At 64.1% G+C, this 57,671-nt stretch carries 49 protein-coding genes and 5 pseudogenes (2 of these 54 running past the window's edge); 30 read left to right on the top strand and 24 right to left on the bottom strand.

Annotation, left to right across the window (positions count from 1 at the left end):
• Positions 1 to 1,306, top strand: partial view of an aldehyde dehydrogenase family protein gene (locus L1080_RS20510; protein WP_250770922.1) — the 3' portion only. It extends 119 nt beyond the left edge of the window; 1,306 of the gene's 1,425 nt are visible here — the last part of the coding sequence; its start codon lies off the left edge, out of view; its stop codon occupies positions 1,304 to 1,306.
• 78 nt (positions 1,307 to 1,384) lie between these two features.
• Here L1080_RS20510 and L1080_RS20505 read toward each other — a convergent pair whose 3' ends face one another.
• The 12 genes from L1080_RS20505 to L1080_RS20450 all read right to left on the bottom strand — a co-directional run bounded on the left by L1080_RS20505 (position 1,385) and on the right by L1080_RS20450 (position 12,602).
• Positions 1,385 to 2,650 (bottom strand): amidohydrolase family protein, encoded by a 1,266-nt coding sequence (locus L1080_RS20505; RefSeq protein WP_250770919.1) that lies wholly within the window; start codon positions 2,648 to 2,650, stop codon positions 1,385 to 1,387.
• Between the two features lie 151 nt (positions 2,651 to 2,801).
• Complete coding sequence (locus tag L1080_RS20500) at positions 2,802 to 3,563, bottom strand: SDR family NAD(P)-dependent oxidoreductase (RefSeq protein WP_159919421.1); 762 nt, start codon at positions 3,561 to 3,563, stop codon at positions 2,802 to 2,804.
• 127 nt (positions 3,564 to 3,690) lie between these two features.
• Positions 3,691 to 4,503: an NAD(P)-dependent oxidoreductase gene (locus L1080_RS20495; RefSeq protein WP_159919423.1), complete on the bottom strand. Its 813-nt coding sequence runs from the start codon at positions 4,501 to 4,503 to the stop codon at positions 3,691 to 3,693.
• Complete coding sequence (locus L1080_RS20490; RefSeq protein ID WP_159919425.1) at positions 4,500 to 5,318, bottom strand: NAD(P)-dependent oxidoreductase; 819 nt, start codon at positions 5,316 to 5,318, stop codon at positions 4,500 to 4,502. Before L1080_RS20490 ends, L1080_RS20495 begins: the two co-directional genes overlap by 4 nt.
• A gap of 28 nt (positions 5,319 to 5,346) precedes the next feature.
• A complete protein-coding gene (locus tag L1080_RS20485) occupies positions 5,347 to 5,856 on the bottom strand; it encodes a DoxX family protein (protein ID WP_159919427.1) in 510 nt (169 codons plus the stop codon).
• Positions 5,856 to 6,779 carry an alpha/beta hydrolase gene (locus L1080_RS20480; RefSeq protein WP_284707915.1) on the bottom strand — a complete coding sequence of 308 codons (924 nt, stop codon included), beginning with the start codon at positions 6,777 to 6,779 and terminating at the stop codon, positions 5,856 to 5,858. The genes L1080_RS20485 and L1080_RS20480 overlap by 1 nt, the downstream gene beginning before the upstream one ends.
• Positions 6,776 to 8,479, bottom strand: a complete 1,704-nt coding sequence (locus tag L1080_RS20475) for a thiolase C-terminal domain-containing protein (protein ID WP_250770916.1) — start codon at positions 8,477 to 8,479, stop codon at positions 6,776 to 6,778. The genes L1080_RS20480 and L1080_RS20475 overlap by 4 nt, the downstream gene beginning before the upstream one ends.
• Positions 8,472 to 9,839, bottom strand: coding sequence for a cytochrome P450 (locus L1080_RS20470; RefSeq protein WP_159919433.1), 1,368 nt, complete (start codon positions 9,837 to 9,839; stop codon positions 8,472 to 8,474). Before L1080_RS20470 ends, L1080_RS20475 begins: the two co-directional genes overlap by 8 nt.
• A gap of 57 nt (positions 9,840 to 9,896) precedes the next feature.
• Positions 9,897 to 10,088, bottom strand: coding sequence for a ferredoxin (locus L1080_RS20465; RefSeq protein ID WP_159919435.1), 192 nt, complete (start codon positions 10,086 to 10,088; stop codon positions 9,897 to 9,899).
• 80 nt (positions 10,089 to 10,168) lie between these two features.
• Positions 10,169 to 11,029: a mycofactocin-coupled SDR family oxidoreductase gene (locus tag L1080_RS20460; protein WP_159919437.1), complete on the bottom strand. Its 861-nt coding sequence runs from the start codon at positions 11,027 to 11,029 to the stop codon at positions 10,169 to 10,171.
• A 62-nt stretch (positions 11,030 to 11,091) separates the two neighbouring features.
• On the bottom strand, positions 11,092 to 11,796 hold the full coding sequence (locus tag L1080_RS20455) for an SDR family NAD(P)-dependent oxidoreductase (RefSeq protein ID WP_159919439.1): 705 nt from the start codon (positions 11,794 to 11,796) through the stop codon (positions 11,092 to 11,094).
• The gene (locus L1080_RS20450) at positions 11,793 to 12,602 is read right to left on the bottom strand and encodes a TauD/TfdA dioxygenase family protein (RefSeq protein ID WP_250770913.1); all 810 of its coding nucleotides are present in this window, start codon (positions 12,600 to 12,602) and stop codon (positions 11,793 to 11,795) included. The genes L1080_RS20455 and L1080_RS20450 overlap by 4 nt, the downstream gene beginning before the upstream one ends.
• A gap of 199 nt (positions 12,603 to 12,801) precedes the next feature.
• Between L1080_RS20450 and L1080_RS20445 the strand changes: the two genes are divergently transcribed.
• The 12 genes and pseudogenes from L1080_RS20445 to L1080_RS20390 all read left to right on the top strand — a co-directional run bounded on the left by L1080_RS20445 (position 12,802) and on the right by L1080_RS20390 (position 28,491).
• Positions 12,802 to 14,316 (top strand): aldehyde dehydrogenase family protein, encoded by a 1,515-nt coding sequence (locus L1080_RS20445; protein ID WP_250770910.1) that lies wholly within the window; start codon positions 12,802 to 12,804, stop codon positions 14,314 to 14,316.
• Positions 14,313 to 15,518, top strand: a complete 1,206-nt coding sequence (locus tag L1080_RS20440) for a CaiB/BaiF CoA transferase family protein (protein WP_159919445.1) — start codon at positions 14,313 to 14,315, stop codon at positions 15,516 to 15,518. The genes L1080_RS20445 and L1080_RS20440 overlap by 4 nt, the downstream gene beginning before the upstream one ends.
• A gap of 16 nt (positions 15,519 to 15,534) precedes the next feature.
• A complete protein-coding gene (locus L1080_RS20435) occupies positions 15,535 to 16,731 on the top strand; it encodes an OB-fold domain-containing protein (protein WP_159919447.1) in 1,197 nt (398 codons plus the stop codon).
• Complete coding sequence (locus tag L1080_RS20430) at positions 16,728 to 17,897, top strand: thiolase C-terminal domain-containing protein (protein WP_250770907.1); 1,170 nt, start codon at positions 16,728 to 16,730, stop codon at positions 17,895 to 17,897. Before L1080_RS20435 ends, L1080_RS20430 begins: the two co-directional genes overlap by 4 nt.
• Positions 17,894 to 18,325 (top strand): annotated as a pseudogene (locus tag L1080_RS20425) (carboxymuconolactone decarboxylase family protein); the annotation flags it as partial. The gene L1080_RS20430 and the pseudogene L1080_RS20425, both read left to right, overlap by 4 nt.
• Before the next feature lie 24 nt (positions 18,326 to 18,349).
• Positions 18,350 to 19,297: an NAD(P)-dependent oxidoreductase gene (locus tag L1080_RS20420; protein WP_268962613.1), complete on the top strand. Its 948-nt coding sequence runs from the start codon at positions 18,350 to 18,352 to the stop codon at positions 19,295 to 19,297.
• Positions 19,298 to 19,302: 5 nt separating this feature from the next.
• Positions 19,303 to 20,256, top strand: a complete 954-nt coding sequence (locus L1080_RS20415; protein WP_159919455.1) for an ABC transporter permease — start codon at positions 19,303 to 19,305, stop codon at positions 20,254 to 20,256.
• Complete coding sequence (locus L1080_RS20410; RefSeq protein WP_159919457.1) at positions 20,253 to 21,149, top strand: ABC transporter permease; 897 nt, start codon at positions 20,253 to 20,255, stop codon at positions 21,147 to 21,149. Before L1080_RS20415 ends, L1080_RS20410 begins: the two co-directional genes overlap by 4 nt.
• 64 nt (positions 21,150 to 21,213) lie before the next feature.
• Positions 21,214 to 22,782, top strand: a complete 1,569-nt coding sequence (locus L1080_RS20405) for an ABC transporter substrate-binding protein (protein WP_250770904.1) — start codon at positions 21,214 to 21,216, stop codon at positions 22,780 to 22,782.
• A 49-nt stretch (positions 22,783 to 22,831) separates the two neighbouring features.
• Positions 22,832 to 23,845, top strand: coding sequence for an ABC transporter ATP-binding protein (locus tag L1080_RS20400; RefSeq protein WP_250770901.1), 1,014 nt, complete (start codon positions 22,832 to 22,834; stop codon positions 23,843 to 23,845).
• Complete coding sequence (locus L1080_RS20395; RefSeq protein WP_250770898.1) at positions 23,835 to 24,833, top strand: ABC transporter ATP-binding protein; 999 nt, start codon at positions 23,835 to 23,837, stop codon at positions 24,831 to 24,833. The genes L1080_RS20400 and L1080_RS20395 overlap by 11 nt, the downstream gene beginning before the upstream one ends.
• Before the next feature lie 355 nt (positions 24,834 to 25,188).
• A complete protein-coding gene (locus L1080_RS20390; protein ID WP_250770894.1) occupies positions 25,189 to 28,491 on the top strand; it encodes a protein kinase domain-containing protein in 3,303 nt (1,100 codons plus the stop codon).
• Positions 28,492 to 28,520: 29 nt separating this feature from the next.
• On the opposite strand, the gene L1080_RS20385 is transcribed toward L1080_RS20390, so the two are convergent.
• From L1080_RS20385 to L1080_RS20365, 5 genes are all read right to left on the bottom strand, one after another.
• A complete protein-coding gene (locus tag L1080_RS20385; RefSeq protein ID WP_159919467.1) occupies positions 28,521 to 28,973 on the bottom strand; it encodes a MaoC family dehydratase in 453 nt (150 codons plus the stop codon).
• Positions 28,974 to 29,001: 28 nt separating this feature from the next.
• Positions 29,002 to 29,232 (bottom strand): DUF3263 domain-containing protein, encoded by a 231-nt coding sequence (locus L1080_RS20380; protein ID WP_159919469.1) that lies wholly within the window; start codon positions 29,230 to 29,232, stop codon positions 29,002 to 29,004.
• 85 nt (positions 29,233 to 29,317) lie between these two features.
• Positions 29,318 to 30,757, bottom strand: coding sequence for a FadD3 family acyl-CoA ligase (locus tag L1080_RS20375; protein ID WP_250770891.1), 1,440 nt, complete (start codon positions 30,755 to 30,757; stop codon positions 29,318 to 29,320).
• A complete protein-coding gene (locus L1080_RS20370; RefSeq protein WP_208962600.1) occupies positions 30,754 to 31,935 on the bottom strand; it encodes an amidohydrolase family protein in 1,182 nt (393 codons plus the stop codon). The genes L1080_RS20375 and L1080_RS20370 overlap by 4 nt, the downstream gene beginning before the upstream one ends.
• 59 nt (positions 31,936 to 31,994) lie before the next feature.
• Positions 31,995 to 33,509, bottom strand: coding sequence for an AMP-binding protein (locus L1080_RS20365; RefSeq protein ID WP_250770887.1), 1,515 nt, complete (start codon positions 33,507 to 33,509; stop codon positions 31,995 to 31,997).
• Positions 33,510 to 33,650: 141 nt separating this feature from the next.
• Between L1080_RS20365 and L1080_RS20360 the strand changes: the two genes are divergently transcribed.
• From L1080_RS20360 to L1080_RS20335, 6 genes and pseudogenes are all read left to right on the top strand, one after another.
• Complete coding sequence (locus L1080_RS20360) at positions 33,651 to 34,367, top strand: enoyl-CoA hydratase/isomerase family protein (protein ID WP_159919477.1); 717 nt, start codon at positions 33,651 to 33,653, stop codon at positions 34,365 to 34,367.
• Positions 34,368 to 35,303: 936 nt separating this feature from the next.
• Positions 35,304 to 36,137 carry a TauD/TfdA dioxygenase family protein gene (locus L1080_RS20355; protein WP_159919479.1) on the top strand — a complete coding sequence of 278 codons (834 nt, stop codon included), beginning with the start codon at positions 35,304 to 35,306 and terminating at the stop codon, positions 36,135 to 36,137.
• A gap of 30 nt (positions 36,138 to 36,167) precedes the next feature.
• On the top strand, positions 36,168 to 36,734 hold the full coding sequence (locus L1080_RS20350) for a nuclear transport factor 2 family protein (RefSeq protein WP_159919481.1): 567 nt from the start codon (positions 36,168 to 36,170) through the stop codon (positions 36,732 to 36,734).
• A 361-nt stretch (positions 36,735 to 37,095) separates the two neighbouring features.
• Positions 37,096 to 37,959 carry an SDR family NAD(P)-dependent oxidoreductase gene (locus tag L1080_RS20345; protein WP_159919483.1) on the top strand — a complete coding sequence of 288 codons (864 nt, stop codon included), beginning with the start codon at positions 37,096 to 37,098 and terminating at the stop codon, positions 37,957 to 37,959.
• A 376-nt stretch (positions 37,960 to 38,335) separates the two neighbouring features.
• Positions 38,336 to 39,076: pseudogene (locus L1080_RS20340) on the top strand (IS3 family transposase); the annotation flags it as partial.
• Positions 39,077 to 39,586: 510 nt separating this feature from the next.
• Positions 39,587 to 39,961 carry a transposase gene (locus L1080_RS20335; RefSeq protein WP_250770884.1) on the top strand — a complete coding sequence of 125 codons (375 nt, stop codon included), beginning with the start codon at positions 39,587 to 39,589 and terminating at the stop codon, positions 39,959 to 39,961.
• Positions 39,962 to 40,103: 142 nt separating this feature from the next.
• Here the strand turns inward: L1080_RS20335 and L1080_RS20330 are convergent, their stop codons facing one another.
• Positions 40,104 to 40,376 carry a transposase gene (locus L1080_RS20330; protein ID WP_250770880.1) on the bottom strand — a complete coding sequence of 91 codons (273 nt, stop codon included), beginning with the start codon at positions 40,374 to 40,376 and terminating at the stop codon, positions 40,104 to 40,106.
• A 103-nt stretch (positions 40,377 to 40,479) separates the two neighbouring features.
• Positions 40,480 to 41,880 (bottom strand): ABC transporter substrate-binding protein, encoded by a 1,401-nt coding sequence (locus L1080_RS20325; protein WP_250770877.1) that lies wholly within the window; start codon positions 41,878 to 41,880, stop codon positions 40,480 to 40,482.
• A gap of 421 nt (positions 41,881 to 42,301) precedes the next feature.
• On the opposite strand from L1080_RS20325, the gene L1080_RS20320 reads away from it, so the two are divergent.
• From L1080_RS20320 to L1080_RS20295, 6 genes and pseudogenes are all read left to right on the top strand, one after another.
• Positions 42,302 to 43,840, top strand: a complete 1,539-nt coding sequence (locus tag L1080_RS20320; RefSeq protein ID WP_374433779.1) for an acyl-CoA synthetase — start codon at positions 42,302 to 42,304, stop codon at positions 43,838 to 43,840.
• Positions 43,841 to 43,978: 138 nt separating this feature from the next.
• Positions 43,979 to 44,758, top strand: a complete 780-nt coding sequence (locus tag L1080_RS20315; RefSeq protein WP_284707911.1) for an enoyl-CoA hydratase-related protein — start codon at positions 43,979 to 43,981, stop codon at positions 44,756 to 44,758.
• Positions 44,755 to 45,552, top strand: coding sequence for an enoyl-CoA hydratase/isomerase family protein (locus tag L1080_RS20310; protein WP_250770868.1), 798 nt, complete (start codon positions 44,755 to 44,757; stop codon positions 45,550 to 45,552). Before L1080_RS20315 ends, L1080_RS20310 begins: the two co-directional genes overlap by 4 nt.
• 43 nt (positions 45,553 to 45,595) lie before the next feature.
• On the top strand, positions 45,596 to 47,101 hold the full coding sequence (locus L1080_RS20305) for an AMP-binding protein (protein WP_250770856.1): 1,506 nt from the start codon (positions 45,596 to 45,598) through the stop codon (positions 47,099 to 47,101).
• Positions 47,102 to 47,138: 37 nt separating this feature from the next.
• Positions 47,139 to 47,612, top strand: a pseudogene (locus tag L1080_RS20300) (ISL3 family transposase); the annotation flags it as partial.
• Between the two features lie 15 nt (positions 47,613 to 47,627).
• Entirely contained in the window at positions 47,628 to 48,110 is a 483-nt protein-coding gene (locus L1080_RS20295; protein ID WP_374433777.1) for a helix-turn-helix transcriptional regulator, read from the top strand.
• A gap of 222 nt (positions 48,111 to 48,332) precedes the next feature.
• Here L1080_RS20295 and L1080_RS20290 read toward each other — a convergent pair whose 3' ends face one another.
• From L1080_RS20290 to L1080_RS20280, 3 genes are all read right to left on the bottom strand, one after another.
• Entirely contained in the window at positions 48,333 to 49,355 is a 1,023-nt protein-coding gene (locus L1080_RS20290; protein ID WP_159919495.1) for a LacI family DNA-binding transcriptional regulator, read from the bottom strand.
• Positions 49,356 to 49,527: 172 nt separating this feature from the next.
• Entirely contained in the window at positions 49,528 to 50,310 is a 783-nt protein-coding gene (locus L1080_RS20285) for an SDR family NAD(P)-dependent oxidoreductase (RefSeq protein ID WP_250770850.1), read from the bottom strand.
• The gene (locus L1080_RS20280; protein ID WP_250770847.1) at positions 50,307 to 51,170 is read right to left on the bottom strand and encodes a sugar phosphate isomerase/epimerase family protein; all 864 of its coding nucleotides are present in this window, start codon (positions 51,168 to 51,170) and stop codon (positions 50,307 to 50,309) included. Before L1080_RS20280 ends, L1080_RS20285 begins: the two co-directional genes overlap by 4 nt.
• 159 nt (positions 51,171 to 51,329) lie before the next feature.
• Here L1080_RS20280 and L1080_RS20275 point away from each other — a divergent pair, with 159 nt between their 5' ends.
• From L1080_RS20275 to L1080_RS20265, 3 genes are all read left to right on the top strand, one after another.
• Complete coding sequence (locus tag L1080_RS20275; RefSeq protein WP_250770844.1) at positions 51,330 to 52,682, top strand: MFS transporter; 1,353 nt, start codon at positions 51,330 to 51,332, stop codon at positions 52,680 to 52,682.
• A complete protein-coding gene (locus L1080_RS20270; protein ID WP_159919503.1) occupies positions 52,679 to 54,424 on the top strand; it encodes an FAD-dependent oxidoreductase in 1,746 nt (581 codons plus the stop codon). The genes L1080_RS20275 and L1080_RS20270 overlap by 4 nt, the downstream gene beginning before the upstream one ends.
• Positions 54,425 to 54,633: 209 nt before the next feature.
• Complete coding sequence (locus L1080_RS20265) at positions 54,634 to 54,930, top strand: hypothetical protein (RefSeq protein WP_250770842.1); 297 nt, start codon at positions 54,634 to 54,636, stop codon at positions 54,928 to 54,930.
• 22 nt (positions 54,931 to 54,952) lie between these two features.
• On the opposite strand, the gene L1080_RS20260 is transcribed toward L1080_RS20265, so the two are convergent.
• Positions 54,953 to 55,156, bottom strand: a complete 204-nt coding sequence (locus L1080_RS20260) for a hypothetical protein (RefSeq protein WP_250770840.1) — start codon at positions 55,154 to 55,156, stop codon at positions 54,953 to 54,955.
• 218 nt (positions 55,157 to 55,374) lie between these two features.
• Between L1080_RS20260 and L1080_RS20255 the strand changes: the two are divergent.
• Positions 55,375 to 56,629, top strand: a pseudogene (locus L1080_RS20255) (ATP-binding protein).
• 79 nt (positions 56,630 to 56,708) lie between these two features.
• Here L1080_RS20255 and L1080_RS20250 read toward each other — a convergent pair.
• Positions 56,709 to 57,067, bottom strand: a pseudogene (locus tag L1080_RS20250) (Sec-independent protein translocase family protein).
• A 309-nt stretch (positions 57,068 to 57,376) separates the two neighbouring features.
• Between L1080_RS20250 and L1080_RS20245 the strand changes: the two are divergent.
• Positions 57,377 to 57,671, top strand: partial view of a MerR family transcriptional regulator gene (locus tag L1080_RS20245; protein WP_109334879.1) — the 5' portion only. The gene runs 26 nt beyond the window's last position; the window shows 295 of its 321 coding nt (coding positions 1-295); it begins with the start codon at positions 57,377 to 57,379; the stop codon falls past the right edge of the window.

The following is a 57,671-nucleotide window of genomic DNA, read 5'->3' as shown; positions in this document are numbered from 1 at the left end:
GGTCGATTCCGCGGTGTCCGCGGCCCGCGCGGCGAACAGGTCGTGGCGGCGCACCAAGCCCGAGGATCGTGCAAACATCCTCACCCGTATCGCACACCTGATCCTGCGCGACAAGGAACACCTTGCACGGATGGAGAGCGAGGATTCGGGCAAACCTCTCAGCCAGGCGCGCAACGACGTCGACGTGTCGGCACGCTACTTCAGCTTCTACGGGCACGCGATCGACACCTACTACGGTCAGTCGATTCCGCTCTCGGCCGACCTGCATGTGTACACCCGGCGTGAGCCGTTCGGGGTCACCGCCCACATCGTGGCCTGGAACTACCCGATGCAGCTCCTCGCGCGCGCGGTGGCACCCGCCATTGCGACCGGCAACTGCTCGGTGGCCAAACCTGCGGACGAAACACCCCGCACCGCGGTGGCGTTCGCGCAGCTGGCTATCGAGGCGGGCTTACCGCCCGGTGTGTTCAACGTCGTCACCGGGATCGGCGCCGAAACCGGTGCGGCACTGTCCACGCATACCGGTGTAGACCACATCGGGTTCGTCGGGTCGACCCGGATCGGCGCGGTGATCGCGCGTGCGGCCGCCGACCGTGTCGTTCCCGTGGTACTCGAGCTCGGGGGTAAGTCCGCGCAGATCGTCTTCCCGGACGCCGACCTGGACGCAGCGTCCACGGCAGTGGCGAAGGCAATCCTGCAGAACGCCGGGCAAACCTGCTCCGCAGGTTCGCGTCTGCTCGTTCACGAGTCCGTCCATGCCGAAATGGTCGATCGGGTCGCCGAACACTTCTCCCACGTGACCATCGGAGCCGGTGTCGACGACAAAGAACTCGGTCCGCTGGTGTCGGCCAAGCAGCAGGGCCGGGTCAAATCCATGGTCGACGATCTCACCAAGGGTGAAATCGTGTGCGGGGGCATCGTCCCTGAGGACGAATCGCTCGCCGGCGGCGCCTACTTCGCGCCGACCCTCATCGACAACGTGGATCCGGGCTCACCGATCGCACAGGAGGAAATCTTCGGGCCCGTTCTCGTGGTCAACTCCTTCGCCGCAGAAGAGGAGGCGGTCGCACTGGCGAACGGCACCGAGTATGCGCTGCTCGGCTCGGTGTGGACCGCCGACCTTTCTCGGGCGCACCGGATGGCCGCGGACATCGAGGCAGGTCAGGTGTACATCAACACCTACGGCGCAGGTGGTGGTGTCGAACTTCCCTTCGGCGGCTTCAAGAAGTCCGGATACGGGCGTGAGAAAGGGTACGAGGCCCTCGACGCCTTCACCGCCACCAAGACGGTTGTCGTCAAACTCTGACGTGAAGCGGATCGACCCTCTACGCATGATGCCCGCCGACTCCGGTCGGCGGGCATCATGTGTGTAAAATGCTCCTGTCTACGAGTTCGCGAGTTCGTAGCGTCGGCGGTACTCCTCCTTGGACGTCTCACTCACGTCGACGTCCGTGGCGCGGGCACGCAGGGCTCCCACGGTGGCCTGCTCGCGAGGAGTGTGCTCGAACGGATCCCAATCGAAGAACCTGGCAACATTCTTCCAGGTGATTTTATCGATCTCCTCGTCGGTGCAGCGGGAGGCGGCGAGCTCCTCCATCAGCATCTCCGGCGAATTCGGCCAGGTGGAATCGGAGTGCGGGAAGTCGCACTCCCACGCGATGGTATCGATGCCCAGCCGCTCACGGTTGTTCAGACCGCTCGGCTCGGTGATGTAGCACGCCAGGAAGTTCTTTCGCCACACGTCCGTAGGGCCCATTCCCTTGGGGAGGAAGCTCATGCCCGTCCACGACTGGTTCTCGATATGCCGCTCCAGCCGGTCGAGCCACGGCGCCACCCAGCCCACACCGCCCTCGCTCATGGCGACCTTGAGGTCGGGGAACTTCTGGAAAGCGCCGCTGAGCATCATGTCGTTGGCGGCGATCGTCGAGATGAGCGGCGTCAAGACCATCATGTCGTCGATGTTGAAACCCTCGGGCCGCTTGACGAGGCTGAAGCCGCCGCCGATGTGCAGGCTGAGGACAATGTTGTGCTCCACGCACGCTTTGAAAACGGGGTCCCAGTGACCTGATTTGAAGTCGGGAAACCCGACACCGTAGGGGGTTTCGGGAATGCTGATGGATCGGCAGCCCATCGCCGCGAGCCGGTGGATCTCCTTGACCGACGCGTCCATGTCGAAGAACGGGATGATGCCGAGCGGGATGAAGCGGCCCGGGTAGGTGCTGGGGACCTCGCCGACGACCCAGTCGTTGAACGCCTGGCAGGCAGCGAGAGACAGCTTCTTGTCCGGCAGGCTGGCCAGATGGGTGCCGGCGAATCCCGGGAAGGTCGCGAAAAGCGTTGCGGCCAGGGTGCCGTTGGCATCCATGTCCCGCACCCGCATGCTCATGTCGTAAACACCGGGGCGCATCTCGGCGTAGCCCGTCGGATCCAATCCCCACTCGCTCTTGGGCCAGGAGACCACGGCGTTCAGTCCCGAGCTGCCGACCACGACGTCCTGGAACATCCAGGCCTGCACGTTGGGGTTGCGGGGGTGGGCTGTCAGCTTGGGAGCCTGGTCCATGAGACTCTTCGGGAAGTGCTTTTCGAAGATGTCGGCTGGTTCGACCACGTGGTCGTCGATGCTGACCATCACCATGTCGTCAATGTTCATTGGAAGTCCTCTCCTGCACTGCGCAGAAATATCCGGCAGTGGCGCCAGTCACTAATGAGAATAGTACTTTCATTTGTGAGAATCTAGATCCCGTGTTCGAATCGGCCGTTTTGCGGTGGGCCGGTTCTGGGCGGGAACCGAGCGACACCGTTCAGCGCAGGACAGTGCCGCCATCGACGTTGACGACCTGGCCGTTGATCCACGACCCGTCGTCGGACATCAGGTAGGCGACCATTCCCGAGATGTCGCTCGGGCGGCCTGCCCGAGGGCTGCGGGATCGGCCGATCAAAGATTGCAGCAACTCCGGAGAGGCACCCTGCTCGATCTCAGGAGTGAGGATCAATCCGGGAGTAATGGCGTTGGCGCGGATGCCCTCCCGGCCCCAGCGAGAGGCGACGTGCCGCGCCATGGCATTGATACCCGCCTTGGTCGCGGAGTAGGCCGGGCGTTCGGGATCACCCGTGAAGGACGCAATGGACGAGGTGTACACGATTGTCCCACCGCCTCGGGCGAGAAGCTCCGGAATGCTGTGGCGGGTGACGAGCATGTGGCCGCGGAGATTGACGGCGATGGTGCGGTCCCATATCTCGAGGTCGATATCGACGATATTCGTGTCCTTGGACACCGCCGCCATGTCCCCGGCATTGATGTGGACTGCGTCCAGGTGTCCGTAGGTCCGGACGGAGAACGCGACCAGTTCCTTGACGGACTCGTCGTCGGAGATGTCGAACTGTGCGGCGACCGCCTGTCCGCCGGCCTCGCTGATGGCTGCAGCGGTCTTCTCGGCACCGGGAAAGTTCAGGTCGCCGACCACGACCCGTGCTCCGTACTGTGCCAACCGGTGCGCAGAGGCGGCGCCCAGGCCGGTGGCCGCACCGGCGACGAGAATTACCTTGTCAGTCAGACCCTCCATGAGGACCTCCTTGGTGACGTCGTTCCGTGGACCTCAGGGGAAATCCGCGGCGATGGGGGATGTGAGTTCGAGGCCTCGGCGTCGTTCATCGACAACGCCGCCTGCCCCGGCGACAGCACGGAAGTGCTCATCGGGGGTACCGCACCGGATGCCCAGCGCTGATGACTTTTTCGAGGATGCCCAGGTCACCGCCGAGTTCGGCGACGGTCGTCCGGGCTACGGCCACATCCTTGTCGAGGAACTCACCGACCGCGCTTCGGAAGGACCCCACCGAGCCTCTCGCCGCGACACTGCCCATGACCCGACTGGCGGAGCTTCCGTGGGGAAGGGCCTCGAGCAGCACGGACTCGTCTATTCCGAGCTGCCTGCCGAGGTCGGCGGCTTCGGCGAGGAGTCCGATCTGTGCCGCGAACAGTGCATTGTTCACCAGCTTCACGCGTTGACCGTTGCCGCTGGGGCCGACGTGGAGAATGGGATCGCCGTAGCTTTGCAGTATCGGGCGAGTGCGTGCCACAGCGCCCTCGGGTCCGCCGAGGAAAAGGGTCAAGCACCCGGCTGCGATGTCGGGTGGCCCGCCGCTGACCGCGGCGTCGATCACGTCGATGCCATGTGCCGCTGCACGTTCCGCGACGGTCTCGACCGTGCGGGGACTCACCGTGGTGTGGACCGCCAGGACGGCGCCGCTCGGCATGGCCGCCAGCAACGGGCTGTCGAGGCACACGTGCCGAACCTGGTCGTCGCTGAATACGCATACCGTCACGAGATCGGCTCCCTGGCCGATCTCGGAAAGATCGGAGAATGCCTCCGCCCCCGACGCGTAGATAGCGGCCCGGCTTTCGGACGAGCGGCCCAGCGCGCGCACTTCGTGACCGGCTTCGGCGAGCTTGCGCACCATGGGGAGTCCCATACGCCCGGCGCCGATGAATCCGACGCGACTCATCGCGGGTGGTCCATCAGGGTGAGCGTGGTGTCTGCGGCGGCCATCGCGATGCCCGTCGGGACCTCCGCCGCAGCCGCGAGTCCGGCCACCAGCCCGACATCCTTCTGGAGCAGCTCGCCGGCGTGCGCCGCGATGCGATCGAGAGTGCCGCCGGCAGAGACGATTCGGCTGAGTGCAAAGCTGTCGGCTGTCCCGTGTGTGATGACTTCACCGAGTCTGGCGGGATCGACACCCAGTGACTGCCCGAGGCTCAGGGTGCTGGCCGCCGTGGCGAGGTTGGCGGTGAAGAGTAGATTGTTGAGCAGTTTCGTGACCTGTCCGGCGCCCAGCGGACCTAGGTGGACGACGGGGTTCGCATACATCGAGAACACCGGCCGGCAGCGGTCGTAGTCGTCGACTGCTCCTCCCACCATCACCAGCAGACGCCCTTCGGTGGCCGCCGATCCGCCACCGCTCACCGGAGCGTCGACGACGGAGACCCCGCGCTCCCGCGCCTTGGCAGCCAGGTCGTGACATGTGTCCGGGTGCACCGTGCTGTGGATGGCGATCACGCCGCCGTCCTTCATCCCCTCGAGCACACCGTCCTCACCGGCGACCACTTCTTGGACGTCGTCGTCGTTGACCACGCAGATGCATACGAGATCGCTTGCTGCCCCGAGGTCGGCAGGGGAGTCGGCGAACGTCGCGGCGGTGTCGGCGAAGGGCACGAAAGCATCGGGACGGCGCGCCCATAGGGTGACGTCGTAGCCCGCGTGAATGATCCGGCGCGCCATGGGCGCGCCCTGGCTACCGAGTCCGATGAATCCGACGCGCATCAGTACTCCTCCGATTGGAGATTGGGCATCATGCGGCCACGACCTCTCGCGGTTGCGGTCGCCAGAACAGTGCGAGCAGTCCCGCCGTTGCTGCGACGCCCAGACCCAGTGCGGTGCCCCCACCGGCCCAGCCGGCGATGTCGATGCCTGCGACGGCGTCGATCGAGAACTCTCCCGGGCCGAGCATTGCCAACGCCAGAGCGGTCACCGACAGCACCAGGACGTACTCATAGCCTTCCTTGAAGACGAAGAACCCGTTGGGCCGGTGGGCGAGGATTCCCGCCACGAGCATCACCGAGATGACCGCCGCGCAGGCGAGCGGTGTAAGTAGGCCTATGACGAGAAGTACGCCCGCACCGATTTCGGTGACAACACTCAGCCACGCCTGCAGCTTGCCCTGCCGCAGACCCAGTCCGCTGAACCAGCGGGCAGTCCCTTCGATACGGCCACCGCCGCGCCAATGGTTCAGCCCGTGCGCGATCATGGTCACTCCGACAACCAGTCTGACAAGTAGCAGTGCAACATCGACGGCGTGCATCAGTCGTCCTTTCCCGTTGTGCTGTGTGTGCAGTCCTCGACGAAGGACAACACCTTCGCGTAGTAGTCCGGGGCTCCATGGCCGAGGCTGAGGTTGTGCCCGCTGCCGGCCTGTTCGTTGACAGTGACGCTGGGCGCAGCAGTGAACATGGCCGCGATGTCGTGCAGCGCGGCGGAGTCGATTCGCCACACCTTCTCGAACTCGGCGGCGGTGAAGTGGACGGGAACTCGTATCCGCGCCGCGAGCGCCGGAAAGTCGATTCGCGCCCAGGTCGCCAGAACACCTGACTCGTAACGGGGAGTCGATGAGGCGATAGGTGCGCCCCCGATCAGTTCGGTGGGGTACAGGTGGCTCGGTTGCCACAGCAACTCGCGCACTGCCTCCGGTGGTGCCGGCTGGTGAGGCGTGCCCAGGATTTCGGCCGCCACGGGCTGGTGTTCGCGACCGGTGCCGGCAAGCTCGATACCCAGTAAGTCGGTGCCTCGATCGTCGGCGGCCATGCGGACTGCGAGCTCCGAACCGGCCGAATGCGCCCACACGAAGACGCCGGCGCCGCGCGGGCGCGACCCGAGGTGGTGGTCGATGGCCGCATAGGTGAGGTCGACGCGTCGTTGGTGGGGGGCGATCTCGACCGCGAACGGTGCAGAAGTGCCATAGCCCGGCCGATCGAGCGCGAGCACGGTGTACCCGAGCGCAGACGCGAACCGCAACAATGACAGTTCAGGATGGCCCGGGCAGTCGTAGTAGGCCGAGTTCGTTGCTCCGCCGTGCAGCGCGACGATCACTGCGCGCGGATTCGGGGCCTCGGACAACAACGCCGACATCGGGATTCCGTCGATGTCGGCCACGCGCGCGCACGGCATCGTGGTTTCAGGGCCGTCGAAGTCGGCGGGTAGCGACAGATCGGGATCTGTGGTGGTCATGCATCCGTCCTGAGGAGCAGGGCGCCGCCGGGGGAGAGGCCTCCGGTGGCGGTGACGGCGACGCGGGCGCCGGGAACCTGGCGTGCCCCGGCATCGCCGCGCAATTGGGTGACGGCTTCGTGGATCAGTCCCATGCCATGGGTACGGCCGTGTGAGAGCTGACCGCCGTGCGTGTTGAGGGGGAGCACGCCGTCCCGGGCAATGTTTTTGCCGCCGTCGAGGAAATCTTTCGCTTCACCGATGCCGCAGAAGCCCAGGGCTTCTATCCAGGACAGGCAGTTGAACGTGAACCCGTCGTAGAGCTCCGCCACGTCGACATCACTGGGGTTCATCGAAGTCCGCGACCACAGGTGGGCGGCGGGTCCGAGAACCTGAGGTTCGTGCGTCAGCGTGCTCTGATCCCATTCGATCCGCTCGACGATCTGGGTGCCGACGGCCTCGACGAGCACGGGCGGTTTCGCGAGATCGTGGGCGGCGTCCACCGCCGAGACGATGACGGCAACCGAGCCGTCGCAGGGAACGTCGCAGTCGTAGAGACCGAACGGTGTGGTGATCGTTCGGGCAGACAGGTAATCGTCCATCGTCATCGGATCGCGGTACACAGCAGTGGGGTTGAGCGCGGCGTTGGCCCGCTGGTTCAGTGCGATCCATCCGAGTGTTTCCCGGGTGGTTCCATATCGGTGGAAGTGCCGCTGTGCGTTCTGGGCCAGCGTATGTGCTGCCGAGGTGGCCCCGAACGGTACCATCCAACTGGGAGTGCGGCCGGTGGCCGGTGGGGGGATCTCGCCGCGACGCATCTGCTCGCTGTAGGTCGCTTCCCAGAGGGTCCGGTAACACAGCACATGACGTGCCAGGCCGCTAGCGACCGCGAGCATCGCGGCGATCACGGATCCGCCGGGACCGAAGGTTTCGATGCCCCCGTTGTGCCATGTCGGCCGGAGTCCGAGGGCTGCCTCGACTCCGGTCACACCGCCTTCGCCGAAACCGCCGACCTGGCCGGCGCCGGGATAGCTTGCGAGGCCGTCGATATCGTCCATCGTGAGGCCGGCATCGGCCACCGCACGCTCGCAGGCCTGCAGTGTCAGCGCCATCGGCGACACCATCAGCCGTCGACCGATTTCCGACATCCCGATGCCGGTCAGCGCCACCTTGTCCTCGAACTTTTCGCGCGTCACCATGGGGCGCACGGACTTCCTGATCTGGCTCGGATCCACTTCGTCCGTAGGCAGGGGAAGAGGCGCAGGCTGTTCGGCCGCAGGCCGGAACAGCGGGAGCCACACATCGCCGTCCTGCGTGAAGACGACCTCCATCCGCATACCGAGTTCGAGCTGTGCGGGGTCACATTCGACCACGTTGGTCGTCAAGCGAACCCGCTGATCCTCGTCGATCGCGACCTGGGCCACCACGTAGGGCGCCGGCAACCCCGGCAGGCTGAAGCGGTGGTTGACCGTGAATCCGATGAGAGTCGCGGAACCGGACACCATCCGGACACCCAACTGATGGCTGTGGCAGTACCGGCAAATCGGTTGTGGCGGGTGGATGAGAGCCGAGCACGACTCACACTCCTGCAGCCGCAGGCGGCCATCCGCGCCGGACGTCCAGAAGAAACGGTTCTGCGGGGTGATCTGGGGGAGGGGACGGCCGGACTCTTCGGCCGTCTTCCCCCCTACCACCGAATCGACTACCGTGGAATCAGCCACGTGCTTGCGCATCCTTACCTCGTGCCGTGATCGGTTCGGCGAGTCCCTGCTCGTCGCAGATCAGTTGGAGCTTGTCGAGCGTGTCATCCAGGCCGGCGCCCAAGCGGGGGCCGGGAGTGAATGTCGCCGGAAGATGACGCATGCCCTGAATGACACCGATGGAGTCGTAGTGCACGGTGCCTTCCGGGTCACAGCGGTAGTCGGGCATCCGGTCGAGCACGGCGACGAGCATCCGCTTGAACACGGTTCGGGCGACGTTGGATCCGATGCAACGGTGAATTCCCAGACCGAAACTGAAGTGGCGGTTTCCCTTGCGCTCGAGATCGATCTGGTTCGGCTCCGGAAACAGCGACGAGTCGCGGTTGGCCATCGCCCAGGACAGCCAGAGGCGGTCGCCCTCCTTCAACTGGATTCCGTCGTACTCGCAGTCGGCGGAGATCGTGCGCCCGTCACCCGGTGCAGGGGCGAAGTAGCGCAGGAATTCCTCGGTCGCGGAGTTCAGCAGGGTGTCGCGTTCGCGGCTGAGCGTGTCGCGCTCCTCGGGGTGCTGAGACAACCACTCGAGCGAGTGCGCCGTGAGTGCCGTCGTCGTGTCGAACCCGCCGCCGATGAGGAGACTGAGAATGCCGAGCAGTTCCATATCGTCCGGTGTCTCGCCGTCGACTGTGGCGCGTGCGAGCGCGTCCACCAGTCCTGGACGGGGATTCTCACGGATCTCCACGAGATTGGTGAGGAGGTCCAATCCCATGGCGCGGTGCAGTTCCCCGATTCGCGGGATGTCGGGGGAGTCCGGTGGTGTGTAGACCGCGGCGTGGACCGGCTCGTTGTAGATCGTCCATTTCTTGATGGGAATTCCGAGCATCGCCAGTGTGAGGACGGCGGGGACGATGTTCGCGAGCTCGTCGACGAAGTCGATTCTGCCCGTTTCGATCTTCTCGTCGATGGACGCGCGCACCACCTCATCGATCAACGGGATCCACCTATTGACTGCAGCCGGCGACAGGTACGGGTTGAGAAGGGAACGAAATTGGCGATGCTCGGGCTCGTCCATTTCGAGGATGCCGCCTCGGACGCCGCTCGCACGTTCCATGGTGGGGATCGCTATGCCCTTGTATCCACGCCGGGTGCCTTTCAGGTCGTGATCGTTCGACACGTCGGCGGACCGGGCGAAGGTGAACACCTCGCGGCTGCCCGCGGCGACCCAGTGGCCGCCATGGGTAGCGGACCAGGCCATCGGACACTTCGCGTGCATTTCCTCGGTGATCGGTAGGAAATTGTCACGGTACTCCGGTGCGTGCCGGTCGAAGTGGTAGATGGCCTTCTTCCGACTGTCGTCGTTTACGACGTCATCAACGCTCATCGCGTCGTCCTCTCGTGCGGTTCGAGGTGAATTGGCGAGTTCCGACCGGCAGCCGAGTCAGAAAAGGGAGATAGCCTGCTCTGGACAGGAATGGGCGGCTTCGCGCACCTGCTCTTCGTGCTCGGCGGACACCGATTCGCTGACGGCCGACGCGTGGCCGTCGATATCACTCAGTTCGAATACATCCGGCGCTGCCATCGCGCACAGTGTGTGCCCTTGGCAGCGTTCGGGGTCGACCTTCGCCTTCACGTTGTTCCTCCTGGTCGCAGGTGAATCCATCTCGAAGCGCATACTGTTTCGATCTCGTCGAGCCGTGGTCCGGCCGCAGGTCAGGTGTGGTAGTCGTACCACTTGAGGTAGCCGCCGCCGTCGACACGCATCTGCATGCCGGTGACATATCGGGCCTCGTCGGAGGCGAGGAACAGGACTGTGTTGCTGATGTCCTCGGGCTCGACGTAGGGAATCGGCATGGCCTGTTGAACCCCGAAAGCGGGCTCGGCGTCCGCCCGCGTCGGGTGTTCCAGATCTGGGCGGAACGATCGATACATCGGCTCGCTCTGCAGCATGTCGGTGTTGCAGTTCGTCGGGTGCACGACGTTGGCACGAATGCCGCGCGGAGCGAGATGTGTCGCGAGTTCGTGAATGTACTGGGAGAGTGCACGCTTCGAGAAGACGTAGGCGACTCCGCCGAGGTCCTTGCCGGGAACGTCCACCTTGCTCACGTCCATGAGTGCGGCGGTCGAACCGGTTGCGATGATCGACGCACCATCTCCCAAGTGGGGCAACGCAGCCTGAATGGCATTCATGGTCCCAATGAGGTTGGTGTCGACCACAGCGCACCAGGCATCGATCTGTGGTTCGCCCTTCATGCCCGCGACACCGGCTTGCGCGACCACGATGTCGAGAGAGCCGAGTTCGGCGATGCCACGCTCCACCGCGGCCCTCAACTGGTCGACCTGCCGAACGTCGGCCTGTATAGCGACGATGCGCCGGCCGTGCTTCTCGACCAGGCGGACGGTCTCCTCGAGATCCTCCAGGGTGGCCATCGGATAACCGATCGCCGCGATGTTGCTGCACAGATCGACAGCGATGATGTCGGCTCCCTCTTCGGCCAATCGCACAGCGTGGCTGCGACCCTGGCCTCGTGCCGCTCCGGTGACGAACGCGACCTTGCCTTCAACACGTCCCACTGAGAGTTCCTTTCCTTGATAGGCGGCAGATCGGCTCGCGCCGGAAGGGCAAGCGTCGTGCCTCAGGTGTTACGACCGCCGTTGACGCCGAGAATTTGGCCGGTGATGTATCCGGCTTCCTCGGAGATGAGGAAGGAGCAGGCGGCGGCGATGTCCTCCGGTTGGCCGACACGCCGGACCGGGGTCTTGTCTATGTGCTGGTCGATCGAGCCGCCGAGGAGGCCCTTCTCCTCGGACCGGCGCAGCATGGGTGTGTCGATGAAGCCGGGAGGCACCGCGTTGACAGTGATGCCGCTGGGCCCGTATTCCAGAGCCAGCGATTTGGTGAGTCCGTTGACCGCCGACTTTGCGGATACGTACGCCGACATGAACGGCTGGCCTGAGTGCGCACTGGACGAGGAGATGTTGACGATGCGACCCCAGCCCGCATCGACCATGTCCGGAAGCACCGCCTGGACGCAGTGGAAGACGCCGTTCAGATTGACGTCGATCACTCGCCGCCAGTTGTCGAATGTGATGTTGCCGAACCGCTTGTACAGCTCGAGTCCGGCCCCGTTGACCAGAATTGTGATCGGCCCCAGCTCGTTGCGAATCTCGGTCAGCGCGCCATCGATCTGTGCGCGGTCGGTCACGTCGACCTTGTACTCGAATGTGGAGTCGGTGGGTGCGAGATCGAGTACGGCGACCTGGTAGCCGTCCTTGCGCAGGCGTTCGACGATGGCCCGCCCGATGCCGGAGCTACCTCCGGTGACGACAGCTGTTCTCACGACCAGGCCTCATCGCCCGAGATCGTGGTGCGCCGCATCAGGCGTTCCGACGACGGGTCATACGGTAGTGCCCGGTGCAGCATCCCGGTGTTGTCCCAGATAACCACGTCACCGACCTTCCATTCATGGGTGTAGGAGAAACGTTCCTGCGTGGCCCAGCCCAGTAGTCCGTCCAGCAGTGCCCGGCTTTCCTCCGCCTGCATTCCGACGATGTGGTCGGCCGTGGCACCGATGACGAGTGACTTTCGGCCGTCGCGGCGCGTCCATACGAGCGAAGTCTCGTGTGTGGGAAGTTGTCGCCAGCGCGCCAGCATCTCGTCGGAAGGGTCGGGATTGGCCAGGCGCTGCGCTGCCTCGAAGCTGTGCACCACCCGAAGGCCCTCGTAGCGTTTGCGCTCGTTCTCGGGCAGATTCTCGTAGGCCGCGTAGGTACTGGCGAACTCGGTTCCGCCGCCGACCATGGCGACGTGCCGGGCGGTGAGCATGGTTGCCTTCGCCGGCACATCGCTGGTGGTGTCGTCGATGTGCCAGTAGAAGGTCCCCTTGAGGTACTCGGCGGACCGAGCCTTGGCCGGGTCGAGGGAGACCGTGAAGAGCTCCTCGCCTGGGGCCGCCATGCGCACCGTACCGAGCCTTCGGCTGAACGCCAACTGGGCATCGTCGTCGAGATGCAGGCCGCGAATGAGCAGCACACCCCGCCACTTCAGAGCCTCCAGGCATCGGGCGATAACACCCTCGTCCTCCAGGCTCTCGACGCCGGTGACTTCCACTCCGAGTGACGGACCGATTGCTGTAGTCTGGATCACAAGAATCTCCCTTCCGTTTTTGAGAACCATACTCTCAGCAAACACGGTGTGGCAACAGTCGATCATCCACCTGGTGAGGTGTGGCGCCGATCTCAATTGGGGGTATCCCCGCGGCTCACATGTTGTTACATTCTCTGCAGAGCCACTGCATAATTCTCAAATGCGAGAATTTGATTTTCACTTTGAGTGAGGAGAACGGATGTCATCTCAGGACACGGTGTCGGCCGCGAACGGCGGTCACGGAGGCCGTGAGGCCGCGACCGTGCTGGACGTCGACAAGCGCCTACTTATCGACGGGCAGCTTGTTGCGACCGAGCGGACGTTCGCATCGATCAATCCAGCTACGGGTGACATTGTCGGATATGCGCCTGATGCCGGGGTCGCGGAAGCGGAAGCGAGTATCGCTGCAGCGCGGAGGGCCTTCGACACGACGAGCTGGTCTACCGACGTGGAGTTCAGGATCAAGTGCCTCGACCAGTTTCACCAGGCGCTGCTCGACAATCTCGAGGAGCTCCGCGAACTGACGATCGCTGATGTGGGCGCCACCGTCCAGCTCACACGCGCCAACCAGCTGGAGGCACCTATCCGAATCGTGCGTTACTACGCAGACCTCCTGCGCGAGTACCCGCTGAGCGAAGACCTCGGCGAAATCGACATTTCCGGACAGCGCCACAAGCGGTGGGTGGAGAAGGAAGCGGCCGGCGTCGTCTCCGCGATCGTTGCGTACAACTACCCGACGCAGCTCGCGTTGGCCAAGATCATTCCCGCGCTTGCCGCGGGATGCACAGTGGTGCTCAAGGCTGCGCCCGACACGCCGCTCGTCACGCTGGCCCTCGGCGAGATAATCGCGCAACACACCGACATTCCAGCGGGCGTCGTGAACGTCATCAGTTCCTCCGAGATCGCCCCCGGTGAGCTGATGACGACGCACCCCGACGTCGACGTGGTCACCTTCACCGGGTCGACCCCGACCGGACGCCGCATCATGGCGGCGGCGGCAGACACGATGAAGAAAGTTTTCACGGAGCTCGGCGGAAAATCCGCGATGATCGTGCTGGAAGACGCCGATTTCGCGATGGCTGCGAAGTTCGCGGCCGGGACCGTCTGTGCGCACGCCGGTCAGGGGTGCGCTCTGACCACGCGGCTACTCGTGCCGAGAGCGCACCACGAAGAGATCGCGAAGATGGTGGCGGCGATCATCCGCCGCATCCCGTTCGGCGATCCGACTGACCCACAGAACTATATGGGCCCTCTCGTGAGTGGTCGTCAGCGCGAAAAGGTCGACGCGATGGTGCAGCGCGCGATCGCTGACGGTGCCGAGTTGCTGGCGGGTGGCACGAAGGTCGATCCAGGTTTCTTCTATGAGCCCACGGTCTTGGCGGGCGTGGATCCCAAGAGCGAGATCGCACAAGATGAAGTGTTCGGACCGGTTCTCGCGATCATCCCGTTCGATGACGACGACGACGCTGTGCGGATCGCCAACGACTCGATCTATGGTCTGTCCGGCGCGGTGATGAGCGCGAGCGACGAACGTGCTATCGCGATAGCCCGGCGCATCCGTACCGGAACGATGGGTATCAACGGCGGGAATTACTTCGGTCCGGACGTCCCGTTCGGTGGTTACAAGCAGTCGGGTATCGGACGCGAATGCGGCCGAGAAGGACTGGAGGAGTTCCTCGAAACCAAGGCCTTCGCGGTCGTGGTGAAGCCGTGAAGCCGCTTGCGGGTATCCGCGTGCTCGAGGTCGCGATGTACGGCTTCGTGCCCTCAGCGGGTGCCGTACTCGCCGACTGGGGCGCGGAGGTCATCAAGGTCGAGCACGCCGTCACCGGGGACCCGCAGAGGGGGCTCCGCCAGATCGGGCCCCTCCGAGTCGAGGGTGATCCCAATCCCAATGTCGAACATGCCAATCGCGGCAAACGGAGTATCGGACTGGACATGGGCCGACCGGAGGGCAAGGCGGTCCTCGATGACCTGGTCCGTCGGTCGGACGTCTTCCTGACCAGTTTCCTTCCCCAGGCCCGCACCAAATTCGGGATCGACGTGGACGACGTCCGCGCAGTGAACCCGAACATCATCTATGCGCGAGGCAGTGCCCTCGGTCCGCGTGGTATCGAGGCCGACAAAGGCGGTTACGACATGACCGCTTTCTGGGCAAGGGGCGGCATCGCCGCCACTCTCACACCTCCGGGCGTGGAAGGCATGATCAGTCCGCCGGGACCTGCCTTCGGCGACACCATTTCCGGGACGAATCTTGCCGGGGGTGTCGCAGCGGCGCTGCTGGCCCGCGAGCGCACTGGCACACCGTCGATCGTCGACGTCTCGCTGCTGAGCAGTGGCGTGTGGGCCATGGGACACGGCATTGCGTTGTCAGCTCATCTCGGCAAGGCCATGGTGGCACCTGTCCCTGGCGCACACGGCGCGCCGACCAATCCGCTGTCGGGGATATACGCCACCGGCGACGGCCGTTACCTGGCATTCGTCATGCTGCAGCCCGCAAAGTATTGGGCAGATGTGTGTCGCCACATCGACCGCCCCGACCTCGCGGATGATCCACGCTTCGCCGATGCCGCCCAGATCGCCACCAACACCGACAAGGCCGTGGCGATTCTCGGGGAGGTGCTCGCCACCCGCACCCTCGCGGAGTGGACGGAGCGCTTCGCCACGCTGTCCGGTCCGTGGGGGCCGGTGCAGGATTCACTCCAGGTGTCCGTCGACGCACAGGTCCGCGCCAACGAATACCTGGTAGAGGCGGGCGAACTCGAACTTGCCGCCAACCCGGTGCAGTTCGACGTCGCTGCCCCCGAGCTTGGCCCGGGTCCCGAGTTCGCGGCCCACACCGACGAGATCCTGGCCGAGCTCGGCTTGGACTGGGATCGCATCATCGCGCTCAAAACGGCGGGCGCTGTTACCTAGATTGCTGGGAGTTCACATGTCATACATCACTTCGATAGGTACGTACCTGCCGTGCTGGGGGACACCCGGGCGCCGTGTGCCGGGTGACGACGAGGATGCGATCACCCTCGCTGTCGAAGCTGGTCGAGCCGCCCTCGACAGTGGTGGATCGGTGGAGTGTGTCGTGCTCGTCAGCCGTGACCTGCCGTTGATGGAAAGCAGCAACGCTGCTGTGCTGCTCGCCGGCCTCGGGCTCGACCCTGAGCTCGAGGTGACGGAGCGGCTCGGTGGTGCACCGGCGACGCTCGATGCCCTGGGCTCGGCCCGTCCGCGCACGCTGGTCATCGGTGTGGACATCGATGCAGCCGGAGCGGCAGCGGCGCTGACCGCGGAGCGTGGACTGCAGGTCCGCACCGCCGCGCGTATCGCCCGCAGCCTGCCGGTCCGCACCCGCACCGCAAACGGTCTGGTACACGACTACGGTGACCCGCGCCTACTGAAGGAGCGCGGCTTCCTGGCTTCACTGGCCGCGGCATGGGTGGACACTCCGGTCGCGGTGGCAGGTGTCGAGGAGAGGCAGGCCGCGGCTCTGTGCGCGGGCCCTCCACTGCCGTTACCGACAACCGGAGCGAGTTCCGGACTGTTCGCGCTCGCCGCGATGGTGGAGTCGGGGTCTACCGGCCCGCTCGTAGGGGTGGAGCAGGCCAGCCTCTCCGGCATCACGGTCGCCGACGGTGCGGCGCAGATCAACCGCAGGGAACCGCGAGCGCGTGCCAAGCCGGAGTGTGCGTACATTCCCAGTGCGGACATCCCGATCTCCCTCGCCGCCTACGAGAGGGCATTCGAGGCGAAAGTCCGCTGGGAGGCCGGAAAATACTCCGACAGCAACGAGCTGGACTTTCCGCCCCGATACCGCGTCGACCGTGATGGTACGCTCAGAACGGATTACTCTTTCGTGCCCCTGCCCCGCACCGGCACCGTCTATACCGAGGTGACCGTGCACGTACCGGTGCCCGGCCTCCGGACCCCGTACTCGCTGGTGATCGTCGAACTCGACGACGTGGGCGTTCGCGCGTTGGCGAAGGTAACCGGTACCGAGCCCGGCACTGTCGACATCGGTGATCGCGGTCGCATGGTGCTGCGCCGAGTTGCAGTGCGGTCCGGCGTTCCGGACTACGGCTATGCATTCGAACCCGAAACCGAATCCGATCGCGCACTGGAGGCGGCAGCATGAGAAACGTTGCGATCATCGGCGCCGGTATGACACCGTTCGCCGAACACTTCACTTTGGGAATCAAGGATCTGTTGCCGATGGCGTTCGCGGAATGCGCCGGCAGCATCGACAAAGGGCTGGACAAGTCCGATCTGCAGGCCGCGTGGTTCGGCTCGATGGGCACCACGGACGGATTCCCGTCCGGAATTCTCGCCGACACGCTCGACATCTCCGACATTCCGGTGACACGGGTCGAGAACTCCTGTGCCACAGGTCATGACGCCATCCGTAACGCCTTGTTCGGGATCGCCTCTGGAGCGTTCGACGTGGCACTCGTCATGGGCGCAGACAAGCTCCGCGAAACCGCGTCGAAGGACATGCTCTGGGAGTGGGAGGCGATGACGCGAGACATGGCCTGGGATTACCCCCTGGGCCTCGTCGCACCGGCAGGCTTCGCGCTCCACGTTCGCCGGTATCTACACGAGTCACCGGCCACCCGTGAGCACATGGCGATGGTGGCCGTGAAGAACCACCACCATGCCATCAATAACCCCAAGGCCCGGCAGCGCTTCGAGATCACCGTCGAGGAGGCTCTGAACGCGCCGACGGTGGTGACACCTTTCGGGCTCTATGATTGCGCCCCGCAGAGCGATGGAGCTGCGGCGCTCGTACTCGTATCCGAAGACGTGGTCGACCGATTCACCGATCGCCCGGTATGGGTCCGCGGCGTCGGCTCCGGGCTCGATTCGGTTATGGCGCAACACAAACGGGACATGACGTCGTTTCCGTCGACGGTACGGGCCGCGAAGCAGGCTTTCGCGATGGCGGGACTGTCTCCATCAGACGTCGACGTCGCGGAGGTGCACGACTTCTTCACCGGCATCGAACTCATCAGCTACGAGGACCTCGGATTCGCGGACCGGTTCGAAGGCTTCAAACTCCTCGAGGCGGGCGTCACCAGCGTCGGCGGATCACTACCGGTGAACGCCAGTGGCGGACTGATCGCCAAGGGACATCCGCCGGGCGCAACCGGTGTCGCACAGTGTGTGGAGTTGTTCGAACAGCTGCGAGGCAGCTCGATCAACCAGGTCGACGGAGCACGGATCGGACTGGCACACACCGTCGGCGGTCCGACGGCGGTATCGGCCGTCACCATTCTCGAGGGTCCCGGAGGAACCAACCGATGACAGAAACGCTGTCAGATACCAGCTCGATAGAGGACGCCCACCGCGCCCTCTTCGACGCGGGCCTCGCCGTTCGCAGGGAGGTGCTCGGAGATGACTACGTCAACGCTGCGATCACCCGAAACGCGGGTTCCGACGGTGCACCACTGCAGGAATATGTCAGCGAAACCGTGTGGGGCTCGGTGTGGACCCGTTCCGGTCTCGACCGTCGCAGCCGAAGTCTGATCACTCTCGGAATGCTGGTCGCCCTCAATCAACCGCGAGAGCTCGCCGTTCACGTGCGAGCCGGCATCCGTAACGGGTTGACACGCGAGGAGATCACGGAAGCCGTGATTCACGGAACCGCTTATGCCGGTGTACCTGCGGGAGTCGCAGCGATGCGCGTCGTCCAGGAAGCGTTGGACGCCCATCTCGGTCCCCTGAACGCCGAAGACCCCTTGAACGCCGAAGCCCAGGTGGACGCTCCGAAGATTCCGCTGCCACACAGCAAGGTGGGCTTCATCGGGCTCGGGGCCATGGGCAGTCCGATCGCACGCAATTTCGCCGGCGCCGGACAGCCGATCGTCGTGCACGATGCCGACCCGGAGGCCCGCCAACGATTCATCGACGACAATCCCACCGCTACCGGTGCAGAGGACACCGCCGAGCTGGCGGACTGCGACATAGTCGTCCTCGTCCTGCCCAACAGCGACATCGTCGACCAGGTCGTACTCGCTGACGGCGGCTTGCTTTCCTGCCTGAAGCCGGGGAGCATCCTCGTCGACATGGGATCGAGCGTTCCCGCTCGCACCCAGGCGATCGAGAAGGCCGCGGCAGTGCGAGGAATCGATGTCGTCGACGCCCCGGTCAGCGGTGGGGTAGCGCGCGCAAGAAACGCGGATCTCGCTGTGATGGTTGGAGGCGACCAGTCGGCGATCGACACCGTACTGCCGTTGCTCGAATCGACGGGTCGACAGATCATCCGTGTCGGGCCGGTCGGATCGGGGCACGCTGCGAAGGCGCTCAACAACCTCCTCGCCGCCAACGGTTTGGTGGCCGCCGGCGAGGCACTTCTCGTGGGACGGAAGTTCGGTATCGACCCCGCGACACTGCTGTCCGTGATCAACGCCGGCAGCGGTCGAAATCAGGCAACGGAGACCAAGTACGAGAACTTCGTCCTCTCCCGAACATTCGCGTCGGGGTTCAGCGCCCGGTTGATGCGCAAGGACATCGGAATTGCCCTCGATCTGGCGCGGCAGCTCGATGCCTCCACGGTCCTCGGTGACGCGCTGGGTCGCATGTGGGAGGAAGCGGTCGAGGATCTCGATCCGGCAGCCGACCAAACAGAAGTAGTGTGCTATCTCGAAAAGCTCAGCGCGGTAACGCTGGACGAGAACGCCGTCCCTTCCCTATCCGAAAGGTGAGTTCCATGGTTCTCACGGTTACGAAGCGGGTCGGCCGCAGCGTGTTGGTGGTGCTACTGGTAACCCTTGCGGTGGTGGCGCTGCTCGGTTTGGCGCCGGGGTCGGTGGCTCAGGTGATTCTGGGCGAGAATGCAACGCCGGACGCGGTGGCAGCGATGAATGCCGAGCTCGGTCTCGATGTCCCGCTGTGGTCACAGTATGTGTCGTGGCTTTCCGACGCGGTGCGGGGTGACCTGGGGACATCGCCGTTGACCGGACAGTCGGTCCGGGAGGCGATCGTGGAGCGGTTGCCGGTAACGTTGCAGCTCGCGGCGATGGGATTGACGATCGCGCTGGCGGTGGCTCTCATCATGGGGGTGGTGTCGGCCTCGCGGCCGGGCAGTGCGCTCGATCGGGGTACGAATGCAGTGTCGGCGGTGTTCTTGTCGGTGCCTGCATTTATCGCGGGCCCGGTGTTGATCTATTTTTTCGCGATTCAGTTCCAGTGGTTCCCGGTGATGGGGTGGTCGCAGATCAGTGAGGGGCTGGGGCCGAATCTGCGTAGTGCCATGTTGCCCGCAATCGCGATTGCGTTGACAGAGATCGCCTCCTTTCACCGGTTGCTCCGTACCGATCTAATCGGGACGTTACGGGAGGACTTCATCGCCTCGGCGCGGGCGAAGGGAATGCCGGCCGGATACGTGATGTTCCGGCATGCGCTGCGGCCCTCCTCCTTCTCTTTGATCACGGTGGCGGGGATCAATCTGGGACGGTTGATCGGAGGGACGGTCATCGTCGAGACATTGTTCGGGCTACCGGGTCTGGGGCAGTTGGTGGCGTCGTCGATCACCTCGCGTGACGTGATCATGGTGCAGGGCATCGTGGTGTTCATTGCGGTGGTCTATGTGGGGATCAACACGGTCGTCGATCTGAGTTACTCAGTGATCGACCCGCGGGTGCGAAAGGTAGCCGGAGCATGACCGATGTGGCGGTAGATAAGACAGTACATACGGATCCAGGTCCGGGGGTGGAGTTGCCGGCGGTTCCGGTAATTCGCAAGCGCCGGTCGTTGCTGGTGTATCTGTCGGTGCTGTGGCTGGTGGTGTTGATCGCGGCGGCGTTGCTGGCCGGCGTACTGCCGTTGGCTCCGTTCGCCACTCCGGTGGGGGCGCCGCGACTGAATCCGCAATTCGGCTCACTCGATCTGTTGCTGGGCACGGACACGTTGGGTCGGTCGATGTTGTCACGCATCATCTACGGCGCCCGGGTCTCGCTCGTGGTGGGTACGGTAGCCGGATTGGTGGGGTTTGGAATCGGGTCGTTGATCGGACTGTTCGCCGGCTACTTCGGTAAGCGTCTCGATGCCGGCGTGTCACTGGTGGCGGATGCGATGCTGGCGTTCCCACCCTTGATTCTCCTACTGGCGTTGGCGTCGATTCTCGAACCCAGCGTGCCGACGATATTGCTGGGGCTCACGTTGTTGGTGATCCCGGCGTTCATTCGGTTGTCGCGGGCCAACACGATGTCGTGGGCATCGCGCGAATTCGTTCGTGCTGCCCGCAATATCGGCGCGGGTAATTTTCGGATACTTTTTCGAGAGATCCTGCCGAACCTGTTGGCTCCGTTGGCGGCGTATCTGCCGATCGTGATGGCGGCGTTGATCGTGGCGGAGGGATCGTTGAGTTTTCTCGGGTTGGGAATTCCCCCGCCGCAACCGAGCTGGGGCGGCATGATCAACGACGGCAAGGACGCGATCGCCACGTCACCACACCTCGTGTTCGTGCCCGCACTGGTCATCTTCTTCACCGTTTTCGCCCTCAACCAGGTCGGCGATCATCTCCGCACCAAGTTCGACCGGACCATGCACGACTGAACCGGCGAGGTCCTTCGCCACCCATATCTGCATTACCAGCTTCCACCTTCCCGAGAGGTTCATGATGTTTCGATCCAGACGTCTTCTGACCGCGGTGGCTGCGGCATGCGCCGCAGCACTGCTCTTCAGCGCCTGCGGTGGCACGGGTTCCGCGGGCGGCGGCCAGTCCGAGGGTGGTGAACCCGTCGCCGGTGGTGTGGCTCGCGTGCTGCAGACCGGTGAGCCGCGGAACCTCGATCCCGCCAGCCTGTCCAATACCTGGGCCCACCAGCCGGTGCTCGGCAACGCTCTATACGGAACGTTGATGATCAACAATCTCGAGACTTTCGATCTCGAATACAAGATGGCGACCGGATTCTCTACCACTGACGGCGGAGCCACGTTCACTCTTACGCTGCAGCCGGGCCTGAAGTTCACCGATGGCACCCCGCTCGACGCGGCCGCGGTCAAGTTCAACTGGGACCGGCTGCGCGACCCCGCCTTGGGATCGACGACCATTCGCCAGGCGGTCCAGGTGGCGTCGTCGGAGGTCATCGACCCCACCACACTGAAGGTGACTCTGGTGGCGCCGAATCCGCACTTCGGCCAGTCCGTGGTCGCCGGTGCGTTGAATTGGATTGCGTCGCCGACGGCGCTTCAGAAGGGGCAGGCGTCTTTCGACGAGAATCCGGTCGGCGCGGGACCGTTCACTCTGGTCGATTGGGTCCGGCAGGACAAGATCGAACTGCAGAAGAACCCCGGCTATTGGGATGCACCGAAGCCGTATCTCGACGGCCTGACAATCAAGACGGTGAGTGACAGCAATCAGCGGGTCAACACGATCATGACCGGTGGTGCGGATCTGGCGTCGGAGACGAGCTGGGCCAATTTAAACAAGGCGGAAGGTGCTGGACTCCAGACCGAGGTCGTACCCACCGGTGGCGGTCAGATCGTCGCCATGAACTTCCGTCGAGCTCCGTTCGATGACGAGCGGGCACGCCGGGCGGTCGCCCTCGCCGTGGACCTGGATGCACTGAACACGATCGTCTACAACGGCGAGGGCGTCGTTCCCAAGACGTTGTTCGAGGAATCCTCGCCGTACTACGCCGATATCCCACTGCCTACGCCGAACAGTGAGGAGGCGCAGAAATTGTTCGATGAACTGGCCGCCGAGGGCAAGCCGGTCTCGTTCACCTTCCTGTCCTACACGACGACGGAAAGCAAAGCCGTTGCCGAAGGTCTGCAAGCTCAGCTGAGTGCGTTCGATAACGTCGAGGCCAAGATTGAGGTCGTGGATTTCGCAGTGGCGACCGCACGCGCGGCCGCGCGGGACTTCGACATGATCATCTCCTCCGCAGTGGTACAGGATCCGGACTTCCCGTTATGGACTGCGTTCCACGGCGCCTCGCCTGGAAACTTCACGGGCATCAATGATCCTGAACTCAGCACAGCGCTCGACACCGGTCGCACTGCCGAGAGTGTCGAGGAGCGCAAGGTGGCATACGAGACGGTACAGAAGCGGCTTGTTCAGCTGAATCCGGGTCTCTGGTACGTCCGGGCGGTGCCCTCCGTCGTCGTAGGAAAAGACATGAACGGTGTCGACTTGTACACCTGGGGTTCGCCGTTGCCCGAAGAGCTGTGGACCACGAAGTAGTCGGCAGCTGAGGGACCCAGCCGCCAACGGAAGGATGGAGCCGGCTCACATGAATACTCGGTCATTGCTCGAAGTGAAAAATCTGCGTGCCTACATCGGCACTCCGCGTGGGACTGTGCGCGCCGTGGACGACGTGTCCTTCACGGTGGACGCGGGACAGGCACTGGGGATCGTCGGGGAGTCCGGCTCCGGCAAGTCCGTATTGGCCCGGGCGGTGATGGGGTTGATGCCGCCGCGCTCGGCCCGTTCCGGTGAGGTGACCTTCCAGGGCCGGGATCTGCTGTCTCTGAGCAAGAAGGAGAGTCTCGACATCTGGGGTAAGCAAATTGCCATGGTCTTCCAAGACCCCGGCCGATCTCTGAACCCGGTAGTGCGAGTGGAGCGGCAACTCACCGAAGGGATGCGCCGGCACCTGGGCATCACCCGATCCGAGGCACACGGCCGGGCCCTCGACCTCTTGCGGGAGGTCGGGGTGCCCGACCCGGAACGACGGCTCCGCAACTACCCGCACGAAATGTCCGGGGGCATGCGTCAGCGGGTGATGATCGCCATCGCCTTGGCGTGCGAACCGGACCTGCTGATTGCCGATGAGCCGACCACTGCGCTGGACGTTACGATCCAGCGGCAGATCCTCGATTTGCTCCGCCGGATTCAGCGCGAACGCGGTATGGCGATGATGCTCATCAGCCACGATCTCGCTGTGGTTGCGGGCCGCACCGACCGCGTCTCGGTCATGTATGCGGGTCGGCTCGCCGAGATCGGCTCTACCCGCGAGATATTCGAGGACCCGAGGCATCGCTACACGGAAGCGTTGCTGGCCGCCACCCCCACCATCGACCACGAACGGCATGCGCCGCTGCGCCTGATCGCGGGTTCACTTCCGGATCCCACCCAACCCCCGGAGGGGTGCCGATTCGCACCCCGTTGCCAATATGCCGATGAGGAATGTCGAAGCTCCGGTCCGGATCGGCAGTCCGTGGGCGTGGACCATGACGTGTTCTGTGTGTACCCGGTTGCCACGGCGGCATCCGCACTGTCCGGAGGTGGAAATCATGGCTGGTAGCGGTAGCGCTCACCTCCGCGGCGAGCAGGCACTGCTCAGTGTGCAGGATCTCGTCGTGGAGTATCCGACAAGCGCGGGCACCGTGCAGGCAGTGTCGAAGATCAGCTTCGACGTGCTGCCCGGAGAAACCCTCGGCATCGTCGGAGAGTCCGGATGTGGCAAGTCCACTACGGGGCGGGCCGTGCTACGGCTCGACCGCCTCACCGCGGGACGCATCCGATTCGGTGACGATTGGATCGAAGAAGTGGACGAGAAACGCATGCGCGCGCTACGACGCGACATGCAGATGATCTTCCAAGATCCGGTGGGCTCGCTCAATCCGCGCCGATCCGTCAAGGACATCGTGGTCGAGGGATTGGCAGTGGCCGGTGCACCATCGTCCGAGCGTGCTACCACCTCCGCTGCCGTCCTCGAACAGGTCGGCCTGGCCGGGGACCGGTTCGCGGACATGCTGCCCCGTCAGCTGTCGGGTGGACAGGCACAGCGGGTTGCCATCGCCCGGGCGTTGGCGCTCGGCCCCCGGCTCCTGATCTGTGATGAACCGGTCTCCGCGCTCGACGTGTCGGTCCAAGCCCAGATTCTCAACCTGATCGAGGAACTGAAGGCCGAGTTCGATCTGACGGTCGTCTTCATCGCCCATGACCTGGGTGTCGTGCGGACCGTCAGCGACAATGTGATGGTCATGTACCTCGGGAAGGTCTGCGAGTTCGGTGACTCGATCGAAGTCTACGACGATCCCGCGCATCCCTACACCCGCGCTCTCCTCGACTCGGTGCCGCTGACCGACCCCGAGAAGGGGTTCGCCGGTCCGGCGTTGGAAGGTGACGTGCCCTCGCCCCTGGCGCCGCCGACGGGTTGCCGGTTCCGTACCCGTTGTCCACAAGCACAACAAAAGTGCGCCACAGACGAACCCGAGGTACGGGAAGTGCGACCCGGCCAATTCGTCGCCTGCCATTATCCGCTACCTCCGCAGGCACCGAAGAAGTAACTTCCGCATGAGGTGCCGGCCCTCCGGCACCTGCCGTGATCACCGGGGCTGCGCGTGGCCAGCTGTAATGCGTGCAAGATCGACAATAGGACGCTGTCGGCCACCGTCGACGGCGTCCGATTGGGCCCACCCTGTGACAACACGAAGTCGTTGTTCCACCAGTCGACGCATGCTCCTCGGTTGTCGATGCTGGGCGACTCCGTGCGCGCATCCCAGGCCGGGTGGACCGACCGTATTCGGACCTGTGTGTCTCTTCGGATCACGTAGCGGTGGCGATATCATCGAAGGACCCCGGACGAGAGCTAGTGCGGTCTGCCCAGCGCCGGGGGTCGCGAACAGATGAGTTGGCCGAGCTATGAACGAAGACGATCCAGTCGACACGCAGCGGTGTGTTGTTCCCACGGTAGCCGCGGAGCTCGAAGCGGCGGGGTTCGTCGACGTCCAGGAAATCGGGCGCGGTGGCTTTGGTGTGGTGTATCGCTGTACCCAGCCGGAACTGGACCGCACCGTCGCGGTGAAGGTACTCACCACCGATCTCGACGAGGAAAATCGGGCCCGCTTCTTCCGGGAGCAGCGCGCGATGGGCCGGCTGAGCGGGCACCCGAACATCGTCAATGTCCTGCAGGTGGGCGCAACCGAGCGCAACAGTCCCTATCTCGTGATGCAGTACCACTCGCAGGGGTCGCTGGAGACGCGGATCCGGACGCACAGTCCTCTTTCGTTGTCGGATGTGCTGACCCTCGGGGTGAAGATGGCCGGGGCTGTGGCGGCGGTGCATCGGCTCGGCGTTCTGCATCGCGATGTCAAGCCCGCGAATATTCTTCTGACCGACTACGGTGAGCCAGCGCTTGCAGATTTCGGGATCGCGCACATCGCCGGCGGCTTCGAGACCCGCGCCGGCGTCGTGACCGGTTCACCGGCGTTCACTGCCCCGGAGGTACTGAAGGGTGAATCGCCCAGCCAAGCCTCGGACATCTACAGCCTCGGTGCCACTCTCTTCAGCGCTCTGACTGGTCACGCGGCGTTCGAGCGGCGAAGCGGTGAGCAGGTGGTCGCCCAGTTCGTGCGGATCACCAAGCAGCCGATGCCGGACCTGCGTGAGCGCGGCGTAGAGGACGACGTAGCCGCACTCATCGAACAAGCGATGTCACCGAATCCGCAGGCCCGGCCGTCAGCTACACGACTGGGTGGCGAACTTCGTGAGATGCAGCGCAAGCACGGCTTCGGGATTGACGAAATGGCGCTGTCCGCCACGCCGACCACACTGCTGCGAGAGGCCACCGTCCGCTCCGTCCTCGACTCCGTGGAGGAAGTTGACCTAGTGCACTACTCGTCCGCGAACGCCGTTCGGAGTATGAGGGGAAATCTTCCTCTCGAACTATCCAGTTTCGTCGGTCGCCGTACTGAAGCCGGCGACGTGAAGCACATGCTCTCGGTTTCACATCTCGTGACCTTGACCGGGATAGGCGGTGTCGGCAAGACCCGCTTGGCGCGGCGCGTGGGCGAGAGGGTCCAACGTGCGTACCGCGACGGTGTGTGGCTGGTGGAGTTAGGAGAACTTTCCGACGACTCACTGCTGACCGGGGTGGTGGCCGCCGCGCTGGGATTGAGCGATCACCCGGCACGGCCGTTGGGTGACGTGTTGGTCGAGTTCCTGGCGACGCGGGAGCTGCTGCTGATACTCGACAATTGTGAGCAAGTGCTGGACGCGACCGCGGAGCTGGCGGAGACGCTGTTGAAGACCTGTCCGGATTTACGAATTCTTGCGACAAGCCGCGAGCCTCTCGGGATCGGCGGGGAGGCCACATTGCGGGTACCGCCGCTGACGGTGCCGAAGCTGGATCAGGAGCCGTCGCTGCGGGGCCTGCCTCGCTACGACGCAGTCTCGCTATTCGCCGATCGCGCCACCACCGTGGTCCCCGGGTTCGAACTGACCGAGGAAAACAAGGCCGCTGTGGCGCAAATCTGCTACCGGCTGGATGGATTGCCATTGCCGATCGAGTTGGCGGCCGCCCGGTTGCGGGTGATGTCGCCGGAGCAGATCCTGCAGCGGCTCACCGACCGGTATGCGTTTTTGACCCGCGGCAGTCGAAGGGCGCCGCCACGCCAGCAGACGTTGCGGTTGTGTGTCGACTGGAGCTTCGAGCTGTGTACTCGGCAGGAACAACGGGTGTGGGGACGGGCGTCAGTGTTCGCGGGCAGCTTCTCGCTGGACGCCGCCGAGCAGGTGTGCGGCGTCGGCATGGCTTCGGAGGAGCTGCTCGAAGCCGTGACGTCGCTGGTAGACAAGTCAGTTTTGAATCGGGAGGAATCCGGGGCGGTGGTGCGCTTCCGCCTGCTCGAAACGTTGCGTGAGTACGGTCGGGAGAAGCTGCGGCAGAGTGGCGAGTATGTAGAACTGCGCCGACTGCATCGGGATTGGTGTGAGCGCCTGACGCTGGCTGCGAAGGCCGACTGGATCAGTTCACGGCAAACTGAATGGATTGCCAGGCTCACGCGGGAGCAGCCGAATCTGCGGGACGCACTGGATTTCTCTGTATCCGACAACTCCAGCACTGGTCTGCGGATCGCCGACGCCATGTTTCCGTTTTGGAACTCACGGGCGATGTTCAGTGAGGGTCGGCACTGGCTCGGTCGACTCCTTGGCGATCCGTCCGGCGAACCGACGGTTGAACGAGCAAGTGCGCTGTGCGCGGGCATTGTGCTGGCCGGGTTGCAGGGAGACCTCGAGGCGGGGAATGCCCTTATGGAAGAGGCGCGTGCCATAGCCGAACAGACGGCCGACCCGAGGATGCAGGCCATCATCGAACGCGCCGAAGGCAGCCTCGCGTTGTACAGCGGGAATTTGGCCCAGGCGTGTGCCCGTTTCGAGAGTGTCCTTGCGTCGTTCGGCAGTAAGGATGATGCCGCACGCATAGGCGTTCTGCAGTTACTCGGGAGGGCGTATGGACAGCTCGACGAGTTGCAGCGCGAGATCGAATGCTGTCAGCAAATACTCACGGTCACCGAAACCCGCGGCGAAGTGCTGTACCGGTCGTACGCTCTGAGGGCCATGGCTGTTGCCCTCTGGCGGAAGGGAAATTCCAGTCGGGCGGCAGAGCTAGTCGAGAAGTCCTTACGGCTGACCCGGGAGGGAAGCGGATTTCTCACTGCCGCAGCCTGTCTCGAGGTACTGTCCTGGACCGCGGCAGCCGGACCGGACGTGAAGCGAGCCGCAGTACTGATGGGCGCGGCCGAGGAGTTGGCGCGGTCGATGGGCAGCTTCACGGCGTTGTTCCCCGAGTTGCAGATGCACCACGAGCAATGCAAGCGGACAGTTCGTCAGGAGCTCGGTGAACAGGCGTTCGAGCTGGCTCACAACGAAGGCCGGTGCCTCGATTTCGACGCCGCGATCGCGTACGCGCTCCGTGAACAAGCTGTGGATAGCGATAAGGCGCAGCCTTCGGCCGCAAACTCATTTACACTGACGAAGCGAGAACGTGAGGTCGCTGCACTCGTCGCCGATGGGCTGACCAACAGGGCCATCGCTGCTCGCCTTGTGATTTCGCCACGCACCGCCCAGGGGCACGTCGAACACCTTCTGACCAAACTCGGGTTCACGTCCCGGACCCAAATTGCGGCGTGGGTCGCGGATCAGGCCACTCGTGACCGAGACTGACGTGGAATTGGCCGACCCCTTCTGGTACGTCAAGCCAGGTATCGCACAAGATTGTCGGCGACGCAGGCGGGGCGCTGCGCATCCTCGGTGGTGATCGTGACGGTTCGTTCGACCTGCACACCGCCGGGGACGTCGGTTACGGAGGTGAGCATAACGGTACCGCGAACTCGGCTACCGACGGGCACTGGAGTGATGAACCGTGTCTTACCGAGCCCGTAATTGAGGGCCATACGGGCGCCACTGACAGTCATGACCTGCTGGGTGATCGGTGCGAGTAGAGCGAGCGTCAGAAATCCGTGTGCGATCGTGCAGCCGTAAGGACCACTCGCGGCGCGCTCGGTGTCGACGTGGATCCATTGATCATCACCGGTGGCGGCCGCGAAGCGGTCGATACGTTCCTGGTCGACAGTGATCCAGTCACTGGTGCCGATCTCGGTCCCGGCGGCCGCGCGGAGCATGTCGAAGTTGGTGAAGTCTCTCATGTGTGTCCTTTTGCTTGCGTCGCCCACATCATCCCGCTCGGGTCTGCGGCACATGCAATCTGCTGTCACAGATATCAGTTAGTTGCGTGACGAGGTGGGGCGTCAGCTGATGCTGTCGGTGGGTGGACAGGAGCCGGCGCAGTCGGAAGAAGAACTGGTATGCGGGAATACCGAACTCGACGAAGATGTCCTCGTCGGGTCCGCCGTCCCAATGTCGCCATTTGATGGCGAATTCGATCATCGCGCTGTCGGTGTCCATTGCGGACCTCCTACGTCGAAGTGTGAGTTCTGTGCGTCTACGCCGGGTCCTGTCTTCGCGCGGCCGAGCGTGGTTCGGGAGGGTGTTACCCCACCAGATCTTTCAAGTGCTCCTTCATGACCTTGCCGGTGGCGTTCAACGGGAGCGAGTCGACGAACCTTACGGTCCGCGGCACCTTGAACCCTGCCATTCGCTCACGGCTCCAGGCGATCAGCTCTTCGGCGGTGACAGGCTTTTTCGCTACCACGAACGCTTTCCCCACCTGTCCGAGCCGCTCGTCGGGAACGCCGATCACCGCTACTTGGTCGACTGCAGGGTGCTCGAGCAGGAATCCCTCTATCTCGGCCGGATAGGCATTGAAACCGCCGACGATGTACATGTCCTTCTTGCGGCCGATGATGCGCAACCGGCCCCCGTCGTCGAGGGTCCCCAGATCCCCGGTGTGCAACCAGCCGTCGGCATCGATGGCTTCCGCGGTCGCGGCCGGATCGTCGAGGTAACCCTGCATGACGGTGTAACCCCGGATCAACACTTCGTTGTCGGCTGCGATCCGCAATTCGACTCCCTCGCAGGGTGTGCCGACGGTCGTCGCAATTTCTTCGAAGGTGTCGCCGGGCCGCGAGGCGGTTGCCGTCCCACCCTCGCTGAGGCCGTACCCGGTCATGATGGTCTCGAACGGCAGTTCGTCGTGAATTCGCCGGATGAGTTCGACCGGGATATCCGCTGAACCGGTCACCGCTGCACGCAAGGACGCCAGATCCCAGTTCCCCTGCGCTGCCAGAAGCGACTGATAGAGGGTCGGCGGACCGGGCAGCATGGTCACCCTCTCCTTCTCCACCAGTTCGAGTACCCGATCGACGTCGAGTACGGGCACCGGCAGGATGGTGGCGCCCCGAATGAGGGAGGCGATCACACCTGCCTTGTAACCGAACATGTGGAAGAACGGATTGACGATCAGATAGCGGTCACCTTCCCGCAGATCCGCCAGATCGCACCACTCCGAGAAGAGGCGGAGCGTCTGGCGGTGATTCATCATGACGCCCTTCGGGCGGCCGGTCGTACCGGACGTGTACATGATGTCGGCGATGTCTTCGCCGCTGACCTCACACTCGAAGGGCTGGCCGTCCGAGAGAAAGCCCGATTTGAGATCGATCACGGGCACACCATCGGGTCCCGAGTACCGGACACCGAGGAAACCCTGCTCGACCAGCAGAAGTTTCGCGCCGCTGCGCCGGATGATGTCTTCGGCCTCGTCCTGCTTGTACCGGGTGTTCACGGGAACGAGCACGCCGCCGGCGGTCAGCAGACCGAACGCGGCGACGATCCATTCGGCCGAGTTCGGTGCCCAGAGGGCCACCCGGTCACCCTTGTCGATGCCGGCCGAAGCGAATGCCCCTGCGGCTCGCCGAACTCGGCCGGCGAGTTCGGCGAAGGTGATCCGAAGCGGCCCGTCGACGACCGCTTCGGCAGTGCCGAAGCGGTCGCCCGCGCTCAGGACCATCTGGGGGATGGTCTCCCACGTCATAGATTCATCAACCTCGCGAGGTTGCCGCCCATGATCTTGGCCTGGTCCTTCTCTTCCAGGTGTCCGAGCATGTCGGCGAAGTGCCGCGGTTGTGCCAGACCTTCCGGGTGCGGGTAGTCGGACCCGAACAGCACCTGGTCGACACCGATCAAGTCGATCAGGTCGGTCACGCCCTCCTCATAGAAGGGGCTGACATGGATGCTGCGCTTGATCGCCTCCACCGGATCTTGCATACCGAAGCCCTCGGGGGCCTTCTTGTACGTGTCGGCCAGGACGTCGAGCAGGGGCTTCAGCCAACTCGAGCCGTTCTCGATGACAGCGAGCTTGATATCGGGGAAGCGGAACAGCGCGCCGTGGCAGACCCACGAGGCCACCGTGTCCTGCACGGGCCGCCATTCGTTGACCATCCGGAACGTGTTCGTCTGGAACGGCAGCATTTCGCCGTCACTGCCCTCCCACTCTGCATCGTGCCGGGCGTAACCGCTGTCCGAGGAATGCATCGCGACGAGGATGTCGAGCTCGACGACACGCTTCCAGAAGGGGTCGAACTCGGGGAGGGCGAACGAGCGGGAACCCTTGTAGCCGGGTACCGGTGCGGGGCGGATGAGAATTGCCCTGGCGCCTCGCTCGACCACCCACTCCAGCTCCTCGATCGCCTTGTCGACGTTCGGCAGCGTGATCACGGGTGTGGTGAAGATACGGTCCTGGTAGTTGAAATTCCATGTCTCGTAGAGCCACTCGTTGAGCGCGTGGACGACAACATGGATCAGGTCCGGATCGTCACGCATGCGCTCCTCGACGAGGCTGGCAAGGGTCGGGAACATCAGTGTCCGCTGCACGCCCAGCTCGTCGAGCAGCTCGAGACGAGCGGCAGGCTCACGAAAGGCCGGGATCGACTTCATCGATTTGCCGAAGATCTCACGCCGGCTCTTGCCCTCGGGGTTCCCGTTCTTGAAATAGTCCTCCATCGAGCCGGGCCGAGCGACCACGTCGAAGGTGGGGTTGGGGATGTAATCGCTGATCTGGCCGCGAATAGCGATCTTGGTGCGGCCGTCGACCTGCACATACTTGATCGCATCCTTGTACTTCTCGGGAAGGAACTTGGTAAGGGCCTCCTCGGTCTCGTACAGGTGGTTGTCCGCGTCGAACAGCGGATACGGCAAGTCGTTCACTGGCATGAGATCCTCCTTATCGGTTTACGAGAATACTATTCTCTTCTGGCGAGTGCCGCAATGTCCTACCGCACGAGAAACTTCTGGATCTTGCCGCTGGCGGTCCGCGGAAAGTCGTCGACTCGGTGCAGTTCCTCCGGCCACTTCTGCCGCGCGATCTCGGCTCGCTCGAAGTGAGCGCGGACGGCGTCCATCGAGGGCATTGCGTGTCCGGGGCGCAGGCGCAGAACGGCGGCCGCTCGCTCCCCGAGGCGGGCGTCGGGCGCCGAAACTACAGCCGCCTCCGCGACCTCGGGCATGGCGAGGAGAACTTCCTCGACCTCGAGGGCGCTGATGTTCTCGCCGCCGCGAATGATGATGTCCGCCTTGCGATCGGTGATCGTCAGGTAACCGTCTTCGTCGATCGTGCCGATGTCCCCGGTGTGGTACCAGCCGTCCGAATCGAACGCTGCCTCCGTCAAGGTGAGATCGGTATAGCCGACGCAGAGATCGGGCCCACGACTGAGGATCTCACCGTCGGCCGCCAACCGGACCTCCACTCCGGGCAGGGCGTCCCCGTCCGTGAACAGCCGTTTGTCCTCGGGTGCCGTGTACCGCGAGCCCGTGATCGACGGATGTTCGGTGCTGCCGTACGAGCGGAACACGGTAATGCCCAGATCTGCCAGCCGAGTGGTCACCGCCGAGGGGACCGAAGACCCGCCGAGGCCCGCGTACCTCATGTGCGGCAGATGCCGGGGCGCAAAATCAGGATGGTCGAGGAGGCTGGTGACGAAGTAGGTGGCCCCGCCGCCGACGGTGAGCCCGTCGCTCTCCATCAGCGCCAGCGCCTGAGCTGGATCCCACGTGTCGGTCAGATTGATTGCCGTGCCGTCCAGAACGGGGATCAGGAAGGCATTCACCATGCCGATGAAGTGGCCGACGGGAGCGGCAGTGAGCTGTTTGCCCCGGTCCGACGGGTAGAGGCCCGCGAGCTGTCGCGTCTCGTGGCCCAGTGTCTGATGACTGTGAATGACACCTTTGGGGGCCCTCGTGGTGCCGGAGGTGAAGGCAATCAGCGCCGGACCCGCCGGATCCGCTTCGACGGTACCCGGCATCGGGTCCTCATCGAGCAGGTCGTCGAAGTCGCGGCCCACGACACCCACGACGGGCACGTCCGCGCACAGATCGGCGTGGTACTCGGTCCGCCCGAATCGTTCGGCGGTCACGAAGACGTGCGGCTTGGTCTCGCTGAGGATGTATCCGAGTTCCTTGCGCCCGTAGAAGTGGACGATCGGGACCACGGTGGCGCCCAGGAAGGCAGACGCCCAGAAAACAGCGGCCGCTTCCATCCAGTTGGGCAACTGGAAGGCGACCACGTCTCCGGGACCGACTCCGCGAGAACGCAATCCGCCCGCCAGTCGACGGGCAACGCGCTCGACGTCACCGAAGGTTCCCGACCACGGACGAACGGTCGAGTGAATCCGGAATTCAGTGTCGGGGGCGGCCTCGAGACCGCGCCTGAGCAGGTCTCCGATGGTGTCGTGGGTCCACCATCCCTCCTCTTCGTAGCGTCTGATCAGTTCGGGGGGGACGTGCCGCATGTGAGAGCTCCAATACCCGTGGACGGAGCCGCGCCGAGGTCGGCACCGCGGCGTCGGGACTCGCTCCGGCCGGCGTCTGCCAGCTGTGAATATGATATTCTCACTAAACAAGAATGCCAATATCGGAATGGAGAACAGCGCATGGTCGACCTCGAGCTGGAGCAGGAGTTGGCGGTCATCACCATCGATCGACCGCATGCTCGCAACGCCATCGCGCCGGAGACCATGGATCAGTTGGAGAAGGCGCTCGATGCGGCGGCCGGGGCCAAGGCGCTGGTGATCAGGGGAGCCGGTGACCGGGCCTTCGTGTCGGGCGGAGATCTCAAAGAGCTGAGCAAACTCAGAACCGAGGAGCAGGCGGCAGACATGGCGCGCCGGATGCGTACGGTCTGCGACCAGATCGCGAACTTCCCGGCGCCGGTCGTCGCCGCGCTGAACGGCCACGCTCTCGGCGGTGGGGCAGAGGTGGCCGTGGCCGCCGACATCCGGGTAGCCGCCGACGACATCAAGATTGGCTTCAACCAGGTCGCACTGGCGATCATGCCCGCATGGGGTGGCGCCGAGCGGCTCGCCGCGCTCGTCGGCCCGGGCAAGGCCCTCATGCTGGCCGGCTCGGGTGCCGTACTCGACGCGGCAGAAGCCGAACGTCTCGGATTGGTGGACCTGGTCATGCCCAGGACGTCCTTCGAGGATGGTTGGCGTTCGCTGGCCCTGTCGCTGGCCAACAACTCGGCTGGTGAGATCAAGCGTGTCATGGCGGGCGCCTCCGCAGCCGAGGCGGTCACGGCGTTCGCGCGGCTCTGGGTTGCCGACGAACATTGGGAGGCTGCAGACCGAGTGATGAGCCGCAGCAGGTGAACTCATAACCTTCGGGATGCGGTGCCCAGTCGGTTCCGTTGCCTTCGCACTGGGGAAAGATGTTGCAACACCCGCTGGACACGGCTTTGCGCCCGTCTCCGCTGGCATGGCGAGCCCCCCGCCGACATCGAGGACGCGTTGGTAGTTCGGCATCCCGGCGTACACCGTGACCGTCGGTGCAACGGCTGGGCGGCCTTCGTCGGCGTCGTCGTGGAGAGCCACGAAACGCCCGGCGACAATCCTGGGCGCGGGTCGTCCTACCGCTGCGGCTTGGATCACCGGCGCGATGTGCGAGTCGCACTTCCGCCGACCCCACCCACAGGACCGTGCCGTCGGCCTGGCCTGCCACCCGCAACATGTGCGGTGACACGGCAGACAACAGAACCGGCACGTCGTGAACAAGCGGCAGCATGCGGTTTGGCGCTGGTCGTCGCCCAATCGCCGCGAAACTCCACGCCCTCGCCGCGGAATAGCGCGGTCAGATTGTACGTATTCTTCGGTGTTCCTGCCTGGACGGTCGTAGGAGAGGCCATACACGTCACGGACTACGGACCTCGCGCAAGGGGCCGAGACCGAGCGTGAAACCGCCGCGGCCAATGGGCCCGGCGACGACGGCAGCTAACAAGGATAGGTCTGCAGCACAGCGGTTCCGAGCTCGATCGTCGTCGAGGTGGCGCTGCCGGCCCCCCGAGGGCTGGCAGTGGATCACTCGCGACCGTGCTGGCGCACCAGACGGAGGTGAACCCGTCCGCCTCGGTCTGCTGGGCTTGCCGCACCATCTTGTCAGTCGACGAAGCGCCGCCGGTCAGTGCTATCAGCATGATGCATCCTCCGTTGCCGCCACTAGAAGAAAATGTTCCTTTCCTCAGTCGGTAACTACGCTAGCTATAACAGAGAGTGATATTCTCGTTCTATCCAGCTGCCTCAGGAGGAACCGTGTTCGCCAACGCCACCCCGATCACCGCCACCATCGGTGTCGAGATCACCGAACTGCCGGGAAGCCACCTCGTCGACGACCGCGGCGCAGCCCGCTGCCGGGCCGCGCTGGACCAGTACGGCGTCGTTGTATTTCGGGAAGCCCACATCGACGACGACGATTTGGTCGCACTGAGCCGCCTCCTCGGCGACGTGGTCGTGGCGCAGGTGGGTGGGCAGGACGAGCACCCGGAGATATCAGCCATCAGTCTGGATCCGGCCAAGACCGTGTTGGCGTCCCTAAACCAGGGCACATTCCACTGGCACATCGACGGCGCCACGGACGCAGTGCCACAGAAGGCGACCTTGCTCACCGCACTGGAGGTGTCCGACGAGGGCGGCGACACCGAGTTCGCCAACACCTACGCAAGCTACGAGGCGCTAGGTGACGACGAGAAGGCGGAGATCGCCGACCTTCGGGTCGTGCACAGCTTCGCGGCAGCGCAAACGTTGGCCAATCCCGAGCCCTCGGACAAGCAGCGGGCGGCCTGGGACCGGGTGCCGACACGGGAGCATCCACTGGTCTGGACCCGCAGCAACGGGCGTAAGTCGTTGCTTCTTGGCGCGACGGCGTCTCATGTCGTCGGCTGGCCGGAGGACAAGGGCCGGGCGCTTCTCGACCGCCTCCTCGACTGGTCGACGCAACCTCGATTCGCGTTGCGGCATCACTGGCGGCGCGGCGACCTGGTGCTGTGGGACAACACCGGAATGCTGCACCGCGCCGTCCCCTACGCGCCGACGTCTGCCCGCCTACTGCACCGGACGACCTTGATCGGCGAGGAAGCCGTCGCCTGACCATTTCCGGTTCGACCCGTAAGGAGACCTATGACCACCGACGAAGACGTAATTACTCGGTTGCAGCGTGATGTGCAGTATTTGATGGACCGATCGGAGATCCTCGACTGCGTGTCCAAGCACTCTCGCGGCTGCGATCGGCACGATTCCGACCTACTTGGCAGCACCTATCACGTCGACGGTGTCGACGAGCACGGCACGAGCACCAATTTGGGGCCGGACTATGCGCGTTGGGCGAACGCCGTGCACGCGGCCTCCTCTCGCGCCCACACCCACAACGTCACCACTCACACTTGCGAGATTGACGGCGATACCGCTCACTGCGAGAGCTACGTGCTGGTGGGACTGCTCTATCAGGACGGCACCACGGTGCAATTGCTGAACGGCCGCTATCTCGATCGACTCGAACGACGTGAAGGTACGTGGCGGATCGCGGTCCGGCGATCGACCGTCGAATGGACCGCGACCGCCGACGCCTCACTACTTCAATCACCGTTCTTCACAAAGCAGGCGTTCGTCAAGGGCACGCGGGACAAGGACGACCTCTCCTACCAACGCCCGTTGTTCGTCGACACTCCAGCGCCCGAGCGTTGGTGATTGGCAGCGCCGGGTGCGTGTCGAAATCATTCGAGTCGGTCCCGAACAACATTAGTCTGCCTGCTAATTGCGCAGACGGTGCGCGCAAGTGCTGAGTCGATTGATCACGCACAACGGGTGTTTGCGATGCCCGGTACAGCGCGAAGCCGAAGACCGTGATCGCCCGCCTCAGGAGCCCGCCCCTTCTGTCGTGGATCTGATCGGGTAATTCCGGGATCGTATGCTAAGTAATTGGCTCGCAGTAGTTTTCGGGTCGAAAGATGGGAAGACGCCTTCTTTGCAAGTAACCGCGATCGTGTCACCGTGCCGTGCGAGGTAGCGAAAATGGCCAGGGATCATCGATGCCGAAGTAGGAGGACTTATGTCAGTTAATGGGGTGGTGGCAGTGGTCACCGGAGCAAGTCGCGGCGCTGGAGCCGGTATCGCACGGGCGCTGGGCAGTCACGGTGCCACGGTCTACGTCACCGGGCGATCCGAGAGCGCCGGCGATTCGGCACGGCCGGGCACCATTGGCGAAACCGCGGACCTCGTCACGGCCGCCGGTGGTCGAGGCATCGCTGTACGCGTTGACCACAGCGATGACGAGCAAGTGAAGGCGTTCTTCGATCAGGTCGGCCGCGACCACGGACGTATCGACATCCTAGTCAATAACGCCGCGATCATCCGCGATGAAATGATGGGCCGTACGAAGTTCTGGGAGGAGCCCCTCAATGTTGTCGACACATTCGACGTCGGACTACGAAGCAGCTATGTGGCTACGGTCTATGCCGCCCCGTTGATGCTCTCACATCAGGGTGGGCTGGTGGCCTTCACGTCGTCATCGGGCGCTGTCCACTATGCCTTTGGCCCTGCCTATGGTGTCCCAAAGGCGGGTACAGACAAGATGGCGGCCGACATGGCGTACGACTTCAAAGAGTTTGATATCGCGGCCGTTTCAATATGGATGGGTTCGCTACTCACCGACCGTGTAAAGCAGATCATCGCGAGCAACCCGGCGAAATTCGGCCACATTCTGGACAGTGCCGAGACGCCGGAGCTGACCGGCCATGTCATCTGGGCCCTTTTCAATGATCCTGAGCTCATGGCGATCAGCGGTCAAACTCTCATTGGTGCAGAACTTGCGGTCAAGTACGGCATAAAAGACGCTGGAAATCGCCAGCCCCCATCCTACCGGCAGCTTTTCAATGTTCATCCGAACAGGCAGTACAGCCACGTCATGAGATAAGTCGGGCAACTTGATTATTGCTGCAACGACAGTTGCGATGTCCAAATCCGTAGTGGCTGGCACGGGATTTGGTGAGACTGGCGCGGCGCCGGGTCTGTCACTACCTCCTATGTCAAGCAGCGATGGTGACTGATAGCGATTGGTCGGTGAGTATGGCACGGAAGACGACGTGGGAGAGTCTGATGTTGTTGCTTCCGCACCACCGTCACCGTCGGCTTTTGTGGCGGGCCAAGAGTGCGCGTGCATCATCGGCTGCGTCACGGTGAGTTTGAGTCCAGCGGTTCACAGCCACCGCCCGCAGGGCAAGATGAGGCTGCATCCTTGGAGTGGACACCCCTGACAATGGTTCCAGTGGAGAGCCAGGAGGGATGTCGAGGTGGGACGCCAGTCTCTGTACACGGAGGAATTCCGGAAGGACGCGGTCGCGCTGTACCGCGCGGCCGATGGTCAACGCACGCACGCGGCGGTGGCCGCGGACCTGGGCATCAGTGGCGAGACGCTGCGGACGTGGGTTCGTAAGGACGCCGCCCGAGAGGGACGCCCGGACGCCCGCCGCATAGCCGGTGGGGAGACCGAGTCGGACGAGCTCGCGCGCCTGCGGGCAGAAAATGCTCGGCTGCGGGGTACGGAGAAGGAATGGCAGCTCGAACGGGAGATTCTGCGCCGGGCAGCCGCGTATTTCGCATCAAGGAGGTGAAGTGAAGACCCGCCGCTGGGACTTCATCTCCGACCTTTGCGCCGAGTTCTTCCGTGCTGCGGCTGTGCTGGGTGCTCGGGACCTCCCGCTCCGGCTACTACAAGCACCTGGCCACCGAGGATGCTCGTGCCGAGCATGCGGCGGAGGAAGCCGCGACCGTCGTCGAGATCCGCGCCAGCCATGCCGAGCACCGCAGCGCCTACGGCGCCCCGCGGGTGCATGCCGAACTGCGGTCCCGCGGGCACAGGATCAACCGCACACGGGTGACCGAAGCTGATGCGGATCCACCACGTCGTCGGCCGGCACCTGCGCCGCAGCAAACGCACGACGATCGCGGACAGGTCGGCTCCACTCGTTCCGGATCTGGTGATGCGGGACTTCACCGCTACAGCGATGAATACGAAGTGGTGTGGGGACGTTCCCCCAAGCACTTCGTCCAGGGAGGTACCCCCACCTATCGGAGTGACGGCGACGTCGATTGAAGTACGAGAGCCAGTCGAACAGGTCCAGCCGTGCTCGGATACCTCACCCCGGTCGAGTTCGAACAACGACTGATCGCGTCGTCTACGCTGTCAATCGCCGCAGAAATCGGGTGTTCACTCCCGAGGGGCAACCTCAGACCCTTGCCACACCCCCGCACCGGAGAATTGACCGATTTTCTGTTCGTCGCGCACGGTCGCCGCCTCGGCCAAACCCGGCTGCGCACTGGACTGCTCCCGCCGTCGAGTCCTGCGGGCTGCGCGGGACCGGCGGCGCACCGTTTGGTGGTGACCCCACATCAGCTACGGCATACCTGAGCCACCGAGCTCGCCAACGCCGGGATGAGCCTGCAAGCATGGATGGCGCTGCTCGAGCACGTCTACTCCCCAGATGACCCTGCGTTACGCCACCCCGGCCTCGCCGCCGCTGCGCGACGCCTAGGACCAGGCCATGGGCAAGATGCGCCGCCGGTTCACCCTCACCCCGGTCGGCAAATCCATCGTCCCCGACACCATCAGCTGGCTCGGCAGCGAGATGCTCAAAACCCGTGTTGCCCAAGGCTACTGCTCCCGCCACGAAGCGGCCGGCGCCTGCCCCTACGCCAACATCTGCGAAACCTGCGCCAACTTCGTCACCGGACCCGAGTTCCGCGGCGCGCTCGAGGCGCGACGCACCGACATCCAGGCCCTCGAGGCCGACGCCCGCGACCGTGGTTGGCTCGACGAAGCCGCCCGCCACCACGGCGTCGCCGACGCCCTGACCGACCACCTGCACCGCCTCGACCGCGCCCCGCTACGGACGCCGCCTACCAACGGCCATATCTAGCACCGACGACTCCCACCGTCACAGGTGGAGAGCACTGCAGGGCGCCGACGAAGAGGTTGAGGACCGCCCGCAGGTCGACAAGAACGCCTGCTCGGCCCCGACCACCTCGGCCATGAGCTGCTCGGCTCTCGAGAGATAACCGTTACTCGAATTCCGGTCGTTGAGTCCGCCGGACGCGAGCACATCCGAGCGGAACGAGTCGTTGCCGGCTATTCTGCTCCCGTAGTTCCTTGAGTTCCTTCGCTGCCTCGGCGTCCATACCGGAGTACTGGCGACGCCAGTTGTACAGCGTCGCCGCCGACACCTCGAGTGCGGCGGCGATCTCCTCGCCGTTCTTGCCTTCCGCGGCCAACTCGTCGGCCCGGCGCAGCTTGTACACGATGTCCTCCGCCGAGTGACGTTTGCGCCCCGCCATGATCCCTATCGTCCTCGCCCTCACCAGGGCAATCAGGACTCTAGAACAACTCGGACCTACTCACAGGGGGGCACGCCACCTGCAGCAGGCTACCGGCTGCCCATCAGTTCAGCCACAACTGTTCCGGCAGTAGTGATCCGACCGTGTACATCTCGATTCCGTGGACGTTCTTGCCTGAAACGTAGGTCGGTGAGGACCGGGTGTACCACAGCACCGGGTTCAGTTCGACCAGCCTGTCCTGCACCACCTGGTAGGCAGCGGTGCGTGCTTCCACTGTTGTGGCGATGCGGCCGGCGTCGAGTGCCTCATCGAGTTGGGGATCACTGATCCCGGTGTAGTTGCCACGCGAGGTCGAGTGGAAGACACTCCACAACGACGAGTCCGGATCCTGCACTGTCGAGGACAAGATGACCATGTCAAAGTCATGGGCCGCGATCCGCGGCACCCCGGCTGCGAAATCGATGATCTCCACGTTCGCCTCGACATTGTCGAGCACAGTCAGTTGCGTCTGAAAGGCTTCGGCCACCGCCCGGTTCTCCGGCGTCGAGTACGCCAGGAACGTGAACGACAGTGACTTGCCTTCTGCAGCGAGTTCATCGAGCAATTTCTGGGCCTCGGCACGATTGGTGGTCGGTAGCGGGGTGTCGGTATAGAACGGCGATCCCTCGATGAAGAGGGTTTCGGGCACCTCACCCGCCCCGTTGTAAACAGCGGCATTGATCGCGTCCCGATCCAACGCGAGTGCCAGGGCGCGGCGCGCACGCTCGTCATCGAATGGCGCCGATCGCACGTTCAGCCCGATGAACTGCCCTCCACCGGTGGGCACGGTCTCGGACGAGAGCCCTGCCGCCTCGGCCTTGGCGATACTTGCCCCGCTCGCCTCCGAGGCAAGGTCGGCGCTACCCGTGGTCATCGCGTTGACCCGCTGATTGGTGTCGGTGGCCGAACGAATGGTGATGCCGTCCAGATATGGTCGAGGTGCGTCCCAGTAATTGGGGTTCTTCGTCAGTTCGATAACACTCTGCCGCTGCCAGTTCACCAACGTGAACGGCCCGGCCCCGACCGGCTCGGCATTGAAGGCCTCGGTCCCTTTCTGCAACGCAGTCGGCGACGCAATCCAGTTCATCCCGCTGGTCACCAGCGACTGCGCGAAGTTCGGATTCGGTGACACCATAGTCACCTTCAACGTCATCGGGTCGACCACTTCGGTCGATGCCACCTGTGCCGCGGGCGGCAACGACGGCGACGCCACCGAGGGATCACGCAACCGATCCCAATTGAACTTGACCGCTGCCGCATCAAGAGGCGTCCCGTCGGTGAACATCAATCCCGGTCGCAACATCAACGTGAATGTCCTGCCCCCATCCGAAGTGGTGAAGTCGGTCGCCATCTTGTATTCGATGTCCAACGTCTCTTCGTCGTTGATCATCAAGGTCCCGTACAACGCATTACCCAGCAGCCCGTTCGCAACCCACACGTTGATCAGAGCAGCCGGATCCATCATGCGGGGTTCACCCCCCTGAACCACCCGTATCGTCCCACCGGGCACGGGCTCACCTTCCAAAGACGGACCACCCCCACCTTCGGAATCCGCCCCCCCACAGGCGCTGAGTAAGAGCAAGGCGGCAAACGCCGCCGCAAGAATGCGTTTGTGTCGGATCATGAAGACCTTTCGATCTGAAGGAGCTCGGACGGGGACTCGCTGTCATTGCGGCTGTCACGAACCCGGTACCAGGGGATGATTCTGGCGTCGCTCATTGACAGGAACTGTCTTGCGGCATTGCCGCGCAATGTAGGCGATCGTGAGAACGATACTCTCAATAGGCAGAATTCGGTTCTGAATTGTGCAAACATGGCATTTACCAAAGTGGACGCGGCGAATGCACGCGGCGGCCGGCCCGTCCTGCGAAAGGAATCACATGGAGATGACACCGAGTTATCACGCCCGACGCACACCGGATCATCCGGCCATCGTGATGGGAACAAGCGGCGAGATCGTGACATATCGGCAATTGGAAGACCGTTCTACTCGATTCGCCAGTGCACTGCGTACACGCGGGCTCACAGCGGGCGACCACATCGCAATCCTGATGGAAAACACTCGATCCTTTCTCGAGATCGCCTGGGCTGCACAACGGTCGGGCCTCTACTACACAGCCATCAATCGGCACCTGCGCCCAGACGAGGTCCAGTACATCCTCGATGACTGCGGTGCGGTCGCCCTCATTGCAAGCGAGTCGACCAGCGACGTGGTGACCGAACTCGACCTCGAGGGCGTTCGGGTCAAGATCGCCGGCACCGGCGAGATCGACGGCTTCGAGCGTTACGACGACGTCCTCGCAGCGTCGAGTGCTGGGCGTCTCGCCGATGAGAGCGAAGGTCGCGAGATGCTCTACTCATCGGGCACGACCGGACGGCCCAAGGGAGTCCGGAAGCCGCTGCCTCAGACCCCCTTCGGCGATCCGTCGTCGGCACCGGTGCAGATCGCCCAGGGAATGCTCGATCACAGTTCCTCCGGCGACGTCGTCTACTTGTCCCCCGCGCCCCTCTACCATGGTTCACCGCTGGTCTTTTCGATGTCGTGGCAGCGCGCCGGTGCAACGGTGGTATTGATGGAAGGTTTCGACCCACACAGGTGCCTGGAGCTGATCACAACCCATCGGGTCACCGACGCTCAATTCGTTCCGACCATGTTTGTGCGGATGCTCAGGCTTCCGGAGCAAGAACGAACACAGTACGACCTTTCGAGTCTGCGCAGTGTCATGCACTCCGCCGCGCCGTGCCCGATCGCCGTCAAACGGCAGATGCTCGGCTGGTGGGGACCAATTATCCACGAATACTATTCGGGCACAGAAGATGTCGGAGCATCTTCCATCACCGCTCAGGAGTGGCTGACGCATCCGGGATCGGTCGGACGGCCGCTGCAGAAATGTCACATCGTGGGCGAGGACGGACAAGAGCTGCCGACCGGCGCCTCCGGGGTCGTCTATTTCGAGGGCGGTCGTCCTTTCGAGTATCACAACGATCCGGAGAAGACCGCGTCGGTGACCGACATTCACGGCTGGCGCACCATCGGCGACATGGGATACCTCGACGAGGAGGGCTATCTGTATCTCACAGACCGCAAGGCCCACATGATCATCTCCGGCGGCCTCAACATCTATCCGCAGGAAACCGAGAACATCCTCGCCGGTCACCCGCTGATCGCCGATGTCGCAGTGATCGGCGTGCCCGACGAAGAGATGGGCGAAGCTGTGAAGGCTGTCGTCCAGCTCGTGAATCCGCCGGCCACCGCCGACACGGAGGCGACGCTGATCGAATATTGCCGTAAGGAACTGGCCTCGTACAAGTGCCCGCGCAGCATTGATTTCGTCGATGAACTGCCGCGTGACCCGAACGGCAAGCTGTACAAACGTCGTCTACGTGAGCACTACTGGGCCGGACGAGACAGCCTCATACTCTGACGCTCCCTACGGTCCGATCGGGCCGGGCGCACACAGACCCAGCACCCGGCCATTCCCGACCGAACCGCCCGACCACCACCATGGACAGTCGCCCGTCTGTAAACCAGACGCCGAGCCCCCGAGCCAGGAGTGAAGTGCATGGGACAGTTTTGCGTTGTCCGAACAACCGGGTCCGTCTTGCACGTGACCATCGATCGCCAAGATCGGCGCAATGCGCTCAGCAGTAGCGCCAGCCATGAACTCGGCGCCGTCTTCGACGAGTTCGAGCGCGACCCGGCCTGTCGCGTCGCGGTTCTGACCGGCGCCGGCGGCAGGGCATTCTGTGCCGGGGCCGACCTGAAGGAGCCCGGCCGTGCGGGCCCCGACGGCGCAGTCCCGAGTTCTGGTTTCGGCGGACTCACCAACCGGTTCAACCGGACCAAGCCGGTGATCGCCGCCGTCAACGGTGCTGCGATGGGCGGCGGGTTCGAACTCGCCTTGGCCTGCGACCTCGTTATAGCGGTTGATCACGCCACCTTCGGACTTCCGGAAGCACGAGTTGGGCTTGCCGCGCTCAGTGGTGGGATCCAGCGCCTCATCAACGAGATCGGCCCGACCCGCGCACGCGGGATGCTGCTCACTGGTCGCCACCTTTCTGCCCGTGACGGACTACGATTCGGCTTTGTCAACGAAGTCGTCGCAGCCATTGACCTGGCCGACACCGTCAACGCCTGGTGTGACGAGGTGATCGCATGCTCGCCGGCGTCGATCCAGACCACGCTGGCCATCGCCAATGCCTTCGACGGCAGGAGCGTCGAAGATTCCATGAACGACATGTGGTCGATGAACGCGGTCCGAGAGCTCTACTCCGGCCCGGACGCGCGCGAGGGCACTGGGGCTTTCGCCGAGCGCCGGACCCCGACCTGGAGCGAATCATGACCAGCGGAGATACCGAACCAAGTTCCGCCGCAGATGAATCGGTGATCACGAGGCGCGTCGGTGCGGTCGCGGTGGTCACTCTCAACCGCGAGAGGCGGCGCAACGGCGTGACGATCGAGATGTGTGAGCAACTCCACCTGAGGCTCAGTGAGATCGCGTCGAGCGACGCCAAGGTTGTCGTGATTCGCGGGTCGGGGAACGACTTCTCGGTGGGTGCCGACCTTACCGAAGACTCCGCCGCACGGGGGCCATCCACCCTCGAACGATTGGGGCACACCTATCACGCCTCGACGCTGCTTCATTCCATGCCGCAGGTCACCATTGCCGCCATCGATGGTGCCTGCGCCGGTGCGGCAATGGGTTGGGCGTGCGCTTGCGACTTCCGATTCGCCTCCACGCGAGCACGGTTCAAGACCGCCTTCCTCGACGTCGGGGTGTCCGGCGACATGGGACTGGCGTGGTCGCTCATCCGAATCGTCGGCGGCGCCCGCGCGCGAGAGCTACTCCTCTTCCCAGAGAAGATCTCCGCTGAAGCTGCTCATGATCTGGACCTCGTCACCCGGCTGTTCGCACCCGAGAGCCTGCACGACCGAGTGATGGGCCTGGCCGAGGAACTGGCCGCGCGACATTCCTTTCCGCTGCGGATGATGAAGGCGAACCTGATCTCGGCCGAAACCGCTGACATGCCGAGCTATGTCGACATCGAATCGGCCCGGCACCTGCACACCGCCACCGGGCCATCTCTGGTGGCGGGTATCGAGAGTTTCCGCAGGCGCAGCACTCCCAGCCCCTAACCCGCGATGACAAGACCGTTCCAACCACAAGCCAGAGGGGCTCATGTCCACAGAACACATCAGCTACACCGAACTCGCCGACATGCCGGCTCGTCAGATGTCGATGGGCCTGGCGCTGAGCTGGCACGCCGCTCGCGATCCGCACCATCCGGCACTGACCATGAACGGGATCACCCTGAGTCGACTGGAACTGGATCGCGCCGCAAACCGGCTGGCGCGTGATCTGGCGCAGCGTGGGGTCGGGCGTGACGACAGGGTGGCCGTGGTGCTGCCTACCGGCCCGAAACATCAGATCACCTGCCACAGCCTGTGGAAGCTCGGTGCCACAGTTGTCCCGCTGCCCGCGAGAGTCGTCGAATCCGAGTTGGGTCAGCTCGTCAGCGCTGCCCATCCCGCGCTGATCATCGGAGCCGAGCTAGACGAGTATAACTGTCTCACAGCTGATTTCGAGCCAGATTCGGATCTACCGGACGGTCCACTCCCGGAAGTGGTTTCGACGCAGTGGAAGGCGAGCACCAGCGGCGGGAGCACCGGCAGCCCCAAGCTCATCGTCGAAGACCGCACCTCGCTCATCCATCCCGAGCAACCCATACCGATCCTGCACATGCGCGGCACCGACGTCCTCTTGCATCCCGCCGGCGCCTACCACAATGCGGCGTTCTCACAGACGAACTGGGCTCTTTGCTGGGGCATCCACGTAATCCTGATGGGACGATTCGACGCCCGGGAATGGCTACGGATCGTGCAAGACTACAAAGTCTGCTGGGCGTATCTGGTTCCGACGATGATGAGCAGAATCCTGTCGCTCCCTGCGGACGTTCGCGAGAACGCGGACGTCTCGACACTCCGGATCGTCATCCACATGGCGGCGCCGTGTCCTCCGTGGGTCAAGCAGGCATGGATCGACTGGATCGGACCCGAGGCGATCTGGGAGATCTACGCCGGCACCGAAGGGTACGGCGCGACGATGATCAGCGGTCCGGAATGGCTGGAGCACCGTGGTTCTGTCGGAAAGGCACCCCCAGGCACCGAGATTCGCAACGACGAGGGCCGAGTGTTGGGCGCCGGTGAAATCGGCACGGTCTGGTTCAGCCCACCCGTCGGTAACCCGTTTGGACATTCACTCGAATACCACACATACGGCGATGTGGGTTCGATCGATGAGAACGGCTACCTCTACCTCGCGGATCGCCGAACCGACCTCATTCTGACCGGTGGCGTGAATGTCTACCCCGCTGAAATCGAATCGGTGCTCGAGCAGGCACCCGGCGTGGTCACCGCCGCCGTGATCGGCCTGCCCGACCCCGATCTGGGCGCGGTGGCCCACGCCATCCTCGAACTGGAGCCAGGTCTACCCACCCCGACATCCTCTGACCTCACGACATTTGTCCGGACCCGTCTGTCCCCCGGAAAAGTGCCTTTCACCTACGAGGTGGTCAGTGAGTCACTGCGCGACGAGGCAGGAAAACTACGGCGCAGCCGGTTGCGCGACGAGCGACTCGCCACCGACAGGCACACCTATCTGAAGTTACTTCCTGGTCCCTGCTGATCGCGTTGGCGTAACCGAGAACCGAGGACGGCCATCCCCAGCCCGTGCCCGGGTCACCCCGCGGGCGAAGACCATGATGGCCGCCGCCGTCCTCGACGGCGACCGCTCGGTGGCCGCCGTTGCCGCCGAGTACCGGTGCGGGTGGCACACCGTCCACGGTCGGGTCGACACCGTCGCCGTCACCGCACTCGACACCCCACCGGCCCCGGTGCGGGTGCTCGGCATCGACGAGACCCACCGCGGCAAGGCGAAATGGGAAACCGACCCGATCACCGGAACCCGTCGGTGGGTGGACCGGTGGGACATCGGCCTGGTCGACATCGCCGGCGACCAGGGCCTGCTCGCCCAGGTCAACGGACGCAACTCCGCGACGGTGATCGGCTGGCTCCACCAGCGCAACGAGCAGTGGCGGCGGCAGATCACCCACGTCACCATCGACCTGTCCGGCGTCTATGCCAAGGCGGTGCGCGAGGCGCTCCCGAACGCCGAGATCATCGTCGACCGATTCTATTCCGACGTCCGGGTTATGCCGACCTGGTCGGTGTCCCACCGATCCACCCACGACCGTTGTCCGGTGTCGGGGCAGGTCTCTCACTTAGCCTTCCCGTGTCGGGTCTCGTCGATGCCGAGGACGACGACCCGCTCGGGTTCGATCTCGAGGATTGGATCGGCGGTCACGACCACCGCGGTGTGGCAGAAGGTCCTCGACCACATCGAGGCCTTCCCCGGTTCTCAATACACCATCGGTGATCTCGCGGTCATCGCCGGCGTCGGCGCACGCCAACTGCAGAACCTCTTCAATGAGCAGTTCGGGATGTCCCCGACCACCTACATCCGGCAGATACGCCTCGACGGCGTGCGCGCGGACCTCCAACGAGGCGACGAGACCACGAAGATCAGCGACGTGGCCTTCAACTGGGGATTCAACCACCTGGGGCGCTTCGCCAACCACTACGAGCGCAAGTTCGGCGAAATACCCTCCCAAACGTTGAGAGCAGCGCGCAGGTAGTCCCACATCGAACATCTGAATAGGCACCGATCACGGCAAGCCACTGCACAGGGCCCAAAGGACAGCAGTCATGATCAGTACCCGCGCATCGTTCGCGTGGCAGAAGCGGTTCCGCGTTCTGGTCCGGGATTGCCGATCGTAAGTGGGAGACTTAACCTGGCAATGTCGAACCAACGCAGCCTTAACCGTTTTCGGTGAGCTGGCGCACCTGCTGTTGCCGTTTTATCCCGTGGACGCCGCGCACTGGGGGGCCGGTCCGGTGGTACCTCGCACCTGGAGACTGACCGGGAAGACTCGCTTGCTTGGCTGTTCCGGTGCGCTGTCATCAAGTCGGGCGAGGAGGAGCCGGACCGCTTCGGCGGCCATGTCCTCGATGGGCTGGTGAACGGTGGTGAGGTTGATCATTGCCCACCGTGCTTGTGGTGAATCGTCGAAGCCGACCACGGACAGTTCGGCGGGTACGGACACGCCGAGGCGTGCGGCCGCGTCCAATGCTGCAAACGCCAATTCGTCTGTGACACAGTAGATCGCAGTGGGTGGGTGGTCCATCGACAGCAGTGATGTCGCCATGTCCACACCGTGCTGGTGAGTCATGGTTGCTCGCCGGATGTAGTGGTCGGGTAGGGCGATACCACGGCGTTGGAGTGCTTGCCGGGCGCCGTCTTCGCGGGCGGCACCATTGGTGCGGTCGCGCGGTACCGACAGTATCGCGATGTCGCGGTGACCGAGTGCGGTCAGGTGGTCGATCACCAGCTCGCCAGCGCCCTCGTCGTCGGAGAGGACCACTTCGAGAGACAGGGTGGGATCGTCGCGGCTCAGGAGCACCACGGGGGTGTTTCGTTCCAGGACTCGGCGTACGGTGCGGGATTCTCGGCGAGCGGAAACGAAGATCATGCCGTCCACTGTCGCCGGATCGAGCACGTCCACGCTGTCGACGCCCTCAGGGACGTCCGGGTCGCGAATAAGGGCCATTCGATAACCGCGTTCGCTGAGACGGTGTTGAATGGCGTCGACGACCGTCGGGTAGAACGGCGACTTCAGATCGGCGACCACGACACCGATCGCCCGGGCACGTCTGGTGACCAGGCTGCGCGCTGCCGAGTTGGGGACGTAACCAAGTTCCCGTGCTGCGGCGAGAACCCGTTTGGTCGTCCGCTCGGCGACGGCGGGATCTCCTCGCATGACACGGGAGACTGTCGACTGGCTCAGTCCCAGGTAGGCGGCGAGATCGACACTGGTTACCACGTGCGGATCATACCCAACGGTGGGTCGGGTTCGGATGACGCCGTCGCGGGCTCCGAGGCCTGGGGGTGGTGCCGTGTGGTCGGCGTCGAAGTATGCGCCGGCAACGTCCGTACCTCCGGGTCGGCCCGGCCGAGAGCGGTGCCGGGCCGACCCGGATGCGGCTACCCATCTGTCAGGCGGTGTTCCGGCCACCGCTGAGGTCCAGTGTCTGTCCGGTGACGTAGCTGGCCTCGGTCGAGAGTAGCCAGGTCGCCAGGGCGGAAAATTCTGCTGTGCTGCCGACCCGGCCCATGGGAACCCGGGAGAGGAGTGCGGCGTTGCGTTCGGGACTGAGGTCGTCGAGCATGCGGGTGTGCATCATCGAGGGTGCGATCGCGTTGACGGTGACGTTGTGTGTGGCGACCTCCTTGGCGGCAGTTTTGACCAGGGACACCACGGCCGCTTTCGATGCGGAGTAGGCGGCCTGGAAGGGATTGCCCTCCCGAGCCGAGATCGAGGACAAGATGGCCACCCGGCCGTAGCCCTGCTCGGTCAGTGTGGGAAGTAGTGCGGCGAGGCCGTGGAAGCAGCCGTCGAGGTTGACACTCATGGTCTTCGACCAGCCCTCGAAGGGCATGGCCGTGATCGTGGTTTCCGGTCCCTGGATGCCGTGCGCGAAGAGTGCGCCATCGAGGCGGCCATGGGTGGCCAACACTCGGGCGACCGTCTCGTCCCAGGCCGCACGATCGGTCACATCGAGAGCCGCGATGTCGCGGTCCGTTCCGTCGCCGTCACCGACGACGTCGGTGCACACCACCGACGCGCCTTCGCGTATGAGCCGGTCCACGGCCGCCGATCCGAGGCCACCGGCGGCGCCGGTGACGAGGATGACGCGGCCGGCGAATCGGCCGGGATAGAACGTCGAGGGGTCGGCGGTGGTCACGTGCAGGAAGGGGGTGGTGTCAACTGCGGTCATCGAAGGGCGTCCGTTCGTTCGGTGTCGGTGGTCACAACCACCTGTTGTGTTGCGGTCATGAGTCTGTGCAAATGTTCTGTGATGCCGTGTGATTCGACGAAGGTGACGTCGGGAACTTCCACGCTGACCGGGACGCCGGGGAGCGCCGCGAGGATCTCGATCAGGGGAAACGCGCCCTTTCCGGGCACCTGACGGGAAGCGCGTGATTCGATCTGGCGGTCGGACCCATTGGTGTCCTGACCGAGGGGCATCCGCGTCGGCGCCTCGAGGTGCGGGACCGCGGCGGGACCGTCGCACAACTGGATTACCTGTATCGCTCCCTGTGGAGCGGTCGCGAGGTCGCCGACGGTGCCCCCGGCACGGACGAAATGCAGGACGTCGAGCATGATCCCGCACCCGGTCTGTTCCGCCACGGCAGCGGCGGCGCGGAAGGTGTCGACCTTTTGATACGAGATCGGCTCGATCGAGGCGGTGATATCGAACTCGTGGGCATCGCGCACCAGCGCGGCCAGGGAATCGGTCAGCCGATGCCGGTCGTCGTCACCGCCGATCACGTTGAGCACCCGTGCCCCGAGAACGGCTCCGGCCTCGAGCACCGGCATCCACTGGTCACGGCCGCGGACTCCGTCCAGGGTGAACACCTCGACATCGAACACGCTCACACCGGTGCTGTCGAGACGGGTCCGTGTCTGCGCTGACATCGGCGAGCCAGCGGCCATGGGGTACCGGGTCTCCGACGCGGTAGCGGGATGCACCCGCGCCCCGACGGAGGCGAATCCGCAGTCGGCCGCGGCCTCGACCAACTCGGGAGGGGGGAGATGCAGAGCCGACAGATGGGCCAGCCCGATGGGTCGTGTCATGAACAGTCCTTTGCGCGCTTTCGAAGGGGAGTTGACGGACAGCTGCGCCCTACTTATGCTGTGAATCACAAATTTACTACGTAGTCATTCAAGCACTGTGCCCCCTCAGTCGCAACCTGCCTTCGGCTCGCACTTCACTTCCAAGAAGGAACCCCACCCATGACTGTTTCGAATGTTCCAGCCTCGGAACCTTGTTCGGCCACCAGCCGCACCAGTCCGGTCGATGGCGAGGCCCCCGTATCGCCGCCGACCGGCTCGCGACGGGCAGCGATGGCCAGCACGGTCGGCGCGATCGTCGACTGGTACGACTTCTTCCTGTATGGGACGGCCGCCGCCCTGGTGTTCGGGCCGATGTTCTTCCCCTCCGAGGATCCGACCGTTGGTGTTCTCGCCTCGCTGGGCTCGTTCGCGGTCGGTTTCGTCTTCCGCCCGATCGGCGGAGCGATTTTCGGGCACTTCGGTGACCGGGTCGGCCGCCGGAAGATGCTGGTGATCACCATCTTGATCATGGGCCTGGCCAGTACCGCCATCGGTCTGCTGCCCAGCTACGCCGCCATCGGCATCGCGGCCCCGATCCTGCTGGTGAGCCTGCGCGCGGTGCAAGGCATCGCCGTGGGCGGCGAATGGGGTGGAGCTGCCCTGATGGCCGTGGAGAACGCGCCGACAAACAGGCGGAACTTCCTCGCCAGCGGGGTGCAGATCGGATCGTTCCTCGGCCTGCTTCTGGGCACCCTGGCGTTCTCGATCGTCGCCAACATGACCAACGAGGAGCAGTTCGATACATGGGGGTGGCGTCTGCCGTTCCTGGTCAGCATCCTTTTCGCCCTCGTCGGGCTCTGGATCCGCAGCGGCGTTCCCGAATCGAAGGTGTTCGCCGAACTCGAAGAGACGAAGAAGAAGCAGACCGCACCGCTGCTCGAGGCCCTGAGGACCAGCCCTAAGCAGATCCTCGCAATCATTGGGATGCGCCTGGTCGACCAGAGCACCTTCTACATCGGCTTCACGTTCTCCCTGGTCTACGTCAAGAACTACACCGACACTCCGCCGAGTAGCGTGCTGACCGCGTCGATGGTCGCACTCGTCCTCGCCGTACCGACCACCTCGCTGTGGGGACTACTCGCAGACCGGTTCGGTGCCCGCTGGTTCTACGTCGTCGGCCCGCTGTGCGCGGCCGCGGCCGGGATCCCGTTCTTCTCCGCCCTCGAAAGCGGATCGATGCCGATGATGATCGTCGGGTTCTTCATCCTGATCAACCTCGGGCACAACATCTCCGCGTCGGTGCAGCAAACCTGGTTCACCGACATGTTCGACGCCCGCATCCGCTACAGCGGGGCAGGCTTCGGCTACGCCGTCGCCGGAGCCGTGGGTGGCTTCGTGCCCCTGACCGCCACCGCACTACTCGGCGACAGCGGAGACTGGACTCCAGTAGCCATCTTGCTTACCGCCGCGTCCCTCATGGCACTCGCGGCTGGATTGTGGTCGTACAAGTGGACCGGGCAGGGCCGGCGATGACCGACACCCTCTCGTGCGATCTGCTCGTCATCGGTGCCGGAGCCGGTGGCCTCGCTGCAGCGGTCACCGCCGCCTACCACGGCGCGAAAGTCATCGTCGCGGAGAAAGCGGACGTCTGCGGCGGTGCCACCGCCTGGTCGGGCGGATGGATGTGGGCCCCGCGCAACCCCCTCGCGCGCGCCGACGGCATCGACGAGGACGTCGAGTTGCCGCGCACCTACCTGCAGCACCGGCTCGGTACGAACTTCGACGCCGCCAAGGTCGATGCGTTCCTGGCGCAAGCGCCGCGCATGGTCGGGTTCTTCCACGACAAGACCAGGCTGCAGTTCGTACCCGGCACCACCATCGCCGATATTCACGGCGGCACCCCCGGCGCCGGAACCGGACATCGATCGGTGGCACCCCGGCCGATCGACGCCTACCAGATTCCCGCCCCCGTCCGGGCGAAGCTGCGCTGGCAGCTCTACGAGACCTCGTTCCTCGGCATGGGAATCATGGCCGGGCCCGACCTCCAGGCGTTTCTGCACGCCACCCGCTCCCCGAAGGCCTTCGCGCACGCGGCCCGCCGCGTCACCCGGCACATCATCGACCTGGCCACCGCACGCAAGGGCATGCAACTGGTCAACGGCACCGCCCTGATCGGCCGGCTCCTGGCCTCGGCCGACGAACTCGGCGTCGACATCCGCGTTTCGTCGTCGGCGCGCACGCTGATCACCGACGACTCCGGGGCGGTGACCGGGGCGCAACTCGACTGCCCCGACGGCGTCGTTACCGTCCACGCCGCCCGGGGCGTGATCCTCGCGACAGGAGGTTTCCCGAGCAACATCGACATGCGCAAAAAGTACTTCCCGCGCACCCCGACCGGGCGTGAACACTGGACCCTGGTCCCCGACACCACCACCGGCGACGGGATTGCGCTCGCCGAATCTGCCGGTGGCCGACTCGACACCACCCTGGCCTCGCCGGTCGCCTACTGTCCGGTGTCGCTGGTGCCGTACCGTAACGGCGAAACTGGGGTGTTCCCGCACATCCTCGACCGCGGAAAGCCCGGGGTAATAGGGGTATTGGCGTCGGGTAAGCGGTTCGTCAACGAGGCCGACGGATATCACGATTACACCACCGCGATGGTCGACGCCGTTCCCGACGGGCAGGAAGTGTGCTCCTGGCTGGTTTGCGATCACCGCTTTCAGCGTCTGTATCCGTTGGGTATGTCGAAGCCGCGCCCCATCCCGATCTGGCCCTACCTGCGCTCGGGTTATCTGAAGAAGGGGCGCACTCTCACCGAGTTGGCTCAGCAATGCGGGATCGACCCCGACCAACTCCAGTCCACGGTCGCACTGTTCAACGATAATGCCCGACGCGGACAGGACCCCGAATTCCACCGCGGCGATACGATGTTCAACCGTGGCTCCGGGGATCCGGACAACCCGTTCCCGAATCCCTCACTCGCACCATTGGAGAAAGGTCCGTTTTATGCTGTCAAGGTCGTGCCGGGGAGCTTCGGTACCTTTGCCGGTGTTGTCACCGACGCTTCCGCGCGTGTGCTCGACGAATCCGACACACCGATAGCCGGCCTGTATGCTGTGGGCTCGGACCAGGCGAGCGTCATGGGCGGTCACTACCCCGCGGGCGGCATCAACATCGGCCCGGCGATGACCTTCGGCTACATCGCCGCACGACACGCAACAGGTGTCATGGACCTACAGGTGTTGTGGGGCAACCCAACCGACCGTCGCGCATAATCGGTTGGCGCCAGTTTTTGGTGGGAAGGCCTACCCTCCGACGCGGGAGAGGCAGCCCTGGCTGACCAGGGTCGAGACCGTCCGACGGGGTAGCGCACCACACTCGCACCGCTTGCCGCGGCACCATGGAAATTCATTGTCGTTGGGCGCCAAGCCTTTCCCTCGCTGATGCGAGGGGCCTCCTCAGTCCGGATCGGATTATTAACCTCATGAACTCTGGCCAGTATCGCTTGTGGCGCCAGAGGCGCCGCGCGGCTTGGATCGAAGCCAACCGCACACGCGGCCATCCCGATACCGAGGCGGAGCACCTCATAGAGTTCGCAAAGATGTGGGCGCCGTACGGGGGTGCTACGGAGGAGGAAATCCTGGTGCACTTCGGCATGACAAAGCGCCGATTCACAGAGCGTTTGTGGCAGGTGATCGCCGAATCGAACTGTGCCCAGGATGAGATGCGCGAGCTGGCCAACTCGTACCCTCACCGGCGAACCGGCAATTCAGACGGATGACGGTCCTGCAGACCCGAGAAATTTACGTGGAGGTCAGCGCGGGTAGAAGGCCGGTATGCACCCTGGCAAGGTTGGTCGCGAGCTCGCGGTAAGTCAGTCTGCACGCGGCCAGCGAGGCGGTGTCCCGACCACTGCGTCCGCGGTGGTGGTGCTCGAACGCCGGGACGACGAATGCGTCAATCACCTGGCCCGTCGGTGCAGCCGAAGTTGCATCTGTCTCGTCCATCGAGATGCGCTGGGATCGCTCATCGACGACGGCGGGAGGAGAGCAGGTTCGGCGATCGGGGCCTGGCAGATCGACCGGGCTTCAGTGTTGTGGCGGTGCTGGGTGGTGACCGCTGCGGCTTTGGGGTTTATGCTCGTTGACCAGCGCGAACCGAATTCTCGGTGTGGCGAGGTCGTGGCGAGGACGCGCGCTGGCTGACGAGTGTCGGGAGGCCGTCGATGGATGGTTGGGCTATTCGCGATTTCGTGCGTGAGGATCTGGAATCGGTTGTGCAGCTGGATGCGACCTCTCCGTCGACCCCGCAGCGTCCGGTGTCGCGATGTCGGACATGGTGACCGGTCTGCTGGGGCGGCATCCGGTGGCGGTGGCCGGTGATCGGGTGATCGGTGCCGCGGTGAGCCGGGTGGATGAGGATCGTGCCTGGATTCTCCGGATCTCCCTGGATCCGGAATGGCGGGGACTGGGGTTGGGGAGCGCACTGATCGCCGAACTCGAGCCCCGGTTGCTGGCGAAGGGGGTGCGGCGGGTGAGTGCTCTGCTCCCGGACGGGAGACCGGTGCGGGCGCCTTGACCAATTCCGGGTTCACTGCGCGGGCGGGCATCACCTATTACGAGAAGGTGGGAACGGTGTCCCCGCGGACGGCGGGGGTGCTGGCGCGGCTCGGTGGGGCGGTCCCACCTGCGGGGTTGTGGCGGCAGGTGGCCGGGATGAGCAAGGAGGAGACGTTGATCGAGCGGCGGATCGTGCTGCCGTTGTCGCGGTCGGTGCTCGCCGCCGAGCACGGGGTGGTGCCGCCGCGGGCGGTGGTGCTGTTCGGGCCGCCGGGGACGGGGAAGACCACGTTTGCGCGGGCGATCGCGAGCCGGTTGGGGTGGCCGTTCGTCGAGCTGTTTCCGTCGCGATTGGCCTCGAATGGGCGCGGTTTGGCTGCGGGGATCGGGGAGATGTTCGGGTCGATGGCCGAACTCGATCATGTGGTCGTCTTCATCGACGAGGTGGAGGAGGTGGCGGCCCGGCGCCGGCCGGAGTCGGATTCGGTGGGAGTGGTGAACGAGTTGTTGAAGTCGATTGTCGGTTTCCGGGAGCGGACGGGGCGGCTTCTGGTGTGCGCGACGAACTCGGTGCGTGACCTTGATGACGCATTCTTGCGGCACGGGCGGTTCGATTACGTGTTGTCTATCGGGGCACCGGATGAGCAGGCCCGGCATGCGTTGTGGGAGCGGTATCTGGTGGGGGAGGAGGTGAATGTTCCGGCGTGGGTGGCCGCGTCGGCGGGCTTTACTCCCGCGGATGTGGCGCATGCGGCACGGATGGTCGCGCAGACGACGTTCGAGTGCAGTATCGATACCGGGGAACGTTGTCACGCCGGTACGCAGGACTATCTGGGGGTGATCGGTGCGATGCGTCCGACCCTGACCCCGGAAATGCTCGACGCATTCACTGTGGATATCGCCCACTTCGCCCGAAGCTGATGCTTAGCTGAAGGTGTGCAGCGCGGTAGGTTGGGCATCCGCACGGTGTGATTCGTTGGCGGCACAGTCCGGTCAATCATTAAGTAGGGCAGGGTCGGTTGAACCCTATGTGGTGTCGTTGGCTGTCGGGGGTGTTCGTCCGCCGAGGCGTCGCTGTGCGGCTGGTTCGTGTGCGCCGGTGTGGTTCCGGACAGGAAGGGCCGTGGTTTGTGTTGAAAATGGAGTCGTCGCCGTCGAGTAGGTGCGTGGTGATCACGGTCTTCGGGGTCATGCCCCCCACTGCTGGAGATCGGCGAGCGCCTTACGTAAGTCCTCGAATGCTGGTCCCAGCGCGTCCTCGAGTTGTGTGCTGGCTCCGGTGGCGTAGTCACGGACCTGCCGCAGCGACCTCAATACCCACCCGATGGCCCCGGGAAGCCGTTCCGGTCCGAGGATCATCAGCGCGGCGACGAGCAGGATAGTCGGGCTGGCCGAGGCCGAAGGCTTCCTGCATGACCTTCGCGATATTGCCGAGTTTGTATCCGACCAGCCGGTCACCGCCTGCGATGGCGTGGTCGACGTTGATGCACCCTGGGCGATCCACTCGCCGATCTCGGCAGTCTGCTCACCTACTTTGGCGGACGACTGACGGGTGGCAACGCGCAAGCGAGCAAAAATCTATGCTCGCGGTCGCAGATTCATTTCATTCATCTGTTAACATCGTGGGGTTCCTTGAGAAGAAGGGAGCCACTTGTGGTGTTGGATGTCATGCCCCGGTCGCGTCGCGGGGTGTATGGAATAGCGGTCACATCGGAGTTGACCGGAATCGGGCCGCAAACACTGCGGCTGTACGAACGGCGCGGATTGCTGACGCCCGCGCGGACCAGCGGCGGAACCCGTCGTTACAGCGAGGAAGATCTGGTTCGCCTCGGACGCATCGCCGAACTTATCGAAGCCGGCATCAACCTGCCGGGCATACAGCGGATTCTCGACCTTGAAGCGGAGAACGCTGAACTTCTGGGTCGTCTGCACTCGGCTGAACATGGAGGCGACCGCCTGAAGG

Source organism: Rhodococcus sp. MSC1_016 (assembly GCF_023667485.2).
Classification (GTDB): domain Bacteria; phylum Actinomycetota; class Actinomycetes; order Mycobacteriales; family Mycobacteriaceae; genus Rhodococcus_F; species Rhodococcus_F oxybenzonivorans.
This window is presented reverse-complemented; position numbering and strand designations above follow the sequence as displayed.

Coding starts and splice junctions, on each gene's coding strand:
- L1080_RS20345 (WP_159919483.1), top strand. CDS start 37,096: ATGTCAGTTAATGGGGTGGTGGCAGTGGTCACCGGAGCAAGTCGCGGC.
- L1080_RS20435 (WP_159919447.1), top strand. CDS start 15,535: ATGTCATACATCACTTCGATAGGTACGTACCTGCCGTGCTGGGGGACA.
- L1080_RS20270 (WP_159919503.1), top strand. CDS start 52,679: ATGACCGACACCCTCTCGTGCGATCTGCTCGTCATCGGTGCCGGAGCC.
- L1080_RS20285 (WP_250770850.1), bottom strand. CDS start 50,310: ATGACCGCAGTTGACACCACCCCCTTCCTGCACGTGACCACCGCCGAC.
- L1080_RS20260 (WP_250770840.1), bottom strand. CDS start 55,156: ATGGACGAGACAGATGCAACTTCGGCTGCACCGACGGGCCAGGTGATT.
- L1080_RS20500 (WP_159919421.1), bottom strand. CDS start 3,563: ATGGAGGGTCTGACTGACAAGGTAATTCTCGTCGCCGGTGCGGCCACC.
- L1080_RS20350 (WP_159919481.1), top strand. CDS start 36,168: ATGACCACCGACGAAGACGTAATTACTCGGTTGCAGCGTGATGTGCAG.
- L1080_RS20360 (WP_159919477.1), top strand. CDS start 33,651: ATGGTCGACCTCGAGCTGGAGCAGGAGTTGGCGGTCATCACCATCGAT.
- L1080_RS20485 (WP_159919427.1), bottom strand. CDS start 5,856: ATGCACGCCGTCGATGTTGCACTGCTACTTGTCAGACTGGTTGTCGGA.
- L1080_RS20495 (WP_159919423.1), bottom strand. CDS start 4,503: ATGAGTCGCGTCGGATTCATCGGCGCCGGGCGTATGGGACTCCCCATG.
- L1080_RS20380 (WP_159919469.1), bottom strand. CDS start 29,232: ATGGACACCGACAGCGCGATGATCGAATTCGCCATCAAATGGCGACAT.
- L1080_RS20375 (WP_250770891.1), bottom strand. CDS start 30,757: ATGACGTGGGAGACCATCCCCCAGATGGTCCTGAGCGCGGGCGACCGC.
- L1080_RS20265 (WP_250770842.1), top strand. CDS start 54,634: ATGAACTCTGGCCAGTATCGCTTGTGGCGCCAGAGGCGCCGCGCGGCT.
- L1080_RS20310 (WP_250770868.1), top strand. CDS start 44,755: ATGACCAGCGGAGATACCGAACCAAGTTCCGCCGCAGATGAATCGGTG.
- L1080_RS20390 (WP_250770894.1), top strand. CDS start 25,189: ATGAACGAAGACGATCCAGTCGACACGCAGCGGTGTGTTGTTCCCACG.
- L1080_RS20400 (WP_250770901.1), top strand. CDS start 22,832: ATGAATACTCGGTCATTGCTCGAAGTGAAAAATCTGCGTGCCTACATC.
- L1080_RS20480 (WP_284707915.1), bottom strand. CDS start 6,779: ATGACCACCACAGATCCCGATCTGTCGCTACCCGCCGACTTCGACGGC.
- L1080_RS20370 (WP_208962600.1), bottom strand. CDS start 31,935: ATGCCAGTGAACGACTTGCCGTATCCGCTGTTCGACGCGGACAACCAC.
- L1080_RS20410 (WP_159919457.1), top strand. CDS start 20,253: ATGACCGATGTGGCGGTAGATAAGACAGTACATACGGATCCAGGTCCG.
- L1080_RS20275 (WP_250770844.1), top strand. CDS start 51,330: ATGACTGTTTCGAATGTTCCAGCCTCGGAACCTTGTTCGGCCACCAGC.
- L1080_RS20315 (WP_284707911.1), top strand. CDS start 43,979: ATGGGACAGTTTTGCGTTGTCCGAACAACCGGGTCCGTCTTGCACGTG.
- L1080_RS20320 (WP_374433779.1), top strand. CDS start 42,302: ATGACACCGAGTTATCACGCCCGACGCACACCGGATCATCCGGCCATC.
- L1080_RS20335 (WP_250770884.1), top strand. CDS start 39,587: ATGGGCAAGATGCGCCGCCGGTTCACCCTCACCCCGGTCGGCAAATCC.
- L1080_RS20395 (WP_250770898.1), top strand. CDS start 23,835: ATGGCTGGTAGCGGTAGCGCTCACCTCCGCGGCGAGCAGGCACTGCTC.
- L1080_RS20295 (WP_374433777.1), top strand. CDS start 47,628: ATGCCGACCTGGTCGGTGTCCCACCGATCCACCCACGACCGTTGTCCG.
- L1080_RS20430 (WP_250770907.1), top strand. CDS start 16,728: ATGAGAAACGTTGCGATCATCGGCGCCGGTATGACACCGTTCGCCGAA.
- L1080_RS20405 (WP_250770904.1), top strand. CDS start 21,214: ATGTTTCGATCCAGACGTCTTCTGACCGCGGTGGCTGCGGCATGCGCC.
- L1080_RS20490 (WP_159919425.1), bottom strand. CDS start 5,318: ATGCGCGTCGGATTCATCGGACTCGGTAGCCAGGGCGCGCCCATGGCG.
- L1080_RS20330 (WP_250770880.1), bottom strand. CDS start 40,376: ATGGCGGGGCGCAAACGTCACTCGGCGGAGGACATCGTGTACAAGCTG.
- L1080_RS20505 (WP_250770919.1), bottom strand. CDS start 2,650: ATGAACATTGACGACATGGTGATGGTCAGCATCGACGACCACGTGGTC.
- L1080_RS20445 (WP_250770910.1), top strand. CDS start 12,802: ATGTCATCTCAGGACACGGTGTCGGCCGCGAACGGCGGTCACGGAGGC.
- L1080_RS20470 (WP_159919433.1), bottom strand. CDS start 9,839: ATGAGCGTTGATGACGTCGTAAACGACGACAGTCGGAAGAAGGCCATC.
- L1080_RS20305 (WP_250770856.1), top strand. CDS start 45,596: ATGTCCACAGAACACATCAGCTACACCGAACTCGCCGACATGCCGGCT.
- L1080_RS20385 (WP_159919467.1), bottom strand. CDS start 28,973: ATGAGAGACTTCACCAACTTCGACATGCTCCGCGCGGCCGCCGGGACC.
- L1080_RS20280 (WP_250770847.1), bottom strand. CDS start 51,170: ATGACACGACCCATCGGGCTGGCCCATCTGTCGGCTCTGCATCTCCCC.
- L1080_RS20365 (WP_250770887.1), bottom strand. CDS start 33,509: ATGCGGCACGTCCCCCCCGAACTGATCAGACGCTACGAAGAGGAGGGA.
- L1080_RS20325 (WP_250770877.1), bottom strand. CDS start 41,880: ATGATGGATCCGGCTGCTCTGATCAACGTGTGGGTTGCGAACGGGCTG.
- L1080_RS20415 (WP_159919455.1), top strand. CDS start 19,303: ATGGTTCTCACGGTTACGAAGCGGGTCGGCCGCAGCGTGTTGGTGGTG.